Origin of the sequence: Clostridioides mangenotii TR, from assembly GCF_000498755.1 — a bacterium.
Lineage (GTDB): Bacteria > Bacillota > Clostridia > Peptostreptococcales > Peptostreptococcaceae > Metaclostridioides > Metaclostridioides mangenotii_A.
Genome location: NZ_AXUS01000025.1, coordinates 1 through 45,627, shown reverse-complemented (window position 1 = coordinate 45,627; position 45,627 = coordinate 1). Strand labels below are relative to the sequence as shown.

The following is a 45,627-nucleotide window of genomic DNA, read 5'->3' as shown; positions in this document are numbered from 1 at the left end:
TCCTCCAGGAACAGGTAAAACGCTACTWSCTTCATAATTTTTTAATTGATTGCATATAGCAATCCCCGCAAATACGTCGCCACCATAACTATTAATGTGTAGATTTATCTGTTTACCATTAGCCTTATTGATTACATCAATAACTTGTTGTGGGCATGTGTATTCATCTTCGTCATACATCCACGATTTAGAGTTCATAATAGGGCCATATAAAAGAAAATCTACCTCCGTATCTGATTTTTCGTTAATCTCGCATCTTACATCAATTTTTTTATCCATTTTCATTGTTATCACCACCCTTCAAATAATTTGATATTTCTTGATAGTTTTTAGTTATCATGTACATATTAGCCCAATCCTCCAATATCTCTTCTTCTCTTAACATTTCTCTAACCCAGTTGGCATTAACAGCTCCTATTCTATATAAAGCCTCTGCACTTGAAGCAAGTTTAAGAGGATCATATCCTTTAATTGTATTCGTCTTAACTTTCATTTTAGATCCTTTTAATATATCGTCTTTACCATATAATTTCCTATTAGATTCTCTCTCAATTATGGATACAAACGGGTTTATACTAAAGGTGATAAAGTTATCTGTCATAGCCTCTACATCTGCCACATCACCTTTTAAAAGTCCTCTAGGTATATTAAGAGCATCAGCGCAAATATTTAGAATATCGTCAAATAACTTTCTTATATCCTCTGTTGTCTGTCCGTTTGTCTTTTTGCTAGATTGAGTTTGTGAAGTTGATCCGCCTTCTACTATCTCAAGTCCATCTTCTAGAGGTGTTACAGAATCATTTTCAGAGAAATATCCCCTCATCCTATTCTTAAAAATATCGTCTAAGGTTGTATCATATTCGGTTTCTCCTGTTTCTTCATCCACAATTCTTGTTTTCAACTGTTCAAACGTAGTTCCTATTTTTAAGAATATTTTTTTACTGTTGTTTCTGTTGTAGTTTTTTATGGAAGATGTAATTAGCTTCCCATAACTACTGTAAACACTCTCAATATAAGAGTTCACGCTAGAATTGTTAAGCTTAAATCTTAAAACTTCGCTTTCTTTAAATTTCTTAGAGAAAGTATAGTCGCCTACCATTACATCTGTGTAAATATTCCCTAAAATTGAAGATTCCTCTAGGGTATAACTGTCTGCAACTAAAAATTCCCCTTTGCTGTCTTGTATTACCAAACAACCCTGGGGATTCGTAACCATATAAAATACAACTTCATTCCAAAAATCTGATGCGTTCTGATTTTCATTTGGTTCTATGTTAAAGCTATACCAAATACTGTCTTTTACTTTTTCTTTTTTAACATAAGTCTCAAAGTTACACTGAGTTAAAGCATTTGCTATTTTATTCATACAAATAGCTAGAGCATATTCTTTATAGCTTGTTTCAGCTGTTATCATCAGTGTACTGTTTGTAGTTGCGATTTTGGGTCTTTGAAAAGATGTCCGTTTAAATAAATTATTTAAAAATCCCACTTATTCACCTTCTTTCTTAGTAAGTATAAGTCTTAAGTTTCTTATTATATGTAAATGTATTTACAGAAATTTGCTCTCTTAATGCCATAGCGTGTATAAATGCCATAAATCCATCTGTTTTACGCCTTTGTGGTTCTATTTTCTCGTATGTTTTATTTCCTTTACTATTTGTAACTACTTTTACATTATTTGTATACCACCTCATCATCATATCATCACCAAAAACGATATTATGATTAGCAAAACCCTGCTCAATTACAGGAGCTAATTTACCATGAGTAATAGGACCATTTCTTACTGTTTCAATTGGTAATCCTTTTTCCTCAAAATCTTTTCTTAGAATAGCAGCTCTATAATCATCACAGCCTATATTTATAAGTCTATAATTATTTTCTTGTATCTCTTTTAAAAACCATTCTGATATATATTCTTCGTTCATAGTGTTACCTGGTATGATTGTAACTAGACCTTTTTCTTTGGCCACATCTAAATCTATCTTATATTCAGCTAATCTCAAACTTTCAGCAACTATAAACGTATGGTGCTTGAAATAATATTTACTATCTTTTTTAAATAGAAGGCCAACTCCTATAAAATCTCTTACACTTGCGTAGTCTATACCTCCTACACATTCACATCCTGAAAAGTCTAGAAACTCTTGATCTGTTGCCTTAATTTCCTCCCAATTTGCAACTGCAGTTGTTACATCTTCTATTTGATAGTTAAGTCTCTTAAGTAAAAATTCCATTTTGAGTTGTGGATTCTTTAAGGCATCTTTGTATGATTCCTCGTATTCATCTTGTAAATCCGGTAAATACGGAAGCATTGGATTTGCCTTTATCCAACATTTAGGATCGCTCCATTCTTCATATTTATTTATAGAAGCCATAAAAGGAAACATACGAGAATTTATATCTTTTTCTCTTAAAACTTGTCTTCCTTCTTCTTTCATATCATCTAGCACAGATCCCCTTGTATTTCCATCTGTTGTTATGTAGAATATTCTAGCATGTTTAACTTTACCTAATGCCGATGTAAATACCTTTATATTTTCGTAGTCCTCATATGCATGTATTTCATCAAATACCACAGCACCAGGTCTAAGGCCATCTTTAGTTTTCGCATTTGAAGTATAATATTTAATCTCTGAATTAGTTTTTTTAAACTTTATTAACTCCTTGCTTCTGTAATATGCACCTTGTAGCTTTGAATGCTCTCCAATCGTCTCATATATATCATTAAAACTAGTTTGTGCTTGATCCTCACTTGTTGCAACCATGTCTACGTTATAGTTTCGTATTCCATTTTTATTTGAAGTTAGTCCAAAAGTTAAATCAGATATCCATGAATTTTTCCCAAAACCACGACCACAGTATATAAAGATCTTACGAAAAACAGTTCTACCATCTTTAAAGAAAATATATGGTATTGAATGTAAAAACTTTTGTACTGGTGTTAATTCATAGGGCCTATATCTTTCAATTAATTCGATAACTCCCTCAACTTTTTCTATATCTACATAAATATCCTGCTTTTCAAACTTTAATTTTAATAATTCATTTAATTGTTTTATTTCGTTACTCACTGGATATTTTTCGGAGTCAACAATATCAATCCATTCAGTAATATATGAACAATTTATTTTTTCATAAAGTTTCTTTTTAGATATCACATCCATCATCTGCCTTGACTTTATCAGTTGTTATATTTAACTTATCTAGCAGTATAAGCATCTGTTTGTTCATCTGCATTAATTGGTTTACTGCATCATTTTTCTTTACGCCCCGTTCGGTATCAAACATGACTCCATATTCTTCAACATTTTGTTCCAATGCGATAGTAGTATCCCACATTTTCATATACCTTTGAACTAAATCGGCAAAAGGCTCTTTGTATTGCCCTTTCTTTTCGAGCTGGTCTATTAAAGCCTTTTCTATTTTCTCTCTAGTTTTTAATATCTTATTTTCCTTATTAGCAGCCATAATTTCACCTCCCTCGCGCGCGCATGATAAAAATATTTATTTATATTTAAATGCCCCCTCCCCGTTGCTAAGTTCCCCAAATAAACTTCCATTTGATTTGACCCGGGGGAGTTAGTTGATTACCATCTCTCAACGTTCTCAAATTTGGGTTTGTTCATTTTTAACCTATCATGTCTCTTGTTATGACAGTCCTTGCATAAACATATTAAGTTATTAAGATCAAGGAAGAGATCAGGTCGAACTCGTTTATCTTTAATGTGATGTACTTCCTTAGCATGAGAGAACTTACCAACACTCTTACAGTCTTGACACTCATTGTTATCCCTCTTGAGTGCAGCCATACGAAGTATCTTCCATTCCTTTAACTGATAAGGTCTATAGTTCTTATTAATACTTAGGAAAGACTTAATCTTTATTAGTAAGTCAGGTGTCATTAAGTTCATTGGATCACCTACCTTTCATTAGAAATCTTTATGATTTGTTATAATTAATTCCTGAATCATATTAGATATATGTACATTTATTTCGTCTGATTGTTCTTTAGTCAGTTGTTTACCTTTATAAAACATAGTTACTGCTTCAGCTACATAATTGCAAAAGTAATAATAAGAAAATGTATTTTCAGTAAAGTTCTTAAAACATCCTTGTATAATGTTGATGCTATCTCTTTATATGTTTTATTCCTAAAAATCTTAACTAAATTAGGTTTATTCTTTTTCATCTATAAACACCTCAACAACATTTAATATTTTTATTATAAATACCTTTATAATCTTAATTTGCATATGCCCAAGTTTATATGCTAGATTAGTCATTATACTTATTGCCTTTATCATTTATACTCTACACCTTTGGACTCTTTGGTATCTTCCTCATGTTCTTGCTTATCTCTCTTAGTTCCTTATTAGGTAAATCTATAGTCATGCCAATAAGCCCAGCATCAACCCAAACTTTCTTTTTATTCATTCTTGCTCCTTATATAGTTATAATAATTTGTATATTTTAATTTATGGATGTTAATATTTCCCAGTGTTATGATAAAATCTAATTGAAAGGAGGTGATCATAATGAACTTCGAAGAAAAATTAAAACAAATGTCTAATGATGGACTTCAAAAAGAAATGCAAATACAAATAATGAACGCAGAAAAAGCAGCGCTAACAAAATCTAAAGAAACTCTAACCATAAAAACGAAAAGTATTATTGAGTCAGTATTTGATATAATAAAAGAATATTATCCAAAAACTTCATACAAAGCTACTCACGAAATTGTAAACGGTAAAATTGAACCTCTTATGGGCGTTTTTAGCTGTTGTTTCTTAGAATTTAAAGAAGATAAAATATACGGTATTTACCAACCAACTGTAATTGGATTTAAGCTTAAAGTCGAAGATACTTGCGATATTAAAATAGTGCACGCAATTTCAAAAAATCCACCTATGAGCAAAGATTTTAAAGCTGATTTATTAGGAGAACTTGACTCTAAGCTAATGAACGACAAAGCGTATTACTCAAAAGAGTTTAATGAAGAAGCAATTAGAGAGTCAACTCAGGAAGTTTTAATTAAGTCAATAGGTTTAATTAAAGCAAATTCTTAAAGAAATCATCATTTTTAATTATGTAATCAAGTTCTTTAATACATTTTTTATAACAATTAGATATATGATTTTTAAATTCAATAGGATCCTTACCTATTATATTTTTATCTAATGTTAAAGATAATTTTGCACCATTAATATTATCTGAATTTGTTATTAATAAATTATGTTTATGCTGAACTATAGTATCTTGCTGTAGTTCAGTTTTTTCATTTATTTCCATTCTATCACCTCGCTAATTATTAAAAAATAAGACCTAGAAACTAATCTAAGTCTAAGGAGTTGCATCCATTGGCTAAAATGAATACAAAATATAATTGTTGGGCGAAGTGTATGAGTTGCACATAGATTAATACTACACTTCACACGTTAGGGCGAGTTTACCAGTCTCACCCACTATCTATAATAAAATCATAAGGAGGTGCAAATTGCAGGAATCGAACCCACAGAACCACTACTTGCTTATTACTAGATAGACAAGTCCCTTTAACTTAATCTAGCCAGTAAATATTTAATTGTAAGGATAATATTTCCACAATACAATTGTCTTATTTGTTTGTATAATAAATTATTATATAAATTTGTAACTTTTAATTAAATTTTAGGTATAATAAAAATAAATATTTTAATAAGAAGGTAGTTGTGATTAGCATGAAATTAACCGTTCTGTCATTTGTCGTATTAATATTCCTTAATATAATTGTTTTTTTATATATTTATAAATTATTAAGGAAATAGTCTTTCCTTAAAGTAATATATACATTATAAGTTGCAACAAAAAGACCTAGAAACTAATCTAAGTCTTTTTTTATTATATTATAATAAGGAGTAAAACGGCAGCAAGTTGTAGGAGTCGAGCTTTTTTTTTTATTACTTGCATATTGAGTGAGGTACATCCATTAACTATTGGTTCTATCAAAATATAAAAATTCCTTCTTTTTAAGTAAATTTACCATAATTACTTACAATAATTTTAGATAACTTGCTATCGTGAAATAATTCGGAGCCTATTAAGGCTCTCCCTTAACTTCTAATATACTGGTTAGACAAGTCCCTTTAACTTAAGCTAACCAGTAACTATTTAATTGTTATGGACAATCTTTCCATAATACAATTATTTCATGTTTTTTTATATGAAACAGGCAATAAAAATGCAATTATTTTTATAAATCTAATATGTACTATTTTTCTATTTGTTTTAAATGTGTAACAGTATTTTCATAATTATAACCATTAATTACTCTTATAACTTCTTCTTTCTCAATGCTAAATTTATCATTGTCTCCAGAAGTAATTGTAGCTACATTATCTTTGTACTCAGACTTATTAAGATTTATATCTATCCCAATATCATTTATATTACCGTATAAATAAAACACAGGTTTATTATCTTTTATAAATACTATTTGTGTCATCTCTGTGCCTTCAGTTTCAGTTATATTTCTCCATTCGTAACCAACTTTTTTATAAATTACTTCTCTTGGTGTTTCTGGAGCAAATACAAATGCCTTATCCCATTTAAATGGTGTTATTTCTGACAATCTGGCCTCTTTAACTTTATCATCAATTTCATATAACGCCATCGACAACAATCCAAAGGTTTCATCTTCTTTTTGTAAATAACTTAAATCAAATTTTGTTAAATCACTAGTTTTTTTTACTACATTCCATTCATTATTTTTCTTTTCTAGTTGAAAGTTTATTTTAGATATACATTCTCCATGCTTACCTGGTTGTGTAACTATTACATTTTCCCCAGACTTATTTTTATAATTATGTTGAGTGATTTGTTTATGTGTATGGCCTGCAACTATAGCATCTATTCCTTCTACCTCACGTGCTAAATCTTGTATTCTATTACCTGGATTTCTTGGTTTCTTAGGTTTTTCACCTGAATGAACAACTGCTACTATAATATCAGCCTTATCTTCTTTCATTCTACCAACCCATTTGTTTGCATCTTTTACTAAATCATTCATATATAATTTGCCCTCATATTCTGGCTGATCTTTTAATTCTCTAGACTTATTTTTTACTAATTTCCCATCTCGTGTTCCATCATCTACTCTAGATTGTCTTTCACCAACTTCTTTTACTGTAAGCCCTAAAATCCCTAATTTTACAATACCATTTGATGTTTGAATTTCTTTTATAATATATGGATCTGTATAACTAGCACCGCCTTTTTCATATGTATTTGCTGATAAGACTTTTAGACCCTGTTTTTCAAAGTCTGATATAATATTATCTAAGTAAAACTTATTATTTGACACAAACTCATGATTTCCAAGTACTACTGCATCATACCCAACATTTTTCATCTCTTTTGCAATAGGAACTTCTATGTATGTATCAGGGCTTTCACTCCTTTTATAAAAGTATTTCTCCATATCGCCACTATTACTGTCAGAATCAAAAAAGTCACCAGCATCAACCAATGTTAAATTTTTATCTTTTTTAAACTCATTCTTTACATATGAAGATAGCTCATAGGGTATCTCTCCATGTAAATCAGTAGTGGCTAATAAGTTTATTTCTTCTTTGTCAGTACTACAACCTGATATTAAGAAAACAGATAATACTACTAAACATATCATTAATATTTTTTTCATTACTTAAAACCTCCTGATTATTACCTTGTAAAATTTGACATATTTAAAAGTATATCTAATTTGTATTATTATGTCGAATAAATATATATAAAGTTATTAATTCATTAAATCAAATAAGCTAGGTTCTTCTTCACTAAAAACCTTACTTCCAAACAATGCTATGGCTATACTTTTAACTGATTCACTTCTCTTGTATTTCAATGATCTTTCGCTATATCTAGTTTTATCTATTATTTCATCCCAACTTAAAGCATCTATATACTTATACTCTATTATTTCTTTATGTATTGGACTTAAATTATTTATAGATCTATCTATTTTAGTTATTAAACTACTTTCCTCTTCAATCTCCTTTTCTAATTCCTCTATCTTACTTAAAGTTCTTATAACCTCTTCCTCAACCTCTTTATATATCTTATTAGTTGGAGATACTTTTACTTTGTCATATGTAATAGCTTGTGTTGTATAATCACACTTTAAAGTTTCTTTAAGCTTTTTTAATTCTTCCAAATGTAGTTTTAATCCCCTATATCCTTTTAGCAATTTTTCTGTAAACTTTATACAATCTTTTTCTAAATCGTTAGCCATAACATCACTCCTATAAATCTTCTATAGTAACCTCTATCCTTGCTTCATCACTATATTGCTTACTAGCGTGTAACTCGCATATGTACCTATCATCTTTGAATGCTTTACCATTCAATCCATCTAATACAGCCTTAACCATGTTGTCTATATCTTTCTTTGTCGGTCTTAAATAGCTTGGTTTCTTAGGTTTTTTTGAATAAATATCTATACTTACTTTAATTAATCCATCAAAATAATGTCTCTTACCATACAAATACTTAATTGACTGCTCAAAGTATCTCGTTTTATCTGTAGTTCGAGCATGTCAATTATGGAATCTTGGCCTGTCCTTGCTGACACACTCTCCTGGTACTGTAAATTCTACTTTCAATAGTTCCCCCTCTTAGTTGCTTATATTTTAGAAGGTACTTATTATTTGAACAAAAGTACCTTCTATAAGCCAACTAAATCCATTTATAGTGGTCTTTCTTTGMTTTTAAGTCTGTGAYTATTYTAAATGTACAACCACATGACTCACAGAAATATACGTYATAATATATAATAACTTTATCTCTTCCCCTACGTTCTGTCTCTGTGACAGGTGTCCTTGTGTAATCATGTACATGATCATATTCACAAGGTATTTGTCTAAACATTCCACAATCCTCCTTCAGATAGATTGTTTGAATATACTCAACCTATATTTGTTATTTAAACAAAGTCAAAAAYAGCTTACAGTATTTATTATATTAATTTTCAACTTCAATTGATTATATCTTTTAATCCCTCTTCCCTATATCATCCTCAGTTAAATTATTCAGCCCTAATTGACTTCGAAAATACTCATTGTCTCTTTTAAGTCTTTTATTTTTTGAAACTATCTCATTGTGTTTTTTATAAAACCTCATTTGTCCTGACCAACGTCCAAGGCAGAACATAGAAATTAACGCCCCTATCCCTATAAAGACAAGTAATATTCTAGTTGCTATAATAATCATAAAGTTCTCCTTTCAAATCCCTCTCAGCCTTATTAAACGCTTCCCATTTACTGTAACCTTGAATAAGCCATAGATCTAAAGTTCTATCTATCAATATACTTAAATCACTTAATTCCATTTAAAATTCACCTCAAGTTCTTATTTTTCCACTAGTCATAAACAAATATGTATTATTAAATAAACTTCCATTACTTAAATAGCTGCTAACACGACAAGGTGTAATACCTATATCCTGTGATATTTCTTTATAGTTTCTATACTGTTTGAGTTCTCCTGTCTCTATATTTTCAACATATAAGAACCTCTTTTTCAAAATACTGTTAAATATATACTCTTTCATATCTTTTAAATTTTTGTACTTTGTAGGCTCAGCATTGAAATTAAAATCTATATACTCTTGTAATTCTTTTTTATTTAAAATCCCTGCTTCGTAAATACTTTCGTCAATCGCCGATATTATGCTGTGACATGTTTTCTTCTCAAATTTTGTAATGTTAATCATTCCTTTCTAGAGGGGTTGTCCCCCTACTATTTAAACTTTTCTCTTTGGCTCTTCCTAATGATCTCGTCCAGTTCATCTGATGAATATTGTTTAAATGATTCCTCAAAGTTATGGAAGCCTGTCTTTTTAGGTTTATAATTTGATTCTTTAGCATTATTTGTTTTCTTTGTCTTAGCTTCTTTTTGCTTCCTATGCTCAGTTTCATAAGCCTGCAATTGTTCATATGTAGTTATATCTCGTATACTCCATTTTCTTAATACGCCTTTAAGATACGCTAATTGTGTCGCTTCTTTCTCCACACAAATTTCTATTGCTCTTCTAAACAAAGGTAAATCTATTTCATTAGATGTCTCTATAAGCCAATCTCTTGTTGCTGGATATATAGGTGCTATGTTTTGCTCATATAGCCTTGCAAACTCTGCTATATTTTTATTCACAGTTTTATTTTCTTCTTCTCCTATATACATATAAGGTTTATTAATATTAATACTGTTACTATTACTGTCCTCATTAACGGTGTACGGTAAATAGGGACACGGTGTCGAATGTTGAAATTCCAATGTTTCTTCCGTGTCCTCTTTTTTGGTACACGGTTCAACTGTAGTGTTTTCAATCTTTTCAACCGTGTCACTATTTTTGGTACACGGAGGTATTTCTCCTATATTATCCGTGTCACTATTTTTGGTACACGGTTCAGTTATCCACATGTTGTTTATGTAACTTTTATCGAATACAATCTCATAAACGTTGTTATACATCTTGCCTTTGCCAGCTCTTCTTTGAGATACTTTTATATATCCTCTATCCTTTAATTCATTTAAATATTTTGTAAATGTATTTTTACCTATACTAAGCTCATGAGTAATTATGTCTCTTGATGGATAGCATGTCCCATTTGCTCCTGCCATGCTAGACAAATAGCTATATAAACCTTTTGCTCCTATGGATATGGTCTTATCTCTTGCCACCATCTGTGGGATTAAGCCATATCCATTGCTTAATATGCTATTGTTTTCGATCTTTACTTCTGTCTTTTCGCTCAATCCCACCACCTACTTTTATAATTCTGTAAAACTAGCTTGTTGTGCTGTATCTTCTTTTTCTTCTACCTCTGTAAAATCAGCATCTATTATTGGATTGTCTGTTTCCTTTGGTTCATATTTGCTAAGTATATCTAGCAGCTCGTCCACTTCTTCAAACTTTAACTCTTGTAAATCAAATCCGTTACTACTGCAAAACTCTTCTAACTTAGATGTATCTTTTATATTGTCATAGCTGTACAAACCTTTCATACTTGCAAGTTTTAATATTCCTTGTTTCTGTCCAGTACTTGCTTTTCCAACTTCTATAGGTTTCTCAGGTAATTTTTTATTAACTCCCATTTCTTCTTCTTGGTATAAACCTCTAAGTTCTTTTGGAAATGCCTCTCTTAATGCTTGTGACTGCGCTACTTTTCGTATCATTGTTGCGCCTTTATTTGACCACATATTATTTAATTTTCCATCTGATTTTTTCTGAGCGTATTCTTCAAAACTAGGAACAGCCCTTACAGGGAAATCTTTGTCCTTTAAATACACATCACACCATCCTGCAACTAATTCCTCACCTGGTAACTTTAAAGCTCCTTCACGCTCTTTTAATTCACCGTTTTTATCTATTACAACTACTCCTGCTTTCATTCCGTTAAAGTTAGGATTATCATATGCCCTTTTTATAAATACATCCTTACCAACTATAATTTGAGCTTGTTGGCTTCCGAATTTAACTAAGTAAGCATCCCTTACAAAAGGATTTAAGTTCTGTGCCTTACATAACTCTAGAAACATTAAAACTTCTTGATCTGTAGCATTCTGACCACCTAGGTAGTTCTTTACTGTCTCCGCTGATAATCTTTGACCACCCTCTAATGTAAATTCTGCTAGTGATAAGGCATTACTCTTCGTTAATTGATTACTCATTCTTTGCCCCCTCCATTTCCTTTATTAAGTATTTAAAACAACTTGTAAATCCATCTATGTAACTTCCGTAATATCCTTTGTTTTCTATTTCTTTTAGATGTGTCTTTAATTCTTCCAGTGTCCAACCTTCTTCATGTTTGATGATAAATGAGTCTAATGCTTTGCAATATCCTTGTCTGTATTCCGCCTCTGTTCCTTCACATTTGAAAAACTTTGCTTCTAACAATCTATTTTCTAATATTTTTTTTATATGCATCTATATCACACACCAATTCATCTACTGATACTTCTAAGTAATCAGCTATTTTTTTTAGTGTTAATACCCTTGGATTTTTTACTTCTCCTCTTAAAATTTGATATATCAAACTTTCATTTATATTTAAATCCTTAGATATCTTATAGGCAGTAACGCCTTTTTCTTTTAAAATTCTCTTTAAACCTACTGCTATTTCCATTTATTTACACCTTTCTTTTCTTAATGTATACTGTAATTACTTACAGTGAAGGGAGGTGAATATAAATGTCTACAAGTTATTACCCTAGCCCTATGGTTGAATCAGCTATGAAAATGCAACTTTTATTTCAGCGTCAAATGCAACCAATGTTTAACACAATTAATATGATGCAACGCAGTTTGCAACCTGTTATTGAAATGATGAACGGGTTACAGTTACAAGGTTTCTTCCAACCTAACCTTGCACTTATGAATCAGCTTCAAAGAATTTGGGCTCCTCCAGAAATCATTCAAAGTCTAATGGAACAAGCATATAGACAACAACAATTTTGGTCTGAGTTATTACAATCATTAGGGATACCCAGTGAACCAGTTTTTGTTGAAGAATGTACTATAACAGAACCAAAGAAACCTACTTTCTCTGAAACAGTTACTACTTACATTCATAGATGTAGAAATGCAATTTCAAAAATTCCGTTATTTAAAACAATTACTGCTGTAAATTCAATAATAAATATACTTAAATATTTTGGCATTGAAAAAGAAGAATTAGCTAAATTAGTTTACGGCTTATTAGAACAATTTTTAAGTTTTTTTAATAACTAATCTTTATGGGCTATGGATGGTTTACCATGATATAATCTTCATAGCTCATAACTTTTTATTTTTAACCATTTATGTTATAATTCATATACATTTATTTTTAATTAGCCATTGGCGTGGCTATGTTAGCAATACTGAACTGGTATGGGTATATCTCGTTCCAGTTCTTCTTGCTGTCTAAAATCCTTGTAACTTCTATCTAAAATTTCATTTACTGAAACTAAGTAGTCTTTAGCTTTGGACATCTTTGCTTCTACAACAAGTATTTCTTCCTTTTGATTCCTTATAGCTCCGTAACATCTTAAATCTTCGGTTCTCTTGTACTGGTCATTTAATTCTCCTAATCTCCTAACCTTACCAATTAAATCATCACCCATATTTTTTATGTCTATTTCAATTATTTCTTTAATTTGTAATGCTTCGTTCATTTAATTTACCCCCTTATTTTTATGTATTTTGATTGACTTTTTAAAAGCCTTAGCACCTTCCCAAGTTGCCTGTACATGCTGTATATTACATGCTTTTATGTATAGATCTAATAATTTACAGTTCATTTAATTACCTCCCGCGCTTGTCTGTTTTATTTATTTTCTAACTTTAAAATTCTATGATGTTGCTGACTGTTAACCTTTTCTAAATCTGCAATTCAAACGTATAAAAGATTAATGTTATAAGTTGCTATTGCTCCGATTGTTAAGCTTAATAATATTAAAAATCCTACTATAATTTTTGATAATTTGTTCATTTAGTTACCTCCTATATAAAGTCTTCCAAACTTCTACCATTTAATTTGGATACAAATTCATTCACATCTGTGCTTGTAATCATGTATTTATTACCGAACTTTGTTGCATCTAAATTCCCTTTGTCTATTATTTGCTTAACTGTAGTTATACTTGTGTTTAACACTACTGAAGCGTCTTTAACACTCATTAAATATAAGTTCGGATTATTCAATCTAGTTATCCTTTTCAATTCTTTGAACTGTTCATCTGTCATATTAACCCCTCCTAATTTAATGTATTAGCTACACCATATTTGATAGCCATTTCTTTTACTATTGCTACATATCCCTCTATCAAATGCTTATCATCTGCTATTACATCTAAGTTATTAAGCTTGTCCCTTTTAGATTTACAAACGCCATTCTCTGCTTGTCTGTACCTTTTATTAGTCAACCTTCTCTTTAAATCACAAGCCATACGTTGTTCTAATTGCTTGTATATCTCATTTCTTATATCTTTTATATGACTAAAGTCACCAAGTTTGCCGGCTATTGAGCTTATTATTCTGCTAGAGTCTGCTTTCCAATTAGTTGAATTAAGTGCAACTACATCTCTTATGTTCTGTAAATCTTTTTTGTTTTCAGCCACATCTTGTTTAATTTGTTTTTGTTCTAACTCTATATTGATTAGTAATTGTAGTTGTGGGCTAAGTGCTTGTGTATTTAGTGATGGGTTTTCTTTAACCTTGAAATATGTTTCTTCTAAATTGTCGAATTGTTCCCAGGCTTTGTCTGTGTCGAGGATCTTGCAATGCCTGTTTGCTCCTCTTTCTGTCCAAAGATACAAACTAGAAGCACGCTTACCAACTAGCTGATTATTATTCAGACAGTTATCAACTAAGCCAATGCCTTTGACTTGTTCATCAACGAGGTAACTTTCAGTTACTTCGTCCTTATTTCTTAGGTATTCATCATTTAGATGAGTAGCTTTAAAATCTTTTAATTCTTTGCCTTCAAGTAGGTAATAATGTTTACCTTCCTCGAAATTATCTTTATTTCTTTTGAAATTATTTCTAATATTTGCTGTATCTGTGCCATACACTTCTGCGAGTAATTCTGTTGTTATTACATTTTGGTTCTCGAATTTAATCGGTACTAGATTATTCATAATTTAATTTCTCCTTAGTTATTTTTAGATTCTTCGCTTTTTCTAAATAAATCCTTAAGATCGCATTCCGGGAAATATCTTTCTTGAATTTCAACAGCTTCATCATACGTAAATGGAAATCTTCCTTGGATTTTCAAATCTAGTGTTCTACGTGTCCTCTTAATTGTTTTTGCAACAATATCTTTGTTTATGTTTTTTCTTATAAATTCTGCTTCTAGATTACGATGCATATTTTCACCTCGCTTCAAATCTAAACCTTATTCGGTTCGTTATATCTATACTATAAACCTTATCCAGTTCACAGTCAAGCCTTTTTTCGTATAAATTTAATAATTTTGCTATCTTTATACCGAATTAAGTTCAGAATATGTTGAAATTTAATTCTACAGGTGATATCATAAAGAAATATAAGGAGGTTTTACAAAATGAATAAAACGGAGAAATTGAAAAAAATAATTATAGAGAGATATGGTAGTATAAGGAACTTTTCTAAAGTTGTTGATATCCCACCTACTACATTAATAGGTGCATTAGATAGAGGTATTGGTGGAATGGCTATAGATAGAGTAATCAAAATATGCGATACATTGAATATTGATATTAAAACATTTGACCCCGTTGAAAATATTGACCTCATAAAAACATTTGATATAAACGAAATAAAATTACTAAAAAGCTTCAAACAATTAAATGATAGTGGAAAAGAAAAAGTTATTGATAATATACAAGACTTAATTCAAATAGATAAATATATTATAAATAACAGTGAAATTAATGAGGCAAAAGATAAATGCGGAAAACAGGATAAAGTTAAGAAGTTAAACCTTAAAGAAGAACTTGCAAAACTTGACCCTATAGAAACTGTAGCAGCACATGATGATCATTGGAACAAACCAGGCGAATTGGAAAGAATCAAAAAAGACTTGTCTAAAATGGATGATTGGGATTGGTAGGTGATACTTTGAATATCTTCGAAAAATTAGAAGAAGAGGCTTTTGATAACGATATTTTAGTTAAAGAAATTGAATTTGATTCTGAGGCATGCGGTCTATATAAAAATAATAAAATTGCACTTAATAAATACAAGCTTAAAACAACAGCCGAAAAGGCTTGCACAATGGCTGAAGAACTTGGACATCATTATACTTCTTCAGGGTACATATTAGATTTAGACAAAATAGAAAGTAGTAAACAAGAATATAGGGCAAGATTGTATTCTTATAATAAATTGGTTGGTCTGAAAGGTTTGGTTGATGCTTACCTAGCAAGATGCCAAAGTATATATGAAATAGCTGAATACTTAAATGTTACTCCAAAATTCTTGAGCGATGCACTAGAATGTTATAAATCTAAATATGGTTTATATGCTGAAGTCGATAATTACGCAATTATATTTTATGAAGGGGATACAACTGATACCAATAAGGAATGGTACGGATATAAAATACTAGAAAAGAAAACTTTTTAAAATAATTCAAGAGTAGTAAACGCTACTCTTTTATATATAAAATTAAACAAACATACATTCTAACAAGGAGGTAAATATATGAAAGGAAGCGTAAGAAAAAGGGGTAAAAAATGGTATTATTACTTCGACCTCGGTATTGTAGACGGCAAAAGAAAAAGAGTCGAGCGTGTGGGAGGTAATACTAAAAAAGAAGCTGAAAAGGCAATGAGGGAAGCATTGAGTGAGTTCGATGATACCGGGCAAGTAATTGATGAATCTACTATGAGTTACAGCGACTATTTGGATTACTGGTATGAGAATTATGTTGAGTTGAATTGTAAAGAATCAACGCAAAAAATATACAAAAACAGAATCAATAAGCATATTAGACTAGGTTTAGGTTTTAATAAGTTGAATAGTTTAACCCCAGCACTGCTACAAGAATTTTTTAATAACCTTTATAAGCAGGATTATAGCAAAAATTCTTTTAAGGGTACTTCTGCTATTGTAAAAAATTCATTAGATTATGCGGTTAATCCTTTAAAATTAATTAAAGATAATCCTTATAACTATGTTATCAAACCTAAGTTTAAGAATATTAAAAAAGAAATTCAAACTATTACAAAAGAACAATTTAACATATTGCTTAAAAGGTTTCCTAAAGGTAATTTATATCACATACCATTACAAATAGCTTATTATACTGGAATGAGAAGGGGTGAAGTATGTGCCTTAACATGGGATGATATAGATTTTAATAAAAAAACTATTGATGTCAATAAAACAATGATAATCAATTTAAAAAGCGAATATGAATTAATTGAGCCGAAAACCCAATCGTCATATAGAATAATCTCTATTGGTGATAATTTAGTAAAAATATTAAGAGAGCATAAAATATATCAAAAGGAAATGAAGCTAAAACTAGGTGAGTATTATATAGATAAAGATTATCCTGTACCTAATATGGTGTGCACCAGTGATAATGGTACTTTTACAAAACATACTACTCTTTCTACTTCTATGTGTATAGTAGCAGAGAAAAATTTAGGGTTCGCGTTTAACTTTCATATGTTGAGACATACACACGCAAGCATATTAATTCAAAGTGGTGTTAATCCTAAAGATGTACAGTATAGGTTAGGTCATTCTAATATTAGTATAACATTAGATACCTACACTCACACTAGTGAAGAATCGAGAAGAAAGGTAGCTGATATTTTTGATAAACTATAATTTGCCACCATATTAACTATACGGTGGCAAATAGGTGGCAAAAACATCTTTATAATATTTTTCTTATTGCTATTATATTGAAATCTAAATGTTTTTATAGTTTTTCAATCCGTAATCTAATTAATCTATATAATTAATTTGTCTTACTGTTATGTAAGCACAGTACTTTTATACCTAGATATTTTAATTCAATCTATTTATCTTAATCATCGTAGTCGAACTCATCGTCTTCGTATTCAAAATTATCATCTTCAAACTCGAATCCGTCATCTCCAAAATTATTAGAAGAGGTATTGTCATCTTCTTCATAATCATCGTCATCATCGATGTAGAATTCTTCGTCCTCGTAATTTTCATCGCTTTCGTAGATAACACTTTCTACACTACTTCTTTTATAATCACGTTTTTTAGCGTTTTTTTGAGGCTCTGCAGACTCAGTTCGCAATAAATTCCCCAACATTTTCAAGTTATTCATGCTTCCTAAATTACCGAAATCTGCAAGTGAACTTAAACTAAATCCACCTTCTCCGAAATCATCTGGTAAAAATAACTCTGCAAATACATCTATTTTCTTTTTCATATCTAAAGCTTTTTTAACAGAACCTTTTTTCTTTTGAGGGAATACTTCTAAAATTTCCTTAATCATCATATTCTTCTTATCATCATCTTCCATATTTCTGAAAAAATCTGATTCAGAGTCCATATCTATGGATTCAATATTGTTTAGTTTTTTTATTCCACTTACTAAATCTAATATACTCTCGATTTTTATAAGTATTTTTCTCTCATCTTTTGACATATACTTTTTTGTTCTAGTTATAAGCTCCATTCCCATCTCTAAATCTTCATCGCTTAGCTCCATGATTTTCAAACCTTTATTGATATCATTTACATTAAATTTAAAATTATTCTTTCCAACATTAGGCATATCTTTGCCCCTCTCTTTTATACCTTTTTTTGCTTGTAGGCCCACAGCACTTTTAAATTTATCTTTATAATCAGATAGAGATATATCTCCGTTGCTAAGAAAAACAATCCCTATTAATAATAGTAAATTATTCAAACCAATGCCCCCTTGTGAATAACCCTTATTTTAAATTATGATTTTTTCGTTTTAATGTTCCTTTTTTATCTCCACTTGCATATATATTATTTATAGGTAATTTTATTTATATTAAATCATCAACTGTCTCTCACTAAATATTATTTCTATATATAAATAATATGAGTCAAATCCAATATATATTTATGAAAGGGGTTTTTTTATGAAAAAAATAGATAAAAGCTCTCTAGAAAAAATGGCCAAGGAAAAGAATATAGATAAAGGTAAAATAGAAAAAATGGCCAACAACTACAAAGACAAATCTGAAGATGAGCTTATGAGTGAACTCGTTAAGGTCGGAAAAGGTCTTGAAGGTAGAGAAGAAGTCGTTTCTAAATTCAAAGCATTTTTAGATGAGGAACAACAGAATAAATTAGATACAATTATGCAGAAGATATCTGCCTCTGAAGCTTCACAAAAAACTAAAAAAGCTAAACCTGAAAGAAAGAAAACTACGTCTAGCTCTAAAAATTTATCAAGTCCAAATTCGAAAAAAAGCTCAGGTAAATCGAAAGGACTTCTAGGAAAAATGAAAAAAAGCTCTCCTAAATAAAACTAAAAAAGAGTTATACCAAAAACTATTTTAATAAAATTCCTCTGTAAAGGAAATTTATTAATAGAATCATTGGTGTAACTCTTTTTTTTACATTTATATTATTTTCTTGTTATTACACTTTCTCTGTCTACTATTTTGTAAGGTAATTCTACTTTTTTATTCTCAATTTGTTCCTTATTTATAAGTTTTATTACCATTCTCATAGCTACTGCTCCCATATCGTACAGCGGTTGAGAAACTGTCGTAAGTTTTGGTCTGTATATCTTTGCTATTTTAACATCGTTAAACCCTGCTACAGATATATCCTCTGGCACTCTATACCCTGAATCACATATAGCATTTAAAGCTCCTATAGCCGCCTCGTCTCCCGTTACAAATGCTGCATGAGGTATTATTCCATCATCAAGTAACTCTTTCATACTATTGTAACCACTTTCATAATCCGTCTCTCCGTATTTAATTAAGGACTTGTCCGGCTCTATATCGTGCTTTTCTAACGCAGCCTCATATCCTGACAATCTTTCCATCTCTAATATAGTGTCTTCTTTACTAGTCATAATAAACGCAATTTTACTGTGACCTTTATTGATAAGGTGCTCTGTCATATCAAATGTAGCTTTTTTATTACTAGTACTTACTGTGTATATATCGTAATCTCTTGCAGTTTTACTGATGTATGTTGCAGGTATGCCGCTATTTTGTATGAAATTGACGTGCTCTTCACCGATTACCCAAGAAATAAGAACTATCCCTTCAACTTGCTTTGCTCTAAGTAAATTTATGCTTTTTAATTCTTGCTCTTTATCCGAATATGTATTGGATAAAAGTATATCAAAGTCGTACATTCTGGCAATCTCTTCTATTCCGTTTAGTATTTCGTTTACAAAAGTATCCGATACCTCTGGTACAATTACTCCAATAAGCTGGCTCTTCTTAGTAACCAAACTTCTAGCTAGTGGATTTGGAATATATCCAGTCTCCTTTATTACCTCTAAAACTCTTTGTTTTATCTCATCTGTAACAGGCTTTGAATCATTTATTACTCTTGAAACTGTCGAAATGGAAACTCCAGACTGTTTAGCAACATCTTTAATTGTAACTGTTTTTTTCATAAAAACTCTCCTCCTTTGTTCGTAGGTTATCTATTTAGAATTAATCTACTGATCTATTGAATAATATAAAAAGTCCATAATATGATAATAAAAATCACTTGATGTCAATATTATACCATTGCTTCATAATTCTATCCATTAAAAAAGTCGCCTAGAGTAGAAATAATTCTCTTTAGGCAACTCTTTATTAAATAAATACTATTTTCTAGCAGCCACAACCAGATTCTTCGCCAAAGAATCCTGAGCATGAGCAAACTATTAACAATAATATCAAGAATGGAATCCAATCGCAAATTTCTATTTCACTCCAGCAATCTTGGAAAACTAAGAATAAGAAGAATAATATTATTATCCACCATGATTCTCCACCGAAACAACCATCACCACCAAAAAATCTATCAAGCATAATTAAGTCCTCCTACGTAATATTTATAAAGTTTAAAGTAATTTTAAATCTAGAAACAATCTCCACAAGAACATAAGATTAATAATATTATTAGGAATGGTATCCAATCCATAATTTCAATTTCTCCCCATCCCTCACCAAAAGCTAGGAATAAGAAGAACAATACTATAATCCACCAAGCACCTCCACCAAAACCATCTTCGCCAAAGAATCTATCTAACATATAAGTTACCTCCTGTTGATATTTTGTTGAGCTTTTTGCTCTTGCTATATACTATGCAACTCATATAAATTGTGCTAATAATTTTTTATAATTTTAACAACATCCATCATCAAAATTAAACAATAGTAAAACTATTAATATAACCCATATCCAAATACTGTCATCGCACAATATGTCTTCTAATATATCAGTGCACAATACTAGAAATATCAAAACTATTATTATTAGCATTTTGCCATCTAAGAATCCGCCGCCATCACAACCGCATTTAGATCCAAAAAAACGTGACATATTCTCTTCTAATTTTGTCATAATAATCCTCCTTGAATATTAAGGGATTAATAATCCCTTTGCTTTAAATATATGACTTAGTGGACAATTATGATACATAATATATCTATTGGATTTTAAAAGAAACTATAGCATGTATAAACCTTTTTAGTTTCTATGCATTATTAGAACTAAAAAGACTTAATGATGTTTGCATCATATTTAGAGTATGATAAAGAAAGTTCTCCGCCGTTGGCATTATGTTGGCAATTATGGTAAATTAATTGAAAATGTTGATTGTAAGAATTCGATTCTGTTTGGATAAGCAATGGAACGTGATTACTGCAAACAAAAAGACCTGGATTAGCTTTCAGGCCTTTTTACATTATTAAATGAAGTTGGATGTATAATATGATCATCTATAGGATTTATATGCGATAACTCAGTATCTACTAGAGCAATGCCTCTTTGATATCACCAAAACTTAATTGTACATAGTTAGATGTAGATAAATTACACGCTCTTACTCCTAACTTTCTAACAGGTATGAAAGGTTGATGCTGTATTTTAAACAGTCATATGCCTTGTTAAATAGCTCGTTTGTTGTGTGACAAGTATCCTAAAAAATCACAGCTTTATGTAGTGTTTTTTTTTAAAATTTACATTAGAAGCGAATTAAATATAGATGTTAGATTTGAATTTAGAGAAGAGAAGTTATAAATTTCTAACGTATGATACTAGCGACCTTACATTATCTTTATTGGTAAAGTCCATTGGATTTATATAAGCATCTAACATCCCCTTAATATCCTCATCTCTATCTCCTTCTTTTATTCCCTTTAATTTGATTTTCAATATATTCATCATAACTTTGTCTATCATATTTARATTTTTATAATTGAATGCACCTCTTAAATAAAAATGTTTTATATCCTGTAAAYCTTTAAAATTCATTTCCTCAATAGYTTTTATATCTTCATCTCTTTCACCAGTTGAACATCCTACTGAAAATACTACAATATTTTTGTCTTTTAATTTATCAATATCTTTTGATATTACCTTAAATCCTTTTATATTTCCTGCATGTAACCATCCACCATAAATTATAGTATCGAAAATTTTTAACTTTTCTACTGTAGCATCCTTTGTTTCAATTAATGTACATCCTAAATCTTGTGCTATCCACTGTGCATATTTTTTAGTACTTCCATATCTTGATTCATAAACGACTGCAATATTTTCCATTATATTCTCCCCTTATTTGTTAGTGTAAATGAAATTATATTCATATTAATCTTTTATCACATTAAGATTAGAGTAATAGTACATTCTATTTTACACATTTCAGGCATATCACCTTGATCTATGATACCTTTAATTATTTCTTTTATAACATATATATTAGCACATATCTAATTTTATACAAATAAAAAAGGGAAAATTAAAAAAATGAGATTTAGAAAATGAATATAAAAGATGAAATAAACAGATATAGTTTCTTAAAGAATGATAAAGAGCTTATAGTTTCGCTGAGGCAACTGAATTATGGGGATTGAAAAGATTCTACTCTTAGAAATGCAGTTGCTACAGGCAAACTGATCAAGGATGAAGACTGCAAGAAATTCGGCTCAGTTGGATCGTTACAAAAGAAGCAATGGAACGTGAATATGGTAAACAAAAAGACCTGATTAGCTTTCAGGTCTTTTTACATCATCTAAATGCTGTAGGATGGATCACATGATCATCTTTAGGATTAATATGTGATAATTCTGTATCAACAAGATAAATCCCCCTTTGAACTGCAGAATGCCCGAATCTATAACGAAGCTTATCTATAGTATTATCAATCTTTTCATGTTTCTCTATTTCTTTAAAATTATCACCAAAACTCAATTGTACATAATTGGATGTAGATAAATTACACGCTCTTACTCCTAACTTTCTCACAGGTATAAAAGGTTGATGATGTATTTTAAACAGCTCAAAAGCCTTATTAAATAGCTCGTTTGTTGTGTGACAAGGGATTATAAGTTGTCCTTGTCTCTCATATGACGATAATGTCTCATCTCTTATTGTTATTTGCACTGTACTGCATACAAAACCATGCTTTCTAAGTCTCTCTGTTACACTCTCCGTAAGTTTATATAGTACAATTTTCACTTCTTCATCTGTTGTTAGATTCCTTTTTAGAGTTATAGAATTACCTATACTCTTTATGTCTGTACTAGAGTTGTAAAAGCTTACTGGAGAATTATCATATCCATTTGCGAAACTCCAAAGCTCTACACCTCTTTTACCTAATGTCTTCTTTAAAAATTCTGGCTTTGTATTTGCCAAATCCCCTATAGTGTTTATGTTGTATTTTAAGAATTTCTTTTTAGTAGCTCGACCAACATTTAATAAGTCCTCGACAGGCAAGTTCCAAACTTTATCTTTAAAGTTTTCCTTTAATATAACTGTAGTAGCATCTGGCTTTTTCATATCACTACCTAATTTTGCAAAAATCTTATTAAAGCTAACTCCTACAGATGCAGTAATCCCCAGTTCCTTCTTTACTCTATCTCTAATTTGATTAGCAATAGTCTCTCCGCCGCCGAATAGTTTTGTACTCTCCGTAACATCAAGCCAACATTCATCTAATCCAAAACTCTCAATTTTGTCTGTATAGTCTTTATATATATCTATTGCCAATCTTGAAAATCTAATATACTGATGATAGTTTGCTGGCACAATCACTAAATTAGGACATTTTTGCTTGGCTTGCCAAATTGGATCCCCAGTTTGAACCTTATATTTTTTAGCTTTGTAGTTTTTCGCTAGTATAATTCCGTATTTACTATCTCCCAGTGGACTAACTGCTAGAGGCTTATCTCGTAATGATGGATTATACAAGCATTCCACACTAGCGTAAAAGTTGTTCATATCCGAATGCAATATAACTCTTTCCATAAAATCACCTCATTAACTCAGAACATAAGTTCCGAATATATGTTCTAGTATATGCTTTAAGGTAGGTAATATTCCACAGGTAATTTATGTTATTATTTCATATTAAACCTTCATGACAATAAAACTTGGCTACAAAGAATTAAAAGAAACAAAAAGAAGACCTGATTTGGTTTTCGGGTCTTCTTTATTTATACACTCTGCGGATGCTTTAAAACTGGTTGCATCAAATTCACTTTGTCTTTTTTTATGATATCTTTTCTCATCGATAAATATTATAGTTATAATAATACGTATATAATTTTTGTATAACACTTTTAACGTCTTTATTATCTAAATTAATATATCTAATATTACAAAGACTTTTATTAAATTCTTTATCAGCAAAACTATTTCTATATTCTAAAGGAGTGCAGTTATATTCTTTCTTAAAAACCTTATAAAAGTAACTGGTACTAGAGAAGCCATTCATTAAAGCTATCTCTGTCATATTTTTATTGCTGTGTATAATCATATTTGTTGCTTTTTGTAATCTTATTTTATTTAAATAATTCTGAAATGACATCCCAACGTTATCTTTAATACAATGGGACAAAAAATAATAATTAAGATTGAATTCACTTGCTACTTCGCTAAATGTAATATCAGTATTATATTTTTCTTTAATAAAGTTTATTATATTATCAATTTTATTGTCTAACTCAAAATCGAATGAGTTTCATTCCCACTTATTAATATAAAATCATCTTCTTTGAGAACACTTGTTTCGTTCCTGATATTTACTTTTATACTTCCTTCTATAACTAATATAAACTCTAGTTCTTTATGACAGTGAATACTGCAACAGCTATCATTATAAAAAACTACATCAATTGGAAAAGAATTCTGGTCTACTTTGTTAATAAATTTATCATCGATTACGACTCACTCCTTGTTATTCATTAAGAATAATAAATTGCGATCTATAGATTCGTCTTTATTTGCTACAATAATATATATTAAGAATTTCATTGTTAAAAAATGTAGAATACCCATTGCTAATAAATATGAAACATATAAACAGTTAAATATATTAGTTAAATATTTCCATGAACTACATTTTAAATAAACTGAATACTTCAATCATACTTATAACTCTAATAATTAAATTTTTCTTGCATCTCCGCTGATAACATTAGTTTAATTCCTCTTTTATCAAATATATCCATATTTAGAGATAGTATGGTCAAATCTTTGGTTATATTTTATTATTCTACATACGATTCTGATAAACCTTCTTTATTATTTAGTCATAAAAAATAAAGAACATCTACATAAATTCTCAATTTTCCAACCGATGAATGCAGTAGAGAATAATAAATATAACCCTTCTTTATAATTAGCAATTAAGCTACACTTTTAGATATTCTCTACACTCATTTGGTAACTTATCTTCTCTAATACCTTTTAATACAGGCTGCCTTAATGAACCTCTATCGTTTGGCATGTACTCAACTGTGCATACTAAGGTTGGCTCAAGCCAAACAGCATCCTCATTTCCTGAACCGCTTGGAACTTCTTTTATCGGAGATACAGCAATTTCCTTGTATTTATATTGATTTAACTTTCTAAGACTCACGCCTAAAGTAACATGTCCTTTATATATCAATTCGTTTGCTTCATTATATTGGGCAATAATTAAACTAGTCATATTATTCTCTTTTAATATATAACCGCACACAACAAAATCTTCATCCTTCATGTATTTTATTTTGATCCAGTCTCTACTCTTCTTATCAAACCAATACTTGCTGTTCTTGTCCTTAGCTACAATACCCTCTAATTTTTGTTGTTCGGCTACTTGATATAGTGCTTTACCGTTAGTTTCTATATATCTAGATATCGCAAATCTATCCATTTCGTTTACTGTCTTTTCTAATAACTTCTTGCGTTCTGATAAAGGCAAGTCTGTAACCAAAGAATCCTTATAGTAGATTATATCGTATGCTATAAAAGATACAGGGTATTTCTTAGCGGATAGTTGCATTTTAAAAGGATCGCTTAATAAAGTCCTTCTTTGTAACTCATAAAAGTCTGGTACTCCGTTGTTCATTGCTATTAATTCGCCGTCAAGTATACACTTTTCATTTACATATCTATGTAGCTGGTCTAGTTCTGGAAACCTTGGGATCAACTTAAAATCTCTCTTATTCCTTAAATCTGTACTATCCTTATCTAAATATGCTATACATCTAATTCCATCTAATTTCAATTCAAATATATAATTCTCTGAGTCAAAAGCCTCCTGCATCTCCGCTATTAACATTGGTTTGATTCCCTTTTCATCGAATATATCCATACTATCTACCTCCTAAGAAGTAGTATGGTCAAGTAATGGTTATTTTAAGCTTTTTCTATAAATGTATCCAAATATTAATTAGAACATATATCTATAGTAAAACATCTAGGAGGTTTGCTATGTATGAAAATATTTACCCAAATCCTATTCAATTACAAAATTCAATAGATATGATAGGTGACTCTATAGAGTCTGAAAAGAAAGATGCACAATTTTATCAATGGCTGATTGATAATATTCCAGCCTCAGCTCTTAGTTCAAATCAAGTTAAGCAAATAAAATCTATTATAGAATCTATAAGAAACGATGAACTCAATCATAATAAAATGTTTCAAAATATGTATCATCAACTGACTGGCAACATAGTTACACCAATTGATGAAGAATTCATACCACCAGAGAGTTTTAAAGTTGGAATAACAGATGCTTTAATGGGCGAATTAGAGGCTGTTAAAAAATATAGACTTATAATGTCTGGACTGCCTTCTCTATATTATAGAGATATAGTTTTTAATATATTAACTGACGAATTAAGGCATGCTGGTTTATATAATTATATTTTTGCAAGCTTATATAATTTAGTTTAGTTCCATATTCTATTGCTATAAAGCCAAAAGATATTCCGTCATTTGGCTTTATTTTTATCTCTAAAACAACCTTCATCCACACCCCAGCATTAGCTTAATACCTTACCTATTTCATCGATTATATCCTTATAATTACCTCTTAATTTTTGTATGGTCAATGGCAGGTGATTTTAAGCATATTTATATTAACCTTATTGCATAGCTCTGCCCTTTTAATATTTTATATTCACATATTATTTAAAACTACATATTATAAAGTATCCATAAGATTTACTATAGTTATGGATTCCTTTTGAATTATATTGTGAGATCCATATATGACCATTGTCGTGTTCTGTGGATCATATTATCTTAATTCCTGTAAGCAGTATATAGTAAAGTTATGCCACCTTATTAAATATATAAGGTGGCATTTGCATTTCTGCTATTAATATTGTCTGAATTCCTTTATGGTGATTAATTTACACTATACACTAACTATTATGATAAAAAAGAAAAACATCCGCATGAAAAACGGATGTTTATATATCGAGACAACAATGGATATAAACTAGCTCTTTTATGTAATTCTGTTGTCAAAGATATTACTGATTAGACTTATATTTATTTTATAGCTATTCTCATATTATTATTATAACATTTAAACTTTTTAATTGGTTATTTAATGTTATAAATATATCTTTGTACTATAAGTAAATTAATGTAGCTATAACATCAGTTTAATTCCTTTTTCGTCGAATATATCCATATAATCACCTCTTAGGGGTAGCAATGGTGATGATATGATATCAACTTCATTTATTAATTGTATCCTAAGTGTTAATCAGAACATATATTATAGTAAAACATTTAGGAGGTTAAGTTTATTATGTTTGAAGAAATTTACCCAAATCCCATTCAAGTCGAACAGTCTATATATACAATAGGAAATTCCGTAGAATCAGATGAAATAATTATCAAATATTACCAATGGTTAATTGACAATATTCAATCTCTACTTGCTCCAGCACAGTATGATCAAATAACGAATCTCCTTGAAATAATACTAAAGGAAAGGATTAATCATAATAATATATTAAAAAATATGTATTTCCAACTTACAGGTAATGTTGTAAATATAGTAGAAAAAGAATTTGCTGAACCCGAAGACTTTAAAATAGAAATTATGGCGGAGTATATTAGAACTTTAGAGGATATTCAAAAATACGGACTTATTATGTCTGGTTTACCATCTCTTTATTATAGAGACTTAATTTACTCCATTATCTCTGATAAAATAAGGCATGCAAGTTTATATAATTATATACTTAATATAATAACAAATATAAAATAAATTAAAAAATAGGGTAGCAATTAAGCTACCCTTACTTACTATCTACATATATTTTCTACCTTCCAACCACTCAACAACTTTTCTATAAGTTTCTTTAAAGTCATTACCCACAAACTTTGTTACATGACCGCCGAACTTATCAATACTGTTACTAGCACCACCCCCTACAGTATACACATTATTTGTTGTGTGTCCTGTATAGTCTGCTATATCAATAATTGTAGATCTTGGTAGATATTCCTTCATTATTATAGCAACCGCTTTGTCTCTATCTCCACTATAGATTATTGCATTTTCATATGTCTGTGAAACTGGTGGAGTTGCAACATCTTCGTCTATCTTAACATCAAATAGCCCTTCTACAATTGCTTTGGCCATTCTCTTAGCATCATAGATTTTAATATCATCTAAATCATCTAAGAAACAACATTCAACAAGTAACATTTTCTTTTTAGTTTTTCTTATAACTGCTTTACCGCTTCCATCTTTTAAACCTCTATTTTTAAATCCTCTTTTTTCTATGCTCTTGCAAATTCTATCCGCCTCTGGGTTACTGGCATTAGGATTATAAACAAGCACTTCTACTCCTGTTGTACGTCCATTTCCTCTTTCATCCTTTGCGCCGCTGTTAAAATGTATACTTAAATTTATATCTGCATTTACTCCATTATGTTTGGCGACTAATTTATTTAATATATCATTTTGGCTTGTACCATTGTCTACAGTACAATCATATATTTTATTTACATAGGGCTTTGCGTATTCTTTTATATATTTAACTACTAATCTATCTTGTGTACTTTCTTTTGTAATTATAGTATTAGATCCATTATATACAACACCTACAGCACCAGAACCAGGCTTACCATCTAATCCATGTCCTCCGTGTACTGCTAAACTATTATATTTAATCATAATATCTCCCCTTTCTTATTGTTTAAATTGCTTAACTGTTTGATTAGCACCTATAGCCACACCCCAACACAAGATACCTTGCATAATTGCAGTTACAGAGAATCCTACAATACAAGTACTAAATACTATTCCGATAGCTAATAAAACAATCGGTATGTATCTATCTTCTAATTTAGGTATACTCTTACATGCTACCCCTAATACATTTAGAACAACTACAATAATAAATAGTTGTTCTGGTATAAAACTCATAATATCCATAAAATCACCCCTTCTATCTAATTAATCCAGATTGCACCATATATATAAAAAACCCTATAAGCGATGTTATTATTACACCTACTAACCATTTAAGTACGCCTGTTAATCCCTTTAAATCACTACATAATGTTTCTATTTGTATAGCAAAAGCAGCTTGTTGCTGTTCTAGCTTATCTAATCTTTCCGAGTGGTTATCGATTCTACATTTATGTGTATCAATTTGATGTTTAATCAGTTCCTCATTCATTTATTCATCTCCGAATCTTTATAATTTGTATATGGGATAGACTAATCTACCCCAAAATTTGCAATAAAAAAACACCACATAAAGCAGTGCTTTTTCTTGAATATATAATACACAATGCAAGATATTGAGAAACAGAATTATGTGAATACATAATCCTGTATAAGTATTATATACAATTATTTTATTTTAATTTAAAAAACTAAAAATACCTTTAAAGTTATTATTCAAAGGCGTTTTAGTATAGGAAATTAAAGCACTAAACACTGAAAGAATAGAGGTTAGTCGAAATTATTTCAGTGTTATTACAGTATATTAAATCGTCCTTGATGTTATGCAATAAAAAAGCACCTACAATTGTAGATGCTTTTAGGAATATTATAAAATGTAGAGAGAAGCACTGTTAAAGGCGAACCTTCTCAAGCTACGTTTATATTATATACAATTATTTTATTTTAATGCTAAAAAACACCTCATGTGTTAAAGATGCTTTTTAGTGTTGACAGAATAATTTTTATAGTCTATTTTTTTATTTTATTATATTATATTAAACTACCCTTGATATTTGCAATAAAAAGCACCTACAAGTGTAGATGCTCTTTGAGTTCAGTGAATATAATATAACAATCTAGTTAGCACTATATAATTAAGAGGTGATTATTTACTTAGTGCTATTATATTATATTAATTTTATATATTTTAGTTCCATTTTTATTGCAAAGAAAAAACACCTCTATCCAGAGATGTTTCAATATAATGAGATATATTCATTTCGATAATATCAAGGTGTTTTTTCAGTAACTCAATTGCAAGAAGTATTTATATTTACACTCATGAACTAGTATTATTATATTCACTTTGATTATTTTATGCATAAAAAAGAACTCTACTTAGTATAGTCCTCGCTCGTTATTTCCTTATAATCTTTTTAACTTATTTTACTTTCAAGTTTTCTATTTCTTGTTTTAAATTTTCTATTTCAAATATAGCTTGTTTTAAAGCTGCGCCTATTGCAGATGAATGTGCATACTCATTTAAAGTGTAATTATCATCTATTTTTTCTACTATTAAATCTCCGACATTACTATTTTCACTATCTTGTGCAATTATACCTATTTTTTTATTAGAACTGTTTGAATCAATTAAATTATACGTTGCTGGTTTATATACATTTTTTATATAATCATAGCAATCATTTAGTGTTAATTTAGAATCTATATCCTCTAGATAATGAATGTTTTCTTTTTTATTTCTGTCTGATACAGTATTTATACTATTTTTAAAATACCCTCTCTCAAACGGAAATATATCTGATCCAATTTGGCCCTTGGTATTCACAGGCTCAATTGCAAGTCTACTTTCAGCTTCACTATAGGAAAAATCAACAGAAGCGTTTTTATTGTAACGATCAAAAAGTAACCTTATTGTATCTCTGCTTACGATATCTAATACCTCAGATCTAGATTGTATATTAGAAGTGGATAGTCCATCATAAACCTCCATCTTACGTGTGCTTATAGTATTTATTAGTCTTGAACCCATACCCGTACCCATATCTAGTTTTATATCCCTTGAACTCGGATTAATGCTTATGTTGTTACTTGTACTAGAGTCATACGAAATATCAAAGACCGATATTAATGATGGATTATCAGGGTTTGCAAAGCTGATTTTTTGGTCAGCTCCTTCAAATGTAACTTGATTTACTGAGCCGCCAGAATCTCCACCGCCCTCGCCTTTTAAAGAGTCTAACCACTCTGATTCAGTACCTTCAAATCCGTTTTCTTTTGCTATTTCATATGCTGATTTACCATCAGGACCAATTAACTCGCCATAATTTAACCACCCTGTAGAACTCCATATATACAGTTCTTTACCAACTATATAACAATCACCAAAGTTATCATCATTCAAATTATTGGGAAGTTGTTCTAATGATTCAAAGACATCTACAATATCTAAATCCTTTCCTACATCTCCTTTTTCACCCTGAGGCCCCTGTATCCCCTGATCTCCTTTTGGCCCTTGTATTCCTTGAATACCCTGTTCTCCTATTTCGCCTTTTTCTCCTTGCGCACCTCGCTCGCCCTTATCTCCTTTTGGACCCTGTAGTCCGACATCTCCTTTATCACCTTTGGAACCTTGAATGCCTTGTATTCCTATATCGCCTTTGTCTCCCTTATCCCCTTTATACGTTCCACCATCTTTAAAGTCTTTAGTATTTTCTGAGAATACATAAATATGGCCATTAATTAAGTAACTATCACCAATCATAGCAGTTCCTTTTAATTCTTCTAATTCTTCAACTGATGTAAGGACATCTTTTATATTAAATGACTTACCATCTGAGCCGTCTTTACCATCTATGCCATTTTTACCATCTGCGCCATCTTCCCCGTCTTTACCGTCTTTACCGTCTGCGCCATTTTTACCATCTGCGCCATCTTTACCGTTAAACTGTTCGGGATTAGATATCCAACCTTCAACTACTTTTCTTGCATCTTCGATCTTCTTATAATCTATAACAATGTTGGTGCCTGCTGATGCTCCAGTAAATATACTCTTGCCAATATCAATAGTAAAAATTGGTGACTGTAAAGTTCCTGAAGAATCAAACAATTTAACTTGTGCTTCATGTTTTCCGTATTCACTTAATTGATCAGAGTTCAATGACACTTCGAACAAACCTTCTTTAGCATTAAGAAGAGTTCCATTAGCAAATACTCCCTTACTTCCTACAGCAACAACAAGTTGTAAACTTAGTCCTGTTACGTCTCTGATTACACCGCCTGTATCTAATATTTGAAATTCATATACTCTACTGTTAGAGTCGTATTGTACTGCAAAACAATCCTGTATGAAACCTTCCCCCATTTTTATTTGATATTTATGTCTTCCGAATTCTTTTAGCATGTTATCAAATCCTTTCTATAATAATATAAAAAAGCGAGATCCATTTTATTGTCTCACTTTTTCGTTAGTGTAAATATATAGCTTAACCTTTTTAAACCCCTTAGATTGGTGGTCAACTTTTTTATAAGTTAAGAAATTTTTCTATTTTTTCTAATTTCATTTCTAATTCCTTTATCTTTATATCTTTTTCTTCACTTTTTGTAATTTCTTCTTTTAATGCCCCTGCTATAATTGAAATAAAAGCATACTGGTTTATATGTTCATAGCCTTCGTGTCTTGTAATTAATGTATCTCTCAATTTTTCATTTTTAATATTTTGAGTAATAGGTGAAACTTGAGATTTATCATCATCTTTAAAATTATAAGTTGCTAAATTCATATTCTTTATAAAATTATATAGATCGCTGTATTGTATATCTTTGTCAACTAAACTATCAGTTTTTCTTAACACATCATTATGCTCTAAAAATTTAATATTCTCTTTTAATCGTGAGTCTGATCCAACATGATTACCTTGAGAATAAAAGTTCCCATCTGTATATATGTGGCTATTTGCGTGAATTGACCCTTTTACTCGCAATTCACCGTACATTGTTGTTTCACCAACTCTATTATTGGTAGATTTATAAGAGTCCACCGAAAAATATATACCATCAGGACCATAAAATGCTATTCCTCTACTGTGAATTAATAAATATATATAAGCATTAACTTTAATCCTTATCGCATCTTGCCCGTTGTAAAGATTAGCATCTATACTGGGTGCATCATTTTCCCCGGGAGAGTATCCTGGAACTAAAATTATCCTCTTTTCAGTACCTCCATAAATCATATCAGTAGTTATTTTTGGTATTGTCATATCACCGTATTTATCCCATGTGATACGATTGTCTGGATATCTACCTATAAAACCACTACCGTCAACTCCAAAGTGAGAAGTTATAACGCCATTATATAATCCTGTTATACCTCCATATATATAATTAATTGACTCATCTTCCTGTTTAGCTTTAAGCCTCTCCCCTATATAAATTCCTGTTTTACTGCCGTTTATACCGCTACCACTAAATAATTCAGGAGTATATACATACTCTCCACTAATTTGTGTAGCACCATTATTCCATGCTTTAAGTGCCGAAGGTAATTCGGCTAGACTTCCATCTTTTCCATCTTTACCAGGTATTCCAGGTATTCCGTCTTTACCAGGCTTTCCATCTTTACCAGATATACCTTGAGGTCCATGTTCGCCTTTAAGTTCTTCTTTTAAATCTCCTGTTAAAGCCTCGCTATCAATTGCACCAGTTCCAAATTGCATAAGTCCAGAATCTAAATCTAGATTAAAGTTTTTACCATCAATTGTACCGGCTCTAATTATATTGGCATTTAATATTCCTGAAGTTATGAAATCCGCCACAATACTACCATCATTAGTCATGGCCAAGCCATATGGTCCATTAATACCAGTACTTGAATATCCTAAGCCGTTTTTATTCCATTGCCAAACATTTTTAGCAGTACCTTCGTCTTCTGTATCCATTATTAATATTCTATCTGGATGAATTCTTACAAATCCTCCAAAACCATTATTTATTAACTCGGTTGCATTATTTTTAGCTAGATCAAGCACACTTCCTTCAACATCTTCAAATTTTCCGTTTAAATCATTTAGCTTTCCAACTATATCAGTAAAACTCTTTTGATAATTACCTAATTCTATTTCGGTATATTTCCCATTCAATGGATTATATTTATAACTAATAACTCTAGCTGCAATATCTAAATTCTCATCCTCATGAATCACAGTTACCGTATCACCTAAGTATACTTTTTCTAGAACTTGTATGTTTTTGTATTCTTCGGTGCTAGAAAGTTCAACAAAATTAACTTTATAGTTAGCCTTTGGTATATCTATGTGATTAACTTCATACTCTCTTCTTGCCGCTTCTCTAAGCATTTGATAGGCTTCATCTAGTGGAACAGCTTCATCATCATTACTTGTATTTCCCCCATCTTCTTTAATAGCTTTGATGTCTCCGTATTCTATGATTCGTATTTTCGGATGCGGGTAATAATCTATGTTTTCACTATCAATATATTTTTCAGGTAATAACAATCCATCATAACCTTTTGGCATAACTCTTGTAGCTACTTGAGTATAATCAATATCAGCTTCATAACCGATTAGATTTTTCTTGTATCTAATTTGAGTTCCCCTATTTGTACCTAATCTTTTGCGCAGCGTAATATTATAGTTATCTCTTTCAATCTCTCCACCCCATCTAGAAATAAATGTGTTGTCTTGAGAACTATCTAGTAATGCTTGAACAACGTTATATCTTACAATCCTACAATTAGCAGTCTTATCAATATCAGAAAACATCTTAAAGTTATGCTTATATTGAGTTCCATTACTTATCTTGTCAATTGCATTAGTTCCAGAGTGAGTAACTATATTTGTATCTTCAATTAAGTTATCAGATAAGTCATAAAAGATATGATAAGCTGTAACGTTATAATATCCAAGTTCTTTATTAATCTTTGATATCCTAAAGGGTTGATCTTCGTTTTTTGGAGTGTATGCTGTAATAATATTTTCTTCTTCTAGATGTTTAGTACAAAATATAGGGTATTTAAAAGTTAATGAATAAATACCATTTAAGACCTCATACACTTCAGGATCAATAATATAATCATCGAGTATCTGAAGTCCATTATTATTAAATTCAGTTTCAAATTTATCAAATACTTTAATCATAGATATCTCTCCTTTGTTTTATATTCAAGTGTGCAATCACCTAAAATGATGTTATTTTCTCCGGTATTTAAAATTGGAAAATCACCTTGCATCTGAGCTAACATATTTAAACTGCCTTTAGTACATGTAAAGGTTTCTGAATCAATCTCTACATAATCAGAAACACCTTTTATATCTACTCTCTTATTGTTTAATGTAAAATATATATTTCCTTTTCCAATTAATTTAAAATATGGTCTACTTTCATAGGTTCCTAAGTTTAATATTTTATTAGAACTCAATTCAATTATTTTTTCTCCATTATTAGAATAAATAAATGGATCGCAATTAAATTTAACCGTAAATTTTCCGTAACAATCTATCTCATTTTCTATATCATCAATTTCAACATTTTTAACTTTATAAAAATAATCAAAATCATCAGAAAAACATATCTTCTTTGCATAAAGTAACCACGCCTTAATTTGTCTAAGGCGTGGTTTTAATATATCTTCTAATATGTTTAGTTCAACTTCTATATCTATATTTGAATAGCCTTTTTTTCTTGTTAAAGATCCATCTCGACCATCAACTTCGATTTCTTCTACTCTCATTTTTGGAGTAGGTATATTAGGTCTTTCATATATAGATAAGCTGTATTCTTTTGAGCTTTTTCCATCTATAATTAAATGTAACATAACTTACCCCCTACCTACTGCATAGCCAGTTTCAAAGCCTTTATTCCCAAGCCATTTATCTACTTTATTTATAAATTTATTACCATCAGCATCGTTATTTATAGTGTTATACATAACGATATGAGCATAATTTTGATTATTTGCGTAAGATTCCATCTGCTCTCTCATGTTCATTTGACCAGCTAAGGCTTTTGCAAATGGTTGCATATGACTTCCCTCTAAAGGAAGAACTGCCTCTTTACCAGCTTCGCCGACTCCTATAACAGATGCTCCGCCAAATATACCGCCTTTTTTATACCAGTTAACATTGAACCCTGAAGGGTACTCATATGATTGACCGAATATTGATGCTGTTGATTTCTTCAAACTAAAATGTGGTAGCTTTGGCATCTTTGGAGAAGGTATTTTAAGCTTCAAGTTACTGAAGAAGTTTCTTAACTTGTTCATCTTGTCAACTATCCAATCATAAGCATTTTTAATTGGTCTTGTCATGAACTCTTTTACTTGACCCCATGCTTTTGATGTAACTCCTTTTATCTTATCCCAAATATTTGATATCTTAGTTGCTAATGTTTGTGCTGTATTTGATACAGAATCACTTGTCTCTCTCATTTTAGAAGTTGCTGTTTGCTTAACATTCTCATAGGACTCTGTAGTCATGCCTCTTATCTTATCCCACTTGTCAGATATGTTCTGTCTGATAGATTCAACAACTGGTGCTAGTGCTTCCTTGGCTTGATTCATCTTGCTTCCAACTTCATCTTTAACTTTTGACCATGCTTCACTAGTTTTCTGTTTTACTATATCCCATTTCTGTGATATGTTTGTAGCTATCTCTTGTGACTTAGTAGAGACATGATTCCATGTTTGTTGCATAGCATCTCCAACATGTTGCTTAACTACTCCCCATGCTTCAGATGTTTTCTGCTTTACAACTTCCCACTTCTCACTTATAGCTGTTCCTATTTCTTGTGCCTTAGAAACAACTGCATCTTTGGCATCAGTAATAGGCTTGATGATATTCTCTTTGATACCTTCCCATGCTTTACCAGCTAGAATTTTAATACCATCCCAGGCTATCCCCAGTCCCATCTTAACCAACAAGAAGATACCTTCAAGTATAGATGATATAAGTGACATAGGAACCTCAATCACCTTCTTGATATTTTCCCAAGCATTTGACGCTATGTTCTTTATTCCACCCCAAATATCCATAAGAACATATTTTGTATCTTCCCAGTTCTGCTTAAGCCAATCTGCAACTGGCACTGTTACAGTTTTTATTGCATCTGTAACCCCTGTCCAAATCTCTGATGCCTTATCCTTTGTTGATGTCCATGTGTCTGCAATAGCATAACCTACACCACCCCAAAAGTTTCTTGTATGGTCTTCAAAGGCTTTCCAGTTATCCTTGATTGCAGTTGTGATATCATTCCACTTAGATGTAGCACCTTCTTTAACTCCATCCCATGCACCACCAACAGTGTCTTTGATTCCACCCCATATTTCCTTGGCTGAATCTGAAATTGCCGTCCATGTCTTAGAGAAGAACTCTTTTATCTCGTCCCAATGTTTATATATCTGATAACCTATGAATATGATTGCACCTATAGCGGCTACTATTGCAACAACCTTTAAGGAGATAACTCCTGATATAGCACCCCATGCTGAACTGGCTACCCCTTTTAACTTAGTAAAAGACGTTCCAACTTTGGTAACACCACTTGGTATATTTTTTAATGCTTTAAACACTTTACTTAGTCCGTTTATAGCTGGCGTAACAGCCGTTGCTCCTCTAAAGGCAACAGCCCAAGCGCCGGTTAAGGTTCCAAGTACACTTAAAAGACTTCCTATTATTGTTAATAATGGCCCTATCGCTATTACAAAGAGACCTATTTTCACTATTAGTTTTTGAGTTTCTGGACTAGCTTCAGCAAACTTCTTAGCAAGATCAGCTATTACTTGTAAGAATGGTTGTGCCGCTTCAAGTGCTTTATTTAAGGCTTCCATAAGTGGACCACCAATATCAATAGCAATATCCATTAATTTGTTTTTTAAAGTTTTAAGTTGACCTTCAAAGCTTTTATATCTCTTTTCAGCTTCTGAAGTTAATGAAGTATTTTCTTTCCATCCATCTGCTGAAGTTTTTAATGATTTGCTAAGTAAACCACTTGCACCAGATAGTCTTAACATTGTATCAACCTCTTGAGTTGATGTAATTCCCATCTTCTTTAAAGCGCCTGTGACATCTTCTCCTGATTCTTTTGCTTTCCCTAAACCTTTTACAAATTCTACTAAGGCGCTTGCTGCATCTTCCTTCCATGCTTTTTGAAATTCACTTGAACTCATACCAGCTGTTTTTGCAAACTTTTCTAGATTACCTCCACCACTCATAACATCAGAGTTCATTTTCTGCATAACACGAGACATACTTCCGCCCCCGGCTTCAGCATTTATACCAAGAGAACTCATAGCAGCTGAAATACCTATAATATCAGCCTCACTCATGTTTGCTTGTTTTCCTGTACCAGCAAGTCTAAGTGACATTGCGACAATATCTGCTTCAGTTGTTTTTGAATCATTACCTAATGCAACGATACTTGAAGCTAAATTTCTAAAACTTTTTTGTGGCATATCGGTAATTGCTGCTAATTTAGCAAGAGACATTGCGGCTTCTTCACTAGATAGATTTGTAGCTACACCCATATCTACCATTACTCTTGAAAAATCTAATACATTCTCAGTTTCGATCAGTTTTGTTATCCTAAAGGCTTTTTATCCCTTAGTTCTTATAGTTTCCTATAAGCTCAGCATATATTTTCACCTACAACATTACTTGTTTAGGCGTCAACCACTCTTGGGGGTATTTTTGCTCTCTTAACGCTCAATCCCTATGCGTTACGGTGGCGAGTGATGTTCTCGCTTACCTCGGTATTAGCATGATGATATAAAAAAAGACTTCATTTTAGAAGTCCCTCAAGATATTTTATTATATTTTTTATGGTATATGGTATTTCTATTAATTTAATATTATTTGCTTTGCAATATTCTCTCTTTATTGAATCTCTTTTCAGCTGATACGCAAAGCCTTTTTTTCTATGAAAGAATTCTCTATCTTTATAATGCTGTTCGCCTTGATATTCTATTAATATTATTGAACCATCTTTGAAAATTGCAAAGTCAAATGGTAAAGGATTTTCAAGTTTACATTCAGGTATTTTATATTGTTCATAAAATTTATAATTTTTTTCAATTAGGTAGTTCCTTATTAATTCTTCTCCTTTACTGCGTCTACAACGAGGACATCTTCTCCCCATATTAAAATTATAAGGAGCTACCGAATATATTTCTCCACAAACTTTATGTTTTATTTTTACATTTGATTTACTGTCAATATATTCACCTAAAACTTCATATTCATCGTTACCTAATTCTTTAACCCTTTCTCTAAATTCTTCAGTAGTTAACTTAATATTTTTAGCACATTTAGGACATCTTCGTCCTGCATTTATAAACTTATGTGGTGTTACCTCATACTCATGTCCACAAATAAGATGTTTTATCAAGGTTTTTTCATCTATCCGTGTGAACTCACTCATTACGTCATATTCATTATTGGCTACTTCATTAAACATTTTGAGAAATTCTTCGTGATTCCTATTATGGTTAGGTCTCATACATTTTGGGCAACGTTGCCCATATGAGAATTTACTTGGAGCCATTTTAAAAACATTGCCACAAGTTAAGTGTTTAATTTTACACTTAGTCTTTGAATCTATATATTCACCTAATAATTTATATTCTCCACTTGACTCTACTTCTTCCTTAAACACTTCTGGCGATTTGGATTGAATCTTACTTAATTTCTTATTATGACATGTTTTGCATGAACCATTTAATAAATCATGTGGATTTTTATATTCTGTAGTTCCACATAAATTGCACGTTGCTTTTATTTTTGTTTTAACATTCTGATACTGAGAGTGTAATATAAATCTATTCCTTTGTTTTTCATACAACTCAGAGCTAAACTCTTCATGTGTTTTTCTTTTCGCCATTTTTATTACTCCTCTAATGATCCTAATATTCGTTTTTTCCTATTTTAATTTTTTTATATCTTGCGATTATTATACCATAAATATTTATCATTTTAGCCTTCACCGATTTTGGTTGATGTTTTATGCTATCAATTTCTTGATAACCGGGCGCTCGAATCCACCCAATTGTCCCGCTGCTTCTGCGACAGCACTAATCTCTTGAACACTTGCTGGAATTTCTTTGGCCATATCTCTTATACCTTTTTCAAGATCTTTATAAGATATTACAGTTTTTCCATTAGCATCTACAACTTCGTCCACTGTTTTCTTTACACCAGTAAACGCACTATCAAAATCACTTGCAGCCTTTATAGCTCCGCCACCTAATGCTACTAGTGGTAGTGATACATGTGTTGTTAGACCTTTTCCTATGCCTTTTAATTTGTCGCCAGTAGCCAACATTTTATCTGAAGCTTGCTTGACTTTATTTCCAGCATCAGCATACTCATTTGCAAATTCTTGTGTTGCAATTCTAGCATCTAATAACTCTTGTTCAAGTTTATTTACTTCATCTGAACTTTCTCCATACTCAGACTTTGCTAACTCAAGTTGTTTTTCAAGGTTCTCCACTTGTTTAGCTGAATTCTCCATAGCCTTTTGTAAGTACTCTTGTCTAGCCTTCAATTGATCAGAGGCACTTGCATTATTACCAAGACTTTTAACTTGAAGTTCATACTCTTTACTTAATTTTTCTGAGGTGTTTTTTAGTTGTTCCTCTTCTGATTTCAGTTCTTTTAACTTATTTTTTCTTTGCTCTGAAATCTCATTTGCCCTTTGTTGTTCAGCTGTCAATTGGCTTTGTTTCTGTTTTGCATCCTCTAACTTTATATTAGTTTCAGTTATAGCATTTTTTAATTGTTCCTCATTCTTTTGTGCAACTAGAAGTTTGTCTCCCCATTTCTGGGCTTCAGCTGAATTCTCTCCCATTGTACGTTTTGCATTTTCAAAAGCCTGTGCAGTAGCTTCTGTTTTATGTTTTGCTAGTTCATACTGCTTTTCAAGTTTAGATATTTCAGCTTCTAGTTTTTGCGTATCTGTAGATGTGTTTTTCATCTGTTCTCGTTGTACTGCAAAAGATTTATTTAAAGTTGAAATAGCTTTATTTATATTAGATATTTCAGAATTAAACTGTTTATTTACTAGGGTATATTGAACTTTAATTTCCGGATTTGCCATATTTCTCACCTTCTTTCGTTTTTAGACATAAAAAAAGAAGGATTGATTATCCTTCTTTTACTCATCACTGCTATTTCTCCAGCTTTCTATTGCCGTTTTATTCATCATCAATCTATTTAACCTTGATATTGGTATATCCCAGATATCAGTACCTAAGTTGAAAAAATATGCGTATATAGAATAACTATCTTCTACACAATTTATTTCGAGTTCTGGTACTTTTTTTTAGATTTACCCGTATTTTTTGTAGATTTTTGGAAGTTTTGTGCAAGTTGTGGTTTAGATTTTACATTCCCAGATAAGATTTCCCCTATTATTTCAAAACAAAGCTCCATATCAATAGGGATGTTACTGTCAAATTCTTCTTTACTCATTCCGTTTGGGTTAGCATTTAGATATGCCATATATGGAGAATTTAATATATCAGTATCAGTTAATCCTCCAAGGGCATCTGATGGATTACCGCTTTTAGTTACAATTCCCATCATCGCGGATAGTATATTTTTTGTAAAATACCCCTGTTCTTGTGCTTTTAAAAAGGCATTAAGAGTAATACTAGTATTAAGTTTTACTTCTTGGCCATCATTTAAAGTTATATATTTAATCATATTATTCCCCCACTTTCGTTTCTTTTATCTTTTCTGGATCAAATTTAGTGTGCCATTCACTAACTAAAGCTTCATCTAGTTCAGATTTAAACGCTTCATAGTGATAATTTTTTTGTTTATCAGGTAAGACTTTGAATTCTAATTCTATCTCAGCAACTTCATCTTCCCCATTTTTTATTTTAAGTTCAAGTCCACTTGCTATTGTAACTACAGGATATGCCATCATTAATGTGTCTGTTTCCCATAAGTCATACTCATCAAATGTTAGTGTACCTTTCTTGCCTTTAGAATTTGCACCGTAAGAGTATACTCCAGCTTTTAAACCATCTGTGCTTATTCCAAATACATTCCTTAACATTTCCCTAGTGATATGACCTACATACTTAAGTGTCATTTCTTCTATCATACTTTTTGTATCTACGATTGTACCTTCGGCAACTTTATTAATCTCCTTAGTTTTTGCTTGAACCTCAAGTTCACCAGTATCCCCAAACTTCTTGGCTGCTGTTTCACCTTCAAATAACATGTTCGCATTTGTAACTTTATACACTGAGAATTGTTCGTCTCTCTTAACTCCGCTCATAATTATTCCTCCTATATTTGTATTTTTAGTTGTTCTTCTATAACTTTCATAATATCGTTAAATAAAATATCTTCTTTTGACTTTAAACCTTTATCAAAGAATTCTTGTGCAACTAAATTGTGCTTCCCAATACCTTGATCTGGGAAGAATAAATATCTAAATTTACCTTTAGTTGTAACTTCAAAACTAAGATTAGTTGTATTTGTTTTTAATGAACCTGATTCTTTAGCATGCGCCTTATTTCTATTTGAAATTGGTGTAAAATCAATTACTGATTTCATAACCTCTTTACTACCCTTTATGTGTAAATACTCATTTAATTTTGGCTCTAAGTTTGTAGCACTTTTTTTTAATGCTTCTTCCAACTTCTTTGAGTTCTCATAACCTAAATCATACCTTATCCCCATTACATCACCTTATCGATGTGATGTAATACAAAAGTAACCATTTTAGCTTCTACATCCAGATCCTGTATTTTACCAACGTCTATCTCTGTCCTATCAAAAATTAAAGCATGTTTTTTACACATTTCTATAACTTCAATCTGATTTAAAGTTGATTGGCCCCTTGTGAAAAAAGATAAATGAAAGTTCGTTTTGTATTGATTTATTCCACTTGTAGCTTTTGTTATTTCTCCATCATCGTTATAAATAAAAAAGGATGGGTTCTTTTCAACCTCATCCTTTCTAATATTCATAGCGAATACTGGATACATACCGTTTAATTTTTTAATCAAACCCTCAAGATCCTTAATCATCTAATGACCCCCTTTTTGCTAAATATAAATACATATACTTACGTTCATTATCATAATCAATTTTAATTATATCAAAGTACTCTTTATCTATTTTAATTATGTGTGACTCTTCAATATTCTTTACATAATAAGCCTTAACTTTTATGTCCAATTTATTACTTATCCCATAATATTGTTTGAAGTCCATTTCTCTTATTGATTTATATTTAAAACGCAGTCTACCCTCGTCAATTAATACCGACTTAGGGTTTTTTCCTAAACTGTCTCTTTTTGTTTCCTTTGTTCCATAAAATAGTACTCCCGAATTTAATTCCTCGCCATTATTTCTATTGAATCGCATTTTGTATCTGAAGATTAAGAATATCTGATCTGAAATTCTGTTCAAAATATGCAACTGAACCGTTCCAAGCATACCTACAATATTCTTTTAATAATCTAGAGGCAAGTATATCTACATCAAAGTCAACTTCTCCTACACGAGAAATTATAAATATCTTGCCCTCTTCGATTATTTCTTCTATTTCCTCATTATCGTAATCCCAAGTGATACTTAGTCTACGTTTAATTTTTTCTAACATTCGTTAATAAAATTCGGGTTTGTATAAATTTTCGCATAAAAAAATAACCTCCTTAAGGTTACTACTTGATTTTTATTCTCCAGTTTTTCCTTCTACAGTTTTTTCTTCTTCTATACCTAGTTTTGATATGTCGAAAGTTAAGAAAGATTTAGCTTCAATTGGTTTTCCATGTCCAGCCATTTTAGTGATATAAATTCTCTCATCCTCTAAGAAGTGATATTCGTCTGAGAATTGTATTATCGAATTAAAGCCTATCCCCATAAAGTAATCCTCCGGTACACAAGCTATCATCTTACCTTCTGGTACATAAACAGACTGAACAATATCAGCAGCTATCGGTAGTTTATTAAATACATAATTACCGTTTAGATCTTGTACTGTTGTTTGTGGGAATATTTTTTCCCAGTAATCACCCGGATTACATACTAGTATTATACCTTGAACAGTCTTTACTTTTCCATCTACTAAAGGTTTCATAACAAGCTTACCAAGTGTAACTGGTTTTAAATCTGGAAGAACCGTAGCAGTTCTATCTGGATATCCTGTTGTTGGGTTAACAGATTTTGTTATATCTTTTAACATTCCGATCGGCTGATTTACTCCATTTCCAGTTATAATGGCCTTTTCTAAACCTATGGCTATTGATTCCTGTAATATTGCTCTTACAAATTTATCTAACCACACAGCACCAAGATTTAACATATCCTTAGATAGCGGAACAAATGCAGATAACTTGTTTAATTGAGTATCTATAACCTCAAAGCTGTTGTCTAGTTTCTTAGTTATATCACTTTCAAGTTTTCCCCATACAGCACCCTCAGCCTCTGCTTTTCTAGCAAGCCATCTTGTTATCCCTGTTGTATTAACTAATTGTATCTTAGTTAAAATTGGATGTTGTGCTTCTAAATCTTTAAAGATCCTATCGATTATGGTTACCGGCATTAACTCTTCCTTGCCTTTGAATCCTCCATCAGATAAGACTTCATTGTAATACTTAGTTTCCGATGTTGTTAGTACTCTTAAACCTCTTTCATTAAGTACATTTTGATCCCTTAGTTGTTCATCAGTTATTTTCTTAGCTTCAGCTATTACATTAGCTTCTATAATTTTTGTAGCTTCTAACTGATATTTGACATAGTCCTCTTCGTTTTCAGCTCCTATTGCTTTAGCAAATAGCTCTTCTACACTTAATTCTAAATCTTTATTTTTCATATTATTTTATTTCCTTTCTAAATTTATTTAGTATATTTGTTTTAGGTTCTTCAGGCTTTTTATACTTATTAAGTATACTAGCTTTTATATTTAGTTTTGGATCATGTTGAGGCGTTTGCTTAGCTACACTATTAGCAAAACCTAACGTTATACATTCTTCAGCTGTCAAATAACTTTCATCATCTAAAAGCTGTGTTAGTTCTTCCTCTGTTCCAATGAACTTATCCATGTAGCTTTGTCTTACAGAAGAATTTATTTTTTCTAACTTGTCCGCTTCTGCTCTTAATTCACTTGCATTACCTGCTGTATAAGCCCAAGCATTATGGATCATCATCGTGGCATTGTTAGGCATAATTATTTCATCAGCGCCCATTGCTATAACAGATGCAGCGCTTGCAGCTATAGAATCAATATGTGCTACTACTTTACCTTCATAATTTTTTAATTGATTGCATATAGCAATCCCCGCAAATACGTCGCCACCATAACTATTAATGTGTAGATTTATCTGTTTACCATTAGCCTTATTGATTACATCAATAACTTGTTGTGGGCATGTGTATTCATCTTCGTCATACATCCACGATTTAGAGTTCATAATAGGGCCATATAAAAGAAAATCTACCTCCGTATCTGATTT

The 45,627-nt window shown here is 30.9% G+C and carries 57 protein-coding genes and 1 pseudogene; 8 read left to right on the top strand and 50 right to left on the bottom strand.

All coding sequences use genetic code 11. The annotated features are described in order from the left end of the window. The 7 genes from T473_RS0112615 to T473_RS19455 all read right to left on the bottom strand — a co-directional run. Window positions 1-285 (bottom strand): ATP-dependent Clp protease proteolytic subunit (locus T473_RS0112615; protein WP_024622222.1); only part of this gene is annotated, 285 nt, incomplete at its 3' end. Continuing rightward, a complete protein-coding gene (locus T473_RS0112610; protein ID WP_024622221.1) occupies window positions 272-1,489 on the bottom strand; it encodes a phage portal protein in 1,218 nt (405 codons plus the stop codon). The genes T473_RS0112610 and T473_RS0112615, both read right to left, overlap by 14 nt. 16 nt (window positions 1,490-1,505) lie before the next feature. Next, window positions 1,506-3,161, bottom strand: coding sequence for a terminase TerL endonuclease subunit (locus T473_RS0112605; protein WP_200865897.1), 1,656 nt, complete (start codon window positions 3,159-3,161; stop codon window positions 1,506-1,508). After that, complete coding sequence (locus tag T473_RS0112600; RefSeq protein WP_024622219.1) at window positions 3,151-3,471, bottom strand: P27 family phage terminase small subunit; 321 nt, start codon at window positions 3,469-3,471, stop codon at window positions 3,151-3,153. The genes T473_RS0112605 and T473_RS0112600 overlap by 11 nt, the downstream gene beginning before the upstream one ends. A 119-nt stretch (window positions 3,472-3,590) precedes the next feature. Then, window positions 3,591-3,914: an HNH endonuclease gene (locus T473_RS0112595; RefSeq protein ID WP_038300619.1), complete on the bottom strand. Its 324-nt coding sequence runs from the start codon at window positions 3,912-3,914 to the stop codon at window positions 3,591-3,593. A 264-nt stretch (window positions 3,915-4,178) separates the two neighbouring features. After that, window positions 4,179-4,307: a hypothetical protein gene (locus T473_RS19460; protein WP_278246368.1), complete on the bottom strand. Its 129-nt coding sequence runs from the start codon at window positions 4,305-4,307 to the stop codon at window positions 4,179-4,181. 7 nt (window positions 4,308-4,314) lie between these two features. After that, window positions 4,315-4,437 (bottom strand): hypothetical protein, encoded by a 123-nt coding sequence (locus tag T473_RS19455; protein WP_278246367.1) that lies wholly within the window; start codon window positions 4,435-4,437, stop codon window positions 4,315-4,317. Between the two features lie 101 nt (window positions 4,438-4,538). Between T473_RS19455 and T473_RS0112575 the strand changes: the two genes are divergently transcribed. Beyond that, on the top strand, window positions 4,539-5,069 hold the full coding sequence (locus T473_RS0112575; protein WP_024622217.1) for a hypothetical protein: 531 nt from the start codon (window positions 4,539-4,541) through the stop codon (window positions 5,067-5,069). On the opposite strand, the gene T473_RS0112570 is transcribed toward T473_RS0112575, so the two are convergent. The 11 genes and pseudogenes from T473_RS0112570 to T473_RS0112515 form a co-directional block, all read right to left on the bottom strand. Further along, window positions 5,053-5,292 carry a hypothetical protein gene (locus tag T473_RS0112570; protein ID WP_024622216.1) on the bottom strand — a complete coding sequence of 80 codons (240 nt, stop codon included), beginning with the start codon at window positions 5,290-5,292 and terminating at the stop codon, window positions 5,053-5,055. The genes T473_RS0112575 and T473_RS0112570 overlap by 17 nt on opposite strands. Window positions 5,293-6,250: 958 nt before the next feature. Further along, window positions 6,251-7,681, bottom strand: a complete 1,431-nt coding sequence (locus tag T473_RS0112565) for a metallophosphoesterase (protein ID WP_024622215.1) — start codon at window positions 7,679-7,681, stop codon at window positions 6,251-6,253. A 96-nt stretch (window positions 7,682-7,777) separates the two neighbouring features. Then, a complete protein-coding gene (locus T473_RS0112560; RefSeq protein WP_024622214.1) occupies window positions 7,778-8,269 on the bottom strand; it encodes a hypothetical protein in 492 nt (163 codons plus the stop codon). Window positions 8,270-8,279: 10 nt separating this feature from the next. Further along, window positions 8,280-8,555, bottom strand: a pseudogene (locus T473_RS16845) (RusA family crossover junction endodeoxyribonuclease); the annotation flags it as partial. Between the two features lie 472 nt (window positions 8,556-9,027). After that, on the bottom strand, window positions 9,028-9,246 hold the full coding sequence (locus T473_RS0112545) for a hypothetical protein (RefSeq protein WP_024622212.1): 219 nt from the start codon (window positions 9,244-9,246) through the stop codon (window positions 9,028-9,030). Next, window positions 9,227-9,364 carry a hypothetical protein gene (locus tag T473_RS18570; protein ID WP_161627563.1) on the bottom strand — a complete coding sequence of 46 codons (138 nt, stop codon included), beginning with the start codon at window positions 9,362-9,364 and terminating at the stop codon, window positions 9,227-9,229. Before T473_RS18570 ends, T473_RS0112545 begins: the two co-directional genes overlap by 20 nt. A gap of 12 nt (window positions 9,365-9,376) precedes the next feature. Beyond that, the gene (locus T473_RS0112535) at window positions 9,377-9,748 is read right to left on the bottom strand and encodes a hypothetical protein (protein ID WP_024622211.1); all 372 of its coding nucleotides are present in this window, start codon (window positions 9,746-9,748) and stop codon (window positions 9,377-9,379) included. A gap of 26 nt (window positions 9,749-9,774) precedes the next feature. Continuing rightward, entirely contained in the window at window positions 9,775-10,791 is a 1,017-nt protein-coding gene (locus T473_RS17390; RefSeq protein WP_024622210.1) for a helix-turn-helix domain-containing protein, read from the bottom strand. Window positions 10,792-10,806: 15 nt separating this feature from the next. Next, window positions 10,807-11,706 (bottom strand): phage recombination protein Bet, encoded by a 900-nt coding sequence (gene bet, locus T473_RS16835; protein WP_024622209.1) that lies wholly within the window; start codon window positions 11,704-11,706, stop codon window positions 10,807-10,809. Next, window positions 11,699-11,962 (bottom strand): hypothetical protein, encoded by a 264-nt coding sequence (locus tag T473_RS0112520; RefSeq protein ID WP_024622208.1) that lies wholly within the window; start codon window positions 11,960-11,962, stop codon window positions 11,699-11,701. The genes bet and T473_RS0112520 overlap by 8 nt, the downstream gene beginning before the upstream one ends. Next, window positions 11,934-12,161 carry a helix-turn-helix domain-containing protein gene (locus T473_RS0112515; RefSeq protein WP_024622207.1) on the bottom strand — a complete coding sequence of 76 codons (228 nt, stop codon included), beginning with the start codon at window positions 12,159-12,161 and terminating at the stop codon, window positions 11,934-11,936. Before T473_RS0112515 ends, T473_RS0112520 begins: the two co-directional genes overlap by 29 nt. A 65-nt stretch (window positions 12,162-12,226) precedes the next feature. Here T473_RS0112515 and T473_RS0112510 point away from each other — a divergent pair, with 65 nt between their 5' ends. Then, the gene (locus tag T473_RS0112510; RefSeq protein ID WP_024622206.1) at window positions 12,227-12,766 is read left to right on the top strand and encodes a hypothetical protein; all 540 of its coding nucleotides are present in this window, start codon (window positions 12,227-12,229) and stop codon (window positions 12,764-12,766) included. Window positions 12,767-12,888: 122 nt separating this feature from the next. Here T473_RS0112510 and T473_RS0112505 read toward each other — a convergent pair whose 3' ends face one another. The 5 genes from T473_RS0112505 to T473_RS0112480 form a co-directional block, all read right to left on the bottom strand. After that, window positions 12,889-13,191 carry a hypothetical protein gene (locus T473_RS0112505; RefSeq protein WP_024622205.1) on the bottom strand — a complete coding sequence of 101 codons (303 nt, stop codon included), beginning with the start codon at window positions 13,189-13,191 and terminating at the stop codon, window positions 12,889-12,891. Next, window positions 13,192-13,317: a hypothetical protein gene (locus T473_RS19450; protein WP_278246366.1), complete on the bottom strand. Its 126-nt coding sequence runs from the start codon at window positions 13,315-13,317 to the stop codon at window positions 13,192-13,194. 202 nt (window positions 13,318-13,519) lie between these two features. Beyond that, window positions 13,520-13,762: an excisionase family DNA-binding protein gene (locus T473_RS0112490; protein ID WP_024622204.1), complete on the bottom strand. Its 243-nt coding sequence runs from the start codon at window positions 13,760-13,762 to the stop codon at window positions 13,520-13,522. Window positions 13,763-13,773: 11 nt separating this feature from the next. Next, the gene (locus T473_RS0112485) at window positions 13,774-14,655 is read right to left on the bottom strand and encodes an ORF6N domain-containing protein (RefSeq protein ID WP_029791777.1); all 882 of its coding nucleotides are present in this window, start codon (window positions 14,653-14,655) and stop codon (window positions 13,774-13,776) included. 14 nt (window positions 14,656-14,669) lie between these two features. Then, window positions 14,670-14,885, bottom strand: a complete 216-nt coding sequence (locus T473_RS0112480; protein WP_024622203.1) for a hypothetical protein — start codon at window positions 14,883-14,885, stop codon at window positions 14,670-14,672. A gap of 195 nt (window positions 14,886-15,080) precedes the next feature. On the opposite strand from T473_RS0112480, the gene T473_RS0112475 reads away from it, so the two are divergent. The 3 genes from T473_RS0112475 (at window position 15,081) to T473_RS0112465 (ending at window position 17,338) form a co-directional block, all read left to right on the top strand. Then, entirely contained in the window at window positions 15,081-15,608 is a 528-nt protein-coding gene (locus tag T473_RS0112475; protein ID WP_024622202.1) for a hypothetical protein, read from the top strand. Between the two features lie 8 nt (window positions 15,609-15,616). Then, window positions 15,617-16,123, top strand: coding sequence for an ImmA/IrrE family metallo-endopeptidase (locus T473_RS0112470; RefSeq protein WP_024622201.1), 507 nt, complete (start codon window positions 15,617-15,619; stop codon window positions 16,121-16,123). Between the two features lie 78 nt (window positions 16,124-16,201). Next, window positions 16,202-17,338, top strand: coding sequence for a tyrosine-type recombinase/integrase (locus T473_RS0112465; protein WP_024622200.1), 1,137 nt, complete (start codon window positions 16,202-16,204; stop codon window positions 17,336-17,338). Between the two features lie 202 nt (window positions 17,339-17,540). On the opposite strand, the gene T473_RS0112460 is transcribed toward T473_RS0112465, so the two are convergent. After that, entirely contained in the window at window positions 17,541-18,401 is an 861-nt protein-coding gene (locus T473_RS0112460; protein WP_024622199.1) for a hypothetical protein, read from the bottom strand. A gap of 202 nt (window positions 18,402-18,603) precedes the next feature. Between T473_RS0112460 and T473_RS0112455 the strand changes: the two genes are divergently transcribed. Beyond that, window positions 18,604-18,993 (top strand): hypothetical protein, encoded by a 390-nt coding sequence (locus T473_RS0112455; RefSeq protein WP_024622198.1) that lies wholly within the window; start codon window positions 18,604-18,606, stop codon window positions 18,991-18,993. 101 nt (window positions 18,994-19,094) lie between these two features. Here T473_RS0112455 and T473_RS0112450 read toward each other — a convergent pair whose 3' ends face one another. The 9 genes from T473_RS0112450 to T473_RS0112410 form a co-directional block, all read right to left on the bottom strand. Beyond that, window positions 19,095-20,108, bottom strand: coding sequence for a LacI family DNA-binding transcriptional regulator (locus T473_RS0112450; RefSeq protein ID WP_024622197.1), 1,014 nt, complete (start codon window positions 20,106-20,108; stop codon window positions 19,095-19,097). A gap of 205 nt (window positions 20,109-20,313) precedes the next feature. After that, entirely contained in the window at window positions 20,314-20,514 is a 201-nt protein-coding gene (locus T473_RS0112445) for a hypothetical protein (protein ID WP_024622196.1), read from the bottom strand. 49 nt (window positions 20,515-20,563) lie between these two features. After that, window positions 20,564-20,737, bottom strand: a complete 174-nt coding sequence (locus T473_RS18900; protein ID WP_152522310.1) for a hypothetical protein — start codon at window positions 20,735-20,737, stop codon at window positions 20,564-20,566. Between the two features lie 93 nt (window positions 20,738-20,830). Next, window positions 20,831-21,049, bottom strand: coding sequence for a hypothetical protein (locus tag T473_RS0112435; protein WP_024622195.1), 219 nt, complete (start codon window positions 21,047-21,049; stop codon window positions 20,831-20,833). A gap of 672 nt (window positions 21,050-21,721) precedes the next feature. Beyond that, on the bottom strand, window positions 21,722-22,252 hold the full coding sequence (locus T473_RS0112430; protein ID WP_024622194.1) for a flavodoxin domain-containing protein: 531 nt from the start codon (window positions 22,250-22,252) through the stop codon (window positions 21,722-21,724). 465 nt (window positions 22,253-22,717) lie between these two features. Then, window positions 22,718-23,956 (bottom strand): DNA polymerase IV, encoded by a 1,239-nt coding sequence (gene dinB, locus T473_RS0112420; protein WP_024622193.1) that lies wholly within the window; start codon window positions 23,954-23,956, stop codon window positions 22,718-22,720. Between the two features lie 259 nt (window positions 23,957-24,215). Further along, window positions 24,216-24,596 carry a helix-turn-helix transcriptional regulator gene (locus tag T473_RS20180; protein WP_416387003.1) on the bottom strand — a complete coding sequence of 127 codons (381 nt, stop codon included), beginning with the start codon at window positions 24,594-24,596 and terminating at the stop codon, window positions 24,216-24,218. Between the two features lie 53 nt (window positions 24,597-24,649). Next, the gene (locus tag T473_RS20175; RefSeq protein ID WP_416387002.1) at window positions 24,650-24,826 is read right to left on the bottom strand and encodes a cupin domain-containing protein; all 177 of its coding nucleotides are present in this window, start codon (window positions 24,824-24,826) and stop codon (window positions 24,650-24,652) included. A gap of 517 nt (window positions 24,827-25,343) precedes the next feature. Beyond that, window positions 25,344-26,291, bottom strand: a complete 948-nt coding sequence (locus T473_RS0112410) for an ATP-dependent DNA ligase (protein ID WP_024622191.1) — start codon at window positions 26,289-26,291, stop codon at window positions 25,344-25,346. Window positions 26,292-26,410: 119 nt separating this feature from the next. Here T473_RS0112410 and T473_RS0112405 point away from each other — a divergent pair, with 119 nt between their 5' ends. Together T473_RS0112405 and T473_RS0112400 are read left to right on the top strand one after the other, a co-directional pair. Continuing rightward, window positions 26,411-26,878: a ferritin-like domain-containing protein gene (locus T473_RS0112405; protein WP_024622190.1), complete on the top strand. Its 468-nt coding sequence runs from the start codon at window positions 26,411-26,413 to the stop codon at window positions 26,876-26,878. An 868-nt stretch (window positions 26,879-27,746) separates the two neighbouring features. After that, the gene (locus T473_RS0112400; RefSeq protein ID WP_024622189.1) at window positions 27,747-28,211 is read left to right on the top strand and encodes a hypothetical protein; all 465 of its coding nucleotides are present in this window, start codon (window positions 27,747-27,749) and stop codon (window positions 28,209-28,211) included. A 42-nt stretch (window positions 28,212-28,253) separates the two neighbouring features. On the opposite strand, the gene T473_RS0112395 is transcribed toward T473_RS0112400, so the two are convergent. The 17 genes from T473_RS0112395 to T473_RS0112310 form a co-directional block, all read right to left on the bottom strand. Further along, a complete protein-coding gene (locus tag T473_RS0112395) occupies window positions 28,254-29,126 on the bottom strand; it encodes an N-acetylmuramoyl-L-alanine amidase (protein WP_024622188.1) in 873 nt (290 codons plus the stop codon). A gap of 15 nt (window positions 29,127-29,141) precedes the next feature. Further along, window positions 29,142-29,387, bottom strand: coding sequence for a phage holin family protein (locus tag T473_RS0112390; RefSeq protein WP_024622187.1), 246 nt, complete (start codon window positions 29,385-29,387; stop codon window positions 29,142-29,144). Between the two features lie 13 nt (window positions 29,388-29,400). Beyond that, complete coding sequence (locus tag T473_RS0112385) at window positions 29,401-29,634, bottom strand: hemolysin XhlA family protein (protein WP_024622186.1); 234 nt, start codon at window positions 29,632-29,634, stop codon at window positions 29,401-29,403. Window positions 29,635-30,564: 930 nt separating this feature from the next. Next, window positions 30,565-32,544 (bottom strand): BppU family phage baseplate upper protein, encoded by a 1,980-nt coding sequence (locus T473_RS17380; protein ID WP_051365922.1) that lies wholly within the window; start codon window positions 32,542-32,544, stop codon window positions 30,565-30,567. 121 nt (window positions 32,545-32,665) lie between these two features. Further along, window positions 32,666-35,299, bottom strand: coding sequence for a phage tail spike protein (locus tag T473_RS17375; RefSeq protein ID WP_024622185.1), 2,634 nt, complete (start codon window positions 35,297-35,299; stop codon window positions 32,666-32,668). Next, window positions 35,296-35,976, bottom strand: a complete 681-nt coding sequence (locus T473_RS0112365) for a distal tail protein Dit (protein WP_024622184.1) — start codon at window positions 35,974-35,976, stop codon at window positions 35,296-35,298. The genes T473_RS17375 and T473_RS0112365 overlap by 4 nt, the downstream gene beginning before the upstream one ends. 3 nt (window positions 35,977-35,979) lie before the next feature. After that, complete coding sequence (locus tag T473_RS0112360) at window positions 35,980-38,727, bottom strand: phage tail tape measure protein (RefSeq protein WP_278246369.1); 2,748 nt, start codon at window positions 38,725-38,727, stop codon at window positions 35,980-35,982. A gap of 209 nt (window positions 38,728-38,936) precedes the next feature. After that, window positions 38,937-40,034, bottom strand: a complete 1,098-nt coding sequence (locus T473_RS17370; protein ID WP_024622182.1) for a hypothetical protein — start codon at window positions 40,032-40,034, stop codon at window positions 38,937-38,939. A gap of 120 nt (window positions 40,035-40,154) precedes the next feature. Continuing rightward, a complete protein-coding gene (locus tag T473_RS19255) occupies window positions 40,155-41,249 on the bottom strand; it encodes a phage tail tape measure protein (protein ID WP_024622181.1) in 1,095 nt (364 codons plus the stop codon). Window positions 41,250-41,449: 200 nt separating this feature from the next. Beyond that, on the bottom strand, window positions 41,450-41,857 hold the full coding sequence (locus tag T473_RS0112345; protein ID WP_024622180.1) for a hypothetical protein: 408 nt from the start codon (window positions 41,855-41,857) through the stop codon (window positions 41,450-41,452). Window position 41,858: 1 nt separating this feature from the next. Continuing rightward, window positions 41,859-42,440, bottom strand: a complete 582-nt coding sequence (locus T473_RS0112340) for a hypothetical protein (RefSeq protein ID WP_024622179.1) — start codon at window positions 42,438-42,440, stop codon at window positions 41,859-41,861. Between the two features lie 11 nt (window positions 42,441-42,451). After that, window positions 42,452-42,847 carry a hypothetical protein gene (locus T473_RS0112335; RefSeq protein WP_024622178.1) on the bottom strand — a complete coding sequence of 132 codons (396 nt, stop codon included), beginning with the start codon at window positions 42,845-42,847 and terminating at the stop codon, window positions 42,452-42,454. Beyond that, window positions 42,847-43,197, bottom strand: coding sequence for a hypothetical protein (locus T473_RS0112330; protein WP_024622177.1), 351 nt, complete (start codon window positions 43,195-43,197; stop codon window positions 42,847-42,849). The genes T473_RS0112335 and T473_RS0112330 overlap by 1 nt, the downstream gene beginning before the upstream one ends. Next, entirely contained in the window at window positions 43,190-43,537 is a 348-nt protein-coding gene (locus T473_RS0112325; protein ID WP_024622176.1) for a hypothetical protein, read from the bottom strand. The genes T473_RS0112330 and T473_RS0112325 overlap by 8 nt, the downstream gene beginning before the upstream one ends. Continuing rightward, window positions 43,524-43,775: a hypothetical protein gene (locus T473_RS0112320; protein ID WP_024622175.1), complete on the bottom strand. Its 252-nt coding sequence runs from the start codon at window positions 43,773-43,775 to the stop codon at window positions 43,524-43,526. The genes T473_RS0112325 and T473_RS0112320 overlap by 14 nt, the downstream gene beginning before the upstream one ends. A 72-nt stretch (window positions 43,776-43,847) precedes the next feature. Beyond that, window positions 43,848-44,987, bottom strand: a complete 1,140-nt coding sequence (locus tag T473_RS0112315; protein WP_024622174.1) for a phage major capsid protein — start codon at window positions 44,985-44,987, stop codon at window positions 43,848-43,850. Window position 44,988: 1 nt separating this feature from the next. Beyond that, on the bottom strand, window positions 44,989-45,627 hold a 639-nt coding region (locus tag T473_RS0112310; protein WP_024622173.1), incomplete at its 5' end, for a head maturation protease, ClpP-related.

Bases quoted from the DNA above. Each gene is read 5' to 3' on its own strand.
- T473_RS0112600 (WP_024622219.1), bottom strand. From the start codon at position 3,471: ATGGCTGCTAATAAGGAAAATAAGATATTAAAAACTAGAGAGAAAATA.
- T473_RS0112595 (WP_038300619.1), bottom strand. From the start codon at position 3,914: ATGAACTTAATGACACCTGACTTACTAATAAAGATTAAGTCTTTCCTA.
- T473_RS19460 (WP_278246368.1), bottom strand. From the start codon at position 4,307: ATGATAAAGGCAATAAGTATAATGACTAATCTAGCATATAAACTTGGG.
- T473_RS19455 (WP_278246367.1), bottom strand. From the start codon at position 4,437: ATGAATAAAAAGAAAGTTTGGGTTGATGCTGGGCTTATTGGCATGACT.
- T473_RS0112575 (WP_024622217.1), top strand. From the start codon at position 4,539: ATGAACTTCGAAGAAAAATTAAAACAAATGTCTAATGATGGACTTCAA.
- T473_RS0112570 (WP_024622216.1), bottom strand. From the start codon at position 5,292: ATGGAAATAAATGAAAAAACTGAACTACAGCAAGATACTATAGTTCAG.
- T473_RS0112565 (WP_024622215.1), bottom strand. From the start codon at position 7,681: ATGAAAAAAATATTAATGATATGTTTAGTAGTATTATCTGTTTTCTTA.
- T473_RS0112560 (WP_024622214.1), bottom strand. From the start codon at position 8,269: ATGGCTAACGATTTAGAAAAAGATTGTATAAAGTTTACAGAAAAATTG.
- T473_RS0112545 (WP_024622212.1), bottom strand. From the start codon at position 9,246: ATGATTATTATAGCAACTAGAATATTACTTGTCTTTATAGGGATAGGG.
- T473_RS18570 (WP_161627563.1), bottom strand. From the start codon at position 9,364: ATGGAATTAAGTGATTTAAGTATATTGATAGATAGAACTTTAGATCTA.
- T473_RS0112535 (WP_024622211.1), bottom strand. From the start codon at position 9,748: ATGATTAACATTACAAAATTTGAGAAGAAAACATGTCACAGCATAATA.
- bet (WP_024622209.1), bottom strand. From the start codon at position 11,706: ATGAGTAATCAATTAACGAAGAGTAATGCCTTATCACTAGCAGAATTT.
- T473_RS0112520 (WP_024622208.1), bottom strand. From the start codon at position 11,962: ATGCATATAAAAAAAATATTAGAAAATAGATTGTTAGAAGCAAAGTTT.
- T473_RS0112515 (WP_024622207.1), bottom strand. From the start codon at position 12,161: ATGGAAATAGCAGTAGGTTTAAAGAGAATTTTAAAAGAAAAAGGCGTT.
- T473_RS0112510 (WP_024622206.1), top strand. From the start codon at position 12,227: ATGTCTACAAGTTATTACCCTAGCCCTATGGTTGAATCAGCTATGAAA.
- T473_RS0112505 (WP_024622205.1), bottom strand. From the start codon at position 13,191: ATGAACGAAGCATTACAAATTAAAGAAATAATTGAAATAGACATAAAA.
- T473_RS19450 (WP_278246366.1), bottom strand. From the start codon at position 13,317: ATGAACTGTAAATTATTAGATCTATACATAAAAGCATGTAATATACAG.
- T473_RS0112490 (WP_024622204.1), bottom strand. From the start codon at position 13,762: ATGACAGATGAACAGTTCAAAGAATTGAAAAGGATAACTAGATTGAAT.
- T473_RS0112485 (WP_029791777.1), bottom strand. From the start codon at position 14,655: ATGAATAATCTAGTACCGATTAAATTCGAGAACCAAAATGTAATAACA.
- T473_RS0112480 (WP_024622203.1), bottom strand. From the start codon at position 14,885: ATGCATCGTAATCTAGAAGCAGAATTTATAAGAAAAAACATAAACAAA.
- T473_RS0112475 (WP_024622202.1), top strand. From the start codon at position 15,081: ATGAATAAAACGGAGAAATTGAAAAAAATAATTATAGAGAGATATGGT.
- T473_RS0112465 (WP_024622200.1), top strand. From the start codon at position 16,202: ATGAAAGGAAGCGTAAGAAAAAGGGGTAAAAAATGGTATTATTACTTC.
- T473_RS0112455 (WP_024622198.1), top strand. From the start codon at position 18,604: ATGAAAAAAATAGATAAAAGCTCTCTAGAAAAAATGGCCAAGGAAAAG.
- T473_RS0112450 (WP_024622197.1), bottom strand. From the start codon at position 20,108: ATGAAAAAAACAGTTACAATTAAAGATGTTGCTAAACAGTCTGGAGTT.
- T473_RS0112445 (WP_024622196.1), bottom strand. From the start codon at position 20,514: ATGCTTGATAGATTTTTTGGTGGTGATGGTTGTTTCGGTGGAGAATCA.
- T473_RS18900 (WP_152522310.1), bottom strand. From the start codon at position 20,737: ATGTTAGATAGATTCTTTGGCGAAGATGGTTTTGGTGGAGGTGCTTGG.
- T473_RS0112435 (WP_024622195.1), bottom strand. From the start codon at position 21,049: ATGACAAAATTAGAAGAGAATATGTCACGTTTTTTTGGATCTAAATGC.
- dinB (WP_024622193.1), bottom strand. From the start codon at position 23,956: ATGGAAAGAGTTATATTGCATTCGGATATGAACAACTTTTACGCTAGT.
- T473_RS0112410 (WP_024622191.1), bottom strand. From the start codon at position 26,291: ATGGATATATTCGATGAAAAGGGAATCAAACCAATGTTAATAGCGGAG.
- T473_RS0112405 (WP_024622190.1), top strand. From the start codon at position 26,411: ATGTATGAAAATATTTACCCAAATCCTATTCAATTACAAAATTCAATA.
- T473_RS0112400 (WP_024622189.1), top strand. From the start codon at position 27,747: ATGTTTGAAGAAATTTACCCAAATCCCATTCAAGTCGAACAGTCTATA.
- T473_RS0112395 (WP_024622188.1), bottom strand. From the start codon at position 29,126: ATGATTAAATATAATAGTTTAGCAGTACACGGAGGACATGGATTAGAT.
- T473_RS0112390 (WP_024622187.1), bottom strand. From the start codon at position 29,387: ATGGATATTATGAGTTTTATACCAGAACAACTATTTATTATTGTAGTT.
- T473_RS0112385 (WP_024622186.1), bottom strand. From the start codon at position 29,634: ATGAATGAGGAACTGATTAAACATCAAATTGATACACATAAATGTAGA.
- T473_RS17380 (WP_051365922.1), bottom strand. From the start codon at position 32,544: ATGCTAAAAGAATTCGGAAGACATAAATATCAAATAAAAATGGGGGAA.
- T473_RS17375 (WP_024622185.1), bottom strand. From the start codon at position 35,299: ATGATTAAAGTATTTGATAAATTTGAAACTGAATTTAATAATAATGGA.
- T473_RS0112365 (WP_024622184.1), bottom strand. From the start codon at position 35,976: ATGTTACATTTAATTATAGATGGAAAAAGCTCAAAAGAATACAGCTTA.
- T473_RS17370 (WP_024622182.1), bottom strand. From the start codon at position 40,034: ATGGCGAAAAGAAAAACACATGAAGAGTTTAGCTCTGAGTTGTATGAA.
- T473_RS19255 (WP_024622181.1), bottom strand. From the start codon at position 41,249: ATGGCAAATCCGGAAATTAAAGTTCAATATACCCTAGTAAATAAACAG.
- T473_RS0112345 (WP_024622180.1), bottom strand. From the start codon at position 41,857: ATGATTAAATATATAACTTTAAATGATGGCCAAGAAGTAAAACTTAAT.
- T473_RS0112340 (WP_024622179.1), bottom strand. From the start codon at position 42,440: ATGAGCGGAGTTAAGAGAGACGAACAATTCTCAGTGTATAAAGTTACA.
- T473_RS0112335 (WP_024622178.1), bottom strand. From the start codon at position 42,847: ATGGGGATAAGGTATGATTTAGGTTATGAGAACTCAAAGAAGTTGGAA.
- T473_RS0112330 (WP_024622177.1), bottom strand. From the start codon at position 43,197: ATGATTAAGGATCTTGAGGGTTTGATTAAAAAATTAAACGGTATGTAT.
- T473_RS0112325 (WP_024622176.1), bottom strand. From the start codon at position 43,537: ATGCGATTCAATAGAAATAATGGCGAGGAATTAAATTCGGGAGTACTA.
- T473_RS0112320 (WP_024622175.1), bottom strand. From the start codon at position 43,775: ATGTTAGAAAAAATTAAACGTAGACTAAGTATCACTTGGGATTACGAT.
- T473_RS0112315 (WP_024622174.1), bottom strand. From the start codon at position 44,987: ATGAAAAATAAAGATTTAGAATTAAGTGTAGAAGAGCTATTTGCTAAA.